The organism is Psychrobacter aestuarii, from assembly GCF_904846035.1.
Taxonomy (GTDB): Bacteria; Pseudomonadota; Gammaproteobacteria; order Pseudomonadales; family Moraxellaceae; genus Psychrobacter; species Psychrobacter aestuarii.
In genome coordinates, this window is sequence record NZ_CAJGYT010000001.1 from 2,133,299 (window position 1) to 2,187,918 (window position 54,620).

At 48.3% G+C, this 54,620-nt stretch carries 66 protein-coding genes and 1 tRNA gene (2 of these 67 running past the window's edge); 52 read left to right on the plus strand and 15 right to left on the minus strand.

Going from position 1 to position 54,620, the window contains the following annotated elements:
* A protein-coding gene (locus tag JMW05_RS09065) for a DUF2726 domain-containing protein (protein WP_227691493.1) crosses the window boundary here: on the plus strand, window positions 1–247 show its 3' end. It extends 305 nt beyond the left edge of the window; the window shows 247 of its 552 coding nt (coding positions 306–552); the start codon falls outside the window, past its left edge; its stop codon occupies window positions 245–247.
* An 11-nt stretch (window positions 248–258) separates the two neighbouring features.
* On the opposite strand, the gene JMW05_RS09070 is transcribed toward JMW05_RS09065, so the two are convergent.
* From JMW05_RS09070 to gatC, 6 genes are all read right to left on the minus strand, one after another.
* Window positions 259–1,227, minus strand: a complete 969-nt coding sequence (locus tag JMW05_RS09070) for a DUF1853 family protein (RefSeq protein ID WP_201504973.1) — start codon at window positions 1,225–1,227, stop codon at window positions 259–261.
* 401 nt (window positions 1,228–1,628) lie between these two features.
* Entirely contained in the window at window positions 1,629–2,855 is a 1,227-nt protein-coding gene (locus JMW05_RS09075) for a hypothetical protein (RefSeq protein WP_201504974.1), read from the minus strand.
* Between the two features lie 223 nt (window positions 2,856–3,078).
* Window positions 3,079–3,155, minus strand: a tRNA-Pro gene (locus tag JMW05_RS09080).
* Between the two features lie 94 nt (window positions 3,156–3,249).
* Window positions 3,250–4,770 carry an Asp-tRNA(Asn)/Glu-tRNA(Gln) amidotransferase subunit GatB gene (gene gatB / locus JMW05_RS09085; RefSeq protein ID WP_201504975.1) on the minus strand — a complete coding sequence of 507 codons (1,521 nt, stop codon included), beginning with the start codon at window positions 4,768–4,770 and terminating at the stop codon, window positions 3,250–3,252.
* A complete protein-coding gene (gatA, locus tag JMW05_RS09090; RefSeq protein ID WP_201504976.1) occupies window positions 4,770–6,266 on the minus strand; it encodes an Asp-tRNA(Asn)/Glu-tRNA(Gln) amidotransferase subunit GatA in 1,497 nt (498 codons plus the stop codon). Before gatA ends, gatB begins: the two co-directional genes overlap by 1 nt.
* Window positions 6,267–6,320: 54 nt before the next feature.
* Window positions 6,321–6,632: an Asp-tRNA(Asn)/Glu-tRNA(Gln) amidotransferase subunit GatC gene (gene gatC, locus JMW05_RS09095; RefSeq protein WP_201504977.1), complete on the minus strand. Its 312-nt coding sequence runs from the start codon at window positions 6,630–6,632 to the stop codon at window positions 6,321–6,323.
* 440 nt (window positions 6,633–7,072) lie between these two features.
* On the opposite strand from gatC, the gene JMW05_RS09100 reads away from it, so the two are divergent.
* From JMW05_RS09100 to rplQ, 33 genes are all read left to right on the plus strand, one after another.
* On the plus strand, window positions 7,073–8,113 hold the full coding sequence (locus JMW05_RS09100; RefSeq protein ID WP_201504978.1) for a rod shape-determining protein: 1,041 nt from the start codon (window positions 7,073–7,075) through the stop codon (window positions 8,111–8,113).
* 48 nt (window positions 8,114–8,161) lie between these two features.
* Window positions 8,162–9,043 (plus strand): rod shape-determining protein MreC, encoded by an 882-nt coding sequence (gene mreC, locus JMW05_RS09105; RefSeq protein WP_201504979.1) that lies wholly within the window; start codon window positions 8,162–8,164, stop codon window positions 9,041–9,043.
* Window positions 9,027–9,527, plus strand: a complete 501-nt coding sequence (gene mreD / locus JMW05_RS09110; RefSeq protein WP_201504980.1) for a rod shape-determining protein MreD — start codon at window positions 9,027–9,029, stop codon at window positions 9,525–9,527. The genes mreC and mreD overlap by 17 nt, the downstream gene beginning before the upstream one ends.
* Before the next feature lie 86 nt (window positions 9,528–9,613).
* Window positions 9,614–10,252, plus strand: a complete 639-nt coding sequence (locus JMW05_RS09115; RefSeq protein ID WP_201504981.1) for a Maf family protein — start codon at window positions 9,614–9,616, stop codon at window positions 10,250–10,252.
* A 118-nt stretch (window positions 10,253–10,370) separates the two neighbouring features.
* Complete coding sequence (locus JMW05_RS09120; protein WP_201504982.1) at window positions 10,371–11,966, plus strand: Rne/Rng family ribonuclease; 1,596 nt, start codon at window positions 10,371–10,373, stop codon at window positions 11,964–11,966.
* Between the two features lie 434 nt (window positions 11,967–12,400).
* Window positions 12,401–12,712, plus strand: coding sequence for a 30S ribosomal protein S10 (gene rpsJ, locus JMW05_RS09125; protein WP_010196670.1), 312 nt, complete (start codon window positions 12,401–12,403; stop codon window positions 12,710–12,712).
* Window positions 12,713–12,757: 45 nt separating this feature from the next.
* Window positions 12,758–13,396 carry a 50S ribosomal protein L3 gene (gene rplC / locus JMW05_RS09130; RefSeq protein WP_199507765.1) on the plus strand — a complete coding sequence of 213 codons (639 nt, stop codon included), beginning with the start codon at window positions 12,758–12,760 and terminating at the stop codon, window positions 13,394–13,396.
* A 14-nt stretch (window positions 13,397–13,410) separates the two neighbouring features.
* Window positions 13,411–14,013 (plus strand): 50S ribosomal protein L4, encoded by a 603-nt coding sequence (gene rplD / locus JMW05_RS09135; RefSeq protein WP_201504983.1) that lies wholly within the window; start codon window positions 13,411–13,413, stop codon window positions 14,011–14,013.
* Window positions 14,010–14,351 carry a 50S ribosomal protein L23 gene (rplW, locus tag JMW05_RS09140; RefSeq protein ID WP_201504984.1) on the plus strand — a complete coding sequence of 114 codons (342 nt, stop codon included), beginning with the start codon at window positions 14,010–14,012 and terminating at the stop codon, window positions 14,349–14,351. Before rplD ends, rplW begins: the two co-directional genes overlap by 4 nt.
* A gap of 11 nt (window positions 14,352–14,362) precedes the next feature.
* Window positions 14,363–15,193 carry a 50S ribosomal protein L2 gene (gene rplB / locus JMW05_RS09145; RefSeq protein ID WP_201504985.1) on the plus strand — a complete coding sequence of 277 codons (831 nt, stop codon included), beginning with the start codon at window positions 14,363–14,365 and terminating at the stop codon, window positions 15,191–15,193.
* A gap of 12 nt (window positions 15,194–15,205) precedes the next feature.
* Entirely contained in the window at window positions 15,206–15,481 is a 276-nt protein-coding gene (gene rpsS, locus JMW05_RS09150) for a 30S ribosomal protein S19 (protein WP_058368265.1), read from the plus strand.
* Window positions 15,482–15,491: 10 nt separating this feature from the next.
* A complete protein-coding gene (gene rplV / locus JMW05_RS09155; protein ID WP_199507769.1) occupies window positions 15,492–15,821 on the plus strand; it encodes a 50S ribosomal protein L22 in 330 nt (109 codons plus the stop codon).
* Window positions 15,822–15,824: 3 nt separating this feature from the next.
* Window positions 15,825–16,547, plus strand: a complete 723-nt coding sequence (gene rpsC / locus JMW05_RS09160) for a 30S ribosomal protein S3 (RefSeq protein WP_201504986.1) — start codon at window positions 15,825–15,827, stop codon at window positions 16,545–16,547.
* A gap of 3 nt (window positions 16,548–16,550) precedes the next feature.
* Window positions 16,551–16,964 (plus strand): 50S ribosomal protein L16, encoded by a 414-nt coding sequence (gene rplP, locus JMW05_RS09165; RefSeq protein ID WP_199507771.1) that lies wholly within the window; start codon window positions 16,551–16,553, stop codon window positions 16,962–16,964.
* Complete coding sequence (gene rpmC, locus JMW05_RS09170) at window positions 16,964–17,161, plus strand: 50S ribosomal protein L29 (RefSeq protein ID WP_201504987.1); 198 nt, start codon at window positions 16,964–16,966, stop codon at window positions 17,159–17,161. Before rplP ends, rpmC begins: the two co-directional genes overlap by 1 nt.
* Window positions 17,158–17,433, plus strand: coding sequence for a 30S ribosomal protein S17 (gene rpsQ, locus JMW05_RS09175; protein ID WP_201504988.1), 276 nt, complete (start codon window positions 17,158–17,160; stop codon window positions 17,431–17,433). Before rpmC ends, rpsQ begins: the two co-directional genes overlap by 4 nt.
* Window positions 17,434–17,617: 184 nt before the next feature.
* The gene (gene rplN, locus JMW05_RS09180) at window positions 17,618–17,986 is read left to right on the plus strand and encodes a 50S ribosomal protein L14 (protein WP_131668169.1); all 369 of its coding nucleotides are present in this window, start codon (window positions 17,618–17,620) and stop codon (window positions 17,984–17,986) included.
* An 8-nt stretch (window positions 17,987–17,994) separates the two neighbouring features.
* Window positions 17,995–18,312, plus strand: a complete 318-nt coding sequence (gene rplX, locus JMW05_RS09185) for a 50S ribosomal protein L24 (protein ID WP_201504989.1) — start codon at window positions 17,995–17,997, stop codon at window positions 18,310–18,312.
* Window positions 18,313–18,333: 21 nt separating this feature from the next.
* Complete coding sequence (gene rplE / locus JMW05_RS09190; protein WP_201504990.1) at window positions 18,334–18,870, plus strand: 50S ribosomal protein L5; 537 nt, start codon at window positions 18,334–18,336, stop codon at window positions 18,868–18,870.
* A 12-nt stretch (window positions 18,871–18,882) separates the two neighbouring features.
* Entirely contained in the window at window positions 18,883–19,188 is a 306-nt protein-coding gene (rpsN, locus tag JMW05_RS09195) for a 30S ribosomal protein S14 (RefSeq protein WP_201504991.1), read from the plus strand.
* Window positions 19,189–19,198: 10 nt separating this feature from the next.
* Window positions 19,199–19,597, plus strand: a complete 399-nt coding sequence (gene rpsH / locus JMW05_RS09200) for a 30S ribosomal protein S8 (protein WP_201504992.1) — start codon at window positions 19,199–19,201, stop codon at window positions 19,595–19,597.
* Between the two features lie 152 nt (window positions 19,598–19,749).
* Complete coding sequence (gene rplF / locus JMW05_RS09205; RefSeq protein ID WP_201504993.1) at window positions 19,750–20,283, plus strand: 50S ribosomal protein L6; 534 nt, start codon at window positions 19,750–19,752, stop codon at window positions 20,281–20,283.
* An 11-nt stretch (window positions 20,284–20,294) separates the two neighbouring features.
* Window positions 20,295–20,645 (plus strand): 50S ribosomal protein L18, encoded by a 351-nt coding sequence (gene rplR / locus JMW05_RS09210; RefSeq protein WP_199507779.1) that lies wholly within the window; start codon window positions 20,295–20,297, stop codon window positions 20,643–20,645.
* Window positions 20,646–20,647: 2 nt separating this feature from the next.
* Window positions 20,648–21,145: a 30S ribosomal protein S5 gene (rpsE, locus tag JMW05_RS09215; protein ID WP_201504994.1), complete on the plus strand. Its 498-nt coding sequence runs from the start codon at window positions 20,648–20,650 to the stop codon at window positions 21,143–21,145.
* Window positions 21,146–21,165: 20 nt separating this feature from the next.
* Window positions 21,166–21,345, plus strand: a complete 180-nt coding sequence (rpmD, locus tag JMW05_RS09220; RefSeq protein ID WP_201504995.1) for a 50S ribosomal protein L30 — start codon at window positions 21,166–21,168, stop codon at window positions 21,343–21,345.
* A complete protein-coding gene (rplO, locus tag JMW05_RS09225) occupies window positions 21,345–21,785 on the plus strand; it encodes a 50S ribosomal protein L15 (protein WP_201504996.1) in 441 nt (146 codons plus the stop codon). Before rpmD ends, rplO begins: the two co-directional genes overlap by 1 nt.
* Window positions 21,786–21,804: 19 nt before the next feature.
* Complete coding sequence (secY, locus tag JMW05_RS09230; protein WP_201505588.1) at window positions 21,805–23,136, plus strand: preprotein translocase subunit SecY; 1,332 nt, start codon at window positions 21,805–21,807, stop codon at window positions 23,134–23,136.
* A 40-nt stretch (window positions 23,137–23,176) separates the two neighbouring features.
* On the plus strand, window positions 23,177–23,293 hold the full coding sequence (gene rpmJ / locus JMW05_RS09235) for a 50S ribosomal protein L36 (protein WP_199507783.1): 117 nt from the start codon (window positions 23,177–23,179) through the stop codon (window positions 23,291–23,293).
* 236 nt (window positions 23,294–23,529) lie between these two features.
* Window positions 23,530–23,886, plus strand: coding sequence for a 30S ribosomal protein S13 (rpsM, locus tag JMW05_RS09240; protein WP_201504997.1), 357 nt, complete (start codon window positions 23,530–23,532; stop codon window positions 23,884–23,886).
* 20 nt (window positions 23,887–23,906) lie between these two features.
* Window positions 23,907–24,296 carry a 30S ribosomal protein S11 gene (gene rpsK, locus JMW05_RS09245; RefSeq protein ID WP_201504998.1) on the plus strand — a complete coding sequence of 130 codons (390 nt, stop codon included), beginning with the start codon at window positions 23,907–23,909 and terminating at the stop codon, window positions 24,294–24,296.
* 47 nt (window positions 24,297–24,343) lie between these two features.
* Complete coding sequence (gene rpsD / locus JMW05_RS09250; protein ID WP_201504999.1) at window positions 24,344–24,985, plus strand: 30S ribosomal protein S4; 642 nt, start codon at window positions 24,344–24,346, stop codon at window positions 24,983–24,985.
* 54 nt (window positions 24,986–25,039) lie between these two features.
* A complete protein-coding gene (locus JMW05_RS09255) occupies window positions 25,040–26,047 on the plus strand; it encodes a DNA-directed RNA polymerase subunit alpha (protein ID WP_199507786.1) in 1,008 nt (335 codons plus the stop codon).
* Between the two features lie 19 nt (window positions 26,048–26,066).
* Window positions 26,067–26,426 (plus strand): 50S ribosomal protein L17, encoded by a 360-nt coding sequence (gene rplQ / locus JMW05_RS09260; protein WP_199507787.1) that lies wholly within the window; start codon window positions 26,067–26,069, stop codon window positions 26,424–26,426.
* A 77-nt stretch (window positions 26,427–26,503) separates the two neighbouring features.
* Here rplQ and JMW05_RS09265 read toward each other — a convergent pair whose 3' ends face one another.
* Window positions 26,504–27,124, minus strand: a complete 621-nt coding sequence (locus JMW05_RS09265) for an L-threonylcarbamoyladenylate synthase (protein ID WP_201505000.1) — start codon at window positions 27,122–27,124, stop codon at window positions 26,504–26,506.
* 181 nt (window positions 27,125–27,305) lie between these two features.
* Window positions 27,306–27,974: an elongation factor P hydroxylase gene (locus tag JMW05_RS09270; protein WP_227691494.1), complete on the minus strand. Its 669-nt coding sequence runs from the start codon at window positions 27,972–27,974 to the stop codon at window positions 27,306–27,308.
* A 150-nt stretch (window positions 27,975–28,124) separates the two neighbouring features.
* Here JMW05_RS09270 and JMW05_RS09275 point away from each other — a divergent pair, with 150 nt between their 5' ends.
* From JMW05_RS09275 to lysM, 6 genes are all read left to right on the plus strand, one after another.
* Window positions 28,125–28,706, plus strand: coding sequence for a YceD family protein (locus JMW05_RS09275; RefSeq protein WP_201505001.1), 582 nt, complete (start codon window positions 28,125–28,127; stop codon window positions 28,704–28,706).
* 292 nt (window positions 28,707–28,998) lie between these two features.
* On the plus strand, window positions 28,999–29,181 hold the full coding sequence (rpmF, locus tag JMW05_RS09280) for a 50S ribosomal protein L32 (protein WP_199507791.1): 183 nt from the start codon (window positions 28,999–29,001) through the stop codon (window positions 29,179–29,181).
* A gap of 360 nt (window positions 29,182–29,541) precedes the next feature.
* Window positions 29,542–30,510 (plus strand): ACP S-malonyltransferase, encoded by a 969-nt coding sequence (gene fabD, locus JMW05_RS09285; protein WP_201505002.1) that lies wholly within the window; start codon window positions 29,542–29,544, stop codon window positions 30,508–30,510.
* Window positions 30,507–31,235: a 3-oxoacyl-ACP reductase FabG gene (gene fabG / locus JMW05_RS09290; RefSeq protein WP_201505003.1), complete on the plus strand. Its 729-nt coding sequence runs from the start codon at window positions 30,507–30,509 to the stop codon at window positions 31,233–31,235. Before fabD ends, fabG begins: the two co-directional genes overlap by 4 nt.
* Before the next feature lie 287 nt (window positions 31,236–31,522).
* Window positions 31,523–31,759: an acyl carrier protein gene (acpP, locus tag JMW05_RS09295; protein ID WP_201505004.1), complete on the plus strand. Its 237-nt coding sequence runs from the start codon at window positions 31,523–31,525 to the stop codon at window positions 31,757–31,759.
* 297 nt (window positions 31,760–32,056) lie between these two features.
* Window positions 32,057–32,566, plus strand: a complete 510-nt coding sequence (lysM, locus tag JMW05_RS09300) for a peptidoglycan-binding protein LysM (RefSeq protein WP_201505005.1) — start codon at window positions 32,057–32,059, stop codon at window positions 32,564–32,566.
* Between the two features lie 111 nt (window positions 32,567–32,677).
* On the opposite strand, the gene queG is transcribed toward lysM, so the two are convergent.
* Complete coding sequence (gene queG, locus JMW05_RS09305; RefSeq protein ID WP_201505006.1) at window positions 32,678–33,817, minus strand: tRNA epoxyqueuosine(34) reductase QueG; 1,140 nt, start codon at window positions 33,815–33,817, stop codon at window positions 32,678–32,680.
* Window positions 33,818–34,025: 208 nt separating this feature from the next.
* Between queG and JMW05_RS09310 the strand changes: the two genes are divergently transcribed.
* The gene (locus tag JMW05_RS09310) at window positions 34,026–35,639 is read left to right on the plus strand and encodes an NAD(P)H-hydrate dehydratase (RefSeq protein ID WP_201505007.1); all 1,614 of its coding nucleotides are present in this window, start codon (window positions 34,026–34,028) and stop codon (window positions 35,637–35,639) included.
* 69 nt (window positions 35,640–35,708) lie between these two features.
* Here JMW05_RS09310 and JMW05_RS09315 read toward each other — a convergent pair whose 3' ends face one another.
* Entirely contained in the window at window positions 35,709–36,200 is a 492-nt protein-coding gene (locus JMW05_RS09315; protein WP_201505008.1) for a DUF4124 domain-containing protein, read from the minus strand.
* An 875-nt stretch (window positions 36,201–37,075) separates the two neighbouring features.
* On the opposite strand from JMW05_RS09315, the gene JMW05_RS09320 reads away from it, so the two are divergent.
* The 7 genes from JMW05_RS09320 to JMW05_RS09350 all read left to right on the plus strand — a co-directional run bounded on the left by JMW05_RS09320 (window position 37,076) and on the right by JMW05_RS09350 (window position 44,226).
* Window positions 37,076–38,788 carry an acetolactate synthase 3 large subunit gene (locus tag JMW05_RS09320; protein ID WP_201505590.1) on the plus strand — a complete coding sequence of 571 codons (1,713 nt, stop codon included), beginning with the start codon at window positions 37,076–37,078 and terminating at the stop codon, window positions 38,786–38,788.
* On the plus strand, window positions 38,788–39,282 hold the full coding sequence (gene ilvN, locus JMW05_RS09325) for an acetolactate synthase small subunit (protein ID WP_201505009.1): 495 nt from the start codon (window positions 38,788–38,790) through the stop codon (window positions 39,280–39,282). The genes JMW05_RS09320 and ilvN overlap by 1 nt, the downstream gene beginning before the upstream one ends.
* 120 nt (window positions 39,283–39,402) lie before the next feature.
* The gene (ilvC, locus tag JMW05_RS09330) at window positions 39,403–40,419 is read left to right on the plus strand and encodes a ketol-acid reductoisomerase (protein ID WP_201505010.1); all 1,017 of its coding nucleotides are present in this window, start codon (window positions 39,403–39,405) and stop codon (window positions 40,417–40,419) included.
* A gap of 330 nt (window positions 40,420–40,749) precedes the next feature.
* Entirely contained in the window at window positions 40,750–41,175 is a 426-nt protein-coding gene (locus JMW05_RS09335) for a hypothetical protein (RefSeq protein WP_201505011.1), read from the plus strand.
* Window positions 41,176–41,427: 252 nt separating this feature from the next.
* Window positions 41,428–41,640, plus strand: coding sequence for a cold-shock protein (locus JMW05_RS09340; RefSeq protein WP_058025376.1), 213 nt, complete (start codon window positions 41,428–41,430; stop codon window positions 41,638–41,640).
* A gap of 786 nt (window positions 41,641–42,426) precedes the next feature.
* On the plus strand, window positions 42,427–43,179 hold the full coding sequence (locus tag JMW05_RS09345) for an electron transfer flavoprotein subunit beta/FixA family protein (RefSeq protein ID WP_201505012.1): 753 nt from the start codon (window positions 42,427–42,429) through the stop codon (window positions 43,177–43,179).
* A 114-nt stretch (window positions 43,180–43,293) separates the two neighbouring features.
* Window positions 43,294–44,226 (plus strand): electron transfer flavoprotein subunit alpha/FixB family protein, encoded by a 933-nt coding sequence (locus JMW05_RS09350; RefSeq protein ID WP_201505013.1) that lies wholly within the window; start codon window positions 43,294–43,296, stop codon window positions 44,224–44,226.
* 68 nt (window positions 44,227–44,294) lie between these two features.
* On the opposite strand, the gene JMW05_RS09355 is transcribed toward JMW05_RS09350, so the two are convergent.
* Together JMW05_RS09355 and JMW05_RS09360 are read right to left on the minus strand one after the other, a co-directional pair.
* The gene (locus JMW05_RS09355; RefSeq protein ID WP_201505014.1) at window positions 44,295–45,104 is read right to left on the minus strand and encodes a TrmH family RNA methyltransferase; all 810 of its coding nucleotides are present in this window, start codon (window positions 45,102–45,104) and stop codon (window positions 44,295–44,297) included.
* A gap of 62 nt (window positions 45,105–45,166) precedes the next feature.
* Window positions 45,167–46,147: a class 1 fructose-bisphosphatase gene (locus JMW05_RS09360; RefSeq protein ID WP_201505015.1), complete on the minus strand. Its 981-nt coding sequence runs from the start codon at window positions 46,145–46,147 to the stop codon at window positions 45,167–45,169.
* A 308-nt stretch (window positions 46,148–46,455) separates the two neighbouring features.
* On the opposite strand from JMW05_RS09360, the gene JMW05_RS09365 reads away from it, so the two are divergent.
* The 3 genes from JMW05_RS09365 (at window position 46,456) to JMW05_RS09375 (ending at window position 49,354) form a co-directional block, all read left to right on the plus strand.
* The gene (locus tag JMW05_RS09365; RefSeq protein ID WP_201505016.1) at window positions 46,456–47,511 is read left to right on the plus strand and encodes an aspartate carbamoyltransferase catalytic subunit; all 1,056 of its coding nucleotides are present in this window, start codon (window positions 46,456–46,458) and stop codon (window positions 47,509–47,511) included.
* A gap of 99 nt (window positions 47,512–47,610) precedes the next feature.
* Window positions 47,611–48,822 (plus strand): dihydroorotase, encoded by a 1,212-nt coding sequence (locus tag JMW05_RS09370; RefSeq protein ID WP_227691495.1) that lies wholly within the window; start codon window positions 47,611–47,613, stop codon window positions 48,820–48,822.
* A 1-nt stretch (window position 48,823) separates the two neighbouring features.
* Window positions 48,824–49,354, plus strand: a complete 531-nt coding sequence (locus tag JMW05_RS09375; protein ID WP_227691571.1) for a DUF2127 domain-containing protein — start codon at window positions 48,824–48,826, stop codon at window positions 49,352–49,354.
* A gap of 151 nt (window positions 49,355–49,505) precedes the next feature.
* On the opposite strand, the gene JMW05_RS09380 is transcribed toward JMW05_RS09375, so the two are convergent.
* The 3 genes from JMW05_RS09380 to JMW05_RS09390 all read right to left on the minus strand — a co-directional run bounded on the left by JMW05_RS09380 (window position 49,506) and on the right by JMW05_RS09390 (window position 53,984).
* A complete protein-coding gene (locus tag JMW05_RS09380; protein WP_201505017.1) occupies window positions 49,506–50,783 on the minus strand; it encodes a cation:proton antiporter in 1,278 nt (425 codons plus the stop codon).
* Window positions 50,784–50,826: 43 nt separating this feature from the next.
* A complete protein-coding gene (locus JMW05_RS09385; RefSeq protein ID WP_201505018.1) occupies window positions 50,827–52,455 on the minus strand; it encodes a DUF2254 domain-containing protein in 1,629 nt (542 codons plus the stop codon).
* 71 nt (window positions 52,456–52,526) lie between these two features.
* A complete protein-coding gene (locus tag JMW05_RS09390) occupies window positions 52,527–53,984 on the minus strand; it encodes a YihY family inner membrane protein (protein ID WP_201505019.1) in 1,458 nt (485 codons plus the stop codon).
* 313 nt (window positions 53,985–54,297) lie between these two features.
* Here JMW05_RS09390 and wrbA point away from each other — a divergent pair, with 313 nt between their 5' ends.
* On the plus strand, window positions 54,298–54,620 hold the 5' portion of the coding sequence (gene wrbA, locus JMW05_RS09395) for an NAD(P)H:quinone oxidoreductase (protein WP_201505020.1). It continues 310 nt past the right edge of the window; 323 of the gene's 633 nt are visible here — the first part of the coding sequence; the start codon lies at window positions 54,298–54,300; the stop codon falls past the right edge of the window.

Here is a 54,620-nt window from a genome sequence, read left to right on the forward strand (position 1 = left end):
TTGGTTCAATCGTATTTGCCGCCAAAGTGTGGATTATGTGCTCGTCGATAATGACGCTCAGCGTATTCTGGTCGCGATTGAGCTGGACGACTGGACGCACCAAAGTCGCTCGCGCGAAAAGGCGGATGCCAAAAAAGACAAGGCGCTCGCAAGTGCAGGTATCGCCGTAATGCGCTACCATGCCGAGCGCATGCCAAGCGTTGAGATACTGCGTGCCGAGCTGTTAGAAGTGATAGAGCAGCTGTAAAGCGCATAATGTCATTCAGGCGCTACACTGCGGTTTTTATCCACTTCTCTTGCCTGATAGCGTCGATGCACCACCATCGGTGCACCATCATAAAAGTAAAGCCCAGAGCGTAGCGGCATATCACTCATATCTACAGGCTCGCTGCGCGCTTCATAAAATGGGCGCTTGGTAAACCACTCAACATAGCGCGCACGACGCAAATGACTCGCCTCTAGCGCCATCAGCGCGTCGGTATCATCGCGGTCATACCAGCGGTGTAGCGGAAAGTCTGTCGTCATCCATTCAGGGCGCACAAAGTCATCGCAGTCATGCGGCACAAAAAAATGCCCCTTGACGATGCCAAAGCGCTTATCAATCTTTACCTGCCCATCGTCTTTGGTATCCACCCACACACTACGAAACTGCTTGGTCTGCATATGAGTCATTTTGCGCTCAAGGTTGTCCTTTGAGTTAATGCCCACCCAGTTTTCAGGCGCAAATGGCGCTGACCCCATAAAAAACTTAATCGCCAGCTCCCAATGCTCGACCTCATCTGTCGCATGATTGCGCAGCAGCAAATCCAGCTCACCAATGGTCTGCTTGCCGCGATACAGCTGCACATTGCTTGCCAGCATCTCATACGGGTGCAGTCCCAAGCGATAGCCATCGGTCAACCAAAAGGCAATCAAGCCTTCAAAATGAAAGCCCAAACGACTGGGACTCGGACGCGACATTAAATAGCGGGTGAGGGTTTGATAGGCGCTGCTACTGTCCATCTCCTGCAAGCGCGGCGCGTAAGCGGCATATTGCGCCTGCCAAAAGTCCGCATCATGTACATAGACTTGATGGTTGTTTTGATGCGGGGTAAAGTCCAGCCAGCGGGTAATCACATCAGGGCAGGATAAGACAAACGCCAAATCGCGCACAAACGGACGGTGATAGCGCTCCCACGGCGCGGCGGACGTCTCTGTGCTGGCGGGTGGGGAAACAGGCTCGGTCATAAGGCAACCCAAATCAATCGATGAATAAGTGAATTCCTACCGTACCCACTGCACCCCAAAAAGTCTAGGAGCAGCAGGTAGCGTGGGTATGGACTGCGTAATAGGAAACGGCAGTTTTGTTATGCGAACCAGATTATGGTGAGGTTATGAATGGTGATATTGATATCGTATGGGAAAAACAGGTAAGGAATCAGAAGAAATATCAACTTGATGAGTAGGGGAGACAGTACTCGATACAGCTTAATTAATAGGTGGCGGGGTTGGTTTGGGGTGTTTGGGTTGGTCATGTTTATAGCTCCATAGTATGCCGTAACGGTTGATCACGGCTTATATGGTTCTATGTTATGAGCTAGACGTTTATAGCAGTTTTATATAAAGGCAAAGTGGTTTTATATAAAACTCTAATCGTCTTTAGTTTGTTCATTAGCGAGCTTTAGCCAGTTGCCTATAACTTGATTGCTTACTTTCATACCATTAGTTTTGATTTGGTCAAAAATAATAGAGTTAGTAGTATTAGGTTCTTTGAATGCATAGGGGTTATCAAGGTCTAACTCAGCTATTTGCGCTATAGCCAAAACAATTTTAGCAACATAGTTTTGCGATTTTGTATTTAACTCTTTATCTTCATCAGCTGGCTTTTCTGATAGCTTAGCCTTGGCTTGTGATAATTTTTTCTCAAGGTCAATTATTTGAGCTTTGGCAACTGCCAACTCTTTAATAAGTTGCTCATTATTCGGGGGCTGGGTTTGAGTTACTGTGGGCTGTGATATCTTGTCGGTATCGTTTGGCAGGTTGTCATTAAAACCCTTAAGAATGAAGTTATAACGAGCAAGCCATAATTTTACTTGTTCAGCTGGTATCTGTTCTTTATCGTTAATAGGGTTTAAGGCTTTTGCTTCTATTGCGTTGCTTATCATATCTTTGTAAGCGTTGTATTTATCATAGTTATGGCTATATGCTGGGTTATCGTTAGATAATAGACAAGTGATTTGATGGGGAGTGAATAGAGCATAGCTAATAAGTAGTCGTTGGCTGCCAGTCGGTTCTATTAGGTCATTTCTTGCATTCATGTCCGCTGTAACACTATCTCTTATTGTTTTAGCAGCACCCATATAAAACTCAAACTCGTTTTGTGCATTCTCGTATGGTTTTTTGACGTTAAATAAATCGATTAACTCATTTCTCGAAAAACGTACCTCATCGAAATCAATATGTGAATGCTTTAGGTTTTCAAGTTTATCTACGGTAGTAATAGGGCTATTCTTGAACAAAAATACTTCATCAAAAACGCTATACGCTTCAGTCTGCTTTTTAATAATATGCTGAATTTTGAAAGGTGAATGTATTTCTATCCATTCGGGTACATCAGCATCACCATACAGAGAATAAGTTTCATAGTTTCTAGTTTGATGCATGAAAAAATCATCATGTGTGAAGTAAGATTTCATCTTTTCGTAAGGTATTTTTTCCCCGTCAGGATAGCCAACATAACCGCTAAATAAAAATACTGGAGTCAGCTTATCTGTATTGCTTAACTCCTCAAGAGTTGACCAGTGTATTTTTTCGCCTGTCAATTCAAAAACAAAATTAACAGCTTCTGTCATGGACAGATATTCTTTTACTAACACAATCCACACCTTTACACACCTTTGAATAAAAAAAAGTGCAAGGCGGTGACAGCCCAAAGGTGTGTTAATGGCTGTTCTTCGGATATTAGCCTTACAAAATCATTATCTGCCCAACGCGAACAAATGTATTTTCTTAGTATAAATACTTCTGATAGACGTGTGCTAAATTTTGTGCCAAAAAAAAGAGCCAGTAACCTAAGTTACTGACTCTCTTTTCAATGTTTGGTCGGAACGGCAGGATTTGAACCTGCGACCACCACACCCCCAGTGTGGTGCGCTACCAGACTGCGCTACGCCCCGAATGACTGACTATTTTACGCAAAATAATACATATTGCAAGGGCTAATTGCATCTCTTACGCCGTCAGCCCTTACCTCCTTGTATTATCAGACATTTAGCCGAGCAGCTCTTTTAGCAGCTGGTTGACTTGCTGCGGATTCGCACTACCACGGCTTGCTTTCATAACCTGACCGACCAAGCCGTTAAAGGCTTTTTCTTTGCCGCCGCGATACTCTTCGACCATCGCTTGGTTGTTGGCAATGACCTCTTCGACCATCGCTTTAATCGCGCCAGTATCGGTCTCTTGTTTGAGTCCTTTGGCGTCGATGATTTGGTCAGCGGCGTCGTCCGCGTCACCCGCTTCACGGGCATAAAGGGCGGCGAAGACTTTTTTGGCAAGCTTGCCTGATAGGGTGTCGTCATTGATGCGTTTTAGCATACCTGCCAGCTGTTTGGCGCTGATAGGGGCGTCGGTGATGTCGGTGTCGTCTTTGTTGAGCGCCCCGAGCAGCTCGCCCATGACCCAGTTGGCTGCCAGTTTGGCGTGCTCTGTGCCCACTTCCGCGACCACCGCTTCAAAGTAATCGGCAAGCTGACGGCTGCCTGTCAAGATGCGCGCATCATATTCTGACAGCTGCAAGTCTTGCTCAAAGCGCTCGCGGCGAGCCACAGGCAGCTCAGGCATTTGCGCTTTGATTTCATCGACGGTGTGCTGTTCGATGCGCACAGGCAATAGGTCAGGGTCGGGAAAGTAGCGGTAATCGTTGGCTTCTTCCTTGGTACGCATGGCGCGGGTTTCGTCATTTTCAGGGTCATACAGACGGGTTGCCTGAATGACGCGACCGCCATCTTCGATCAGGTCGATTTGGCGTTCAATCTCGCGATTGATAGCGCGCTCAATAAAGCGGAATGAGTTGAGGTTTTTGAGCTCGCAGCGCGTGCCCAGCTCTGCACCTGGCTTGCGCACTGAGACGTTACAGTCACAGCGGAACGAGCCTTCCGCCATGATGGCGTCTGAGATACCCAGCCATGTCACGAGCTGATGGATGGCTTTGACATAGGCGATGGCTTCAGCAGTTGAGCGCATGTCAGGCTCAGAGACGATTTCGATGAGTGGTGTGCCCGCACGGTTTAAGTCGATGCCCGTCATGCCGACGATGGCATCGTGTACCGATTTGCCCGCGTCTTCTTCAAGGTGACCACGGGTGATGCCGATGCGTTTGGGGTATTCGTTTTTCTCACCTTCATTGACCACCACGTCGATATGGCCGCGCCCGACGATGGGGTTTGCCATTTGCGTGATTTGATAGCCTTTGGGCAAATCGGGGTAAAAGTAGTTTTTACGGTCAAAGGTGTTGTACAGACCCAGCTCGGCGTTGACGCCCATGCCGAACTTTAGCGCACGTTCGACGACGCCTTCGTTTAAGACAGGCAGCACGCCTGGCAAGCCCAAATCAACAAGGCTTGCTTGGGTATTGGCTTCGTGACCAAAGTCGGTCGGCGCGGTAGAAAAGATTTTACTTTCGGTGTTCAGCTGGCAATGGATTTCGATACCAATCACCACTTCATAGCCATCGACCAGTAAATCGGTACGCACAGGCTGCGCTTGACTCTCAGTTGTTGATGCGTGCGTCATTATACGGTCTCCTTAGCGATGGCAGAGTGTTGTTGATGGTGGTCGGTGTGCTGCTGGAACAGGTGCGCGGTGGTCAGCAGTTGGCTCTCTTGCCAGTGCTTGCCGATGAGCTGTAGACCAACGGGCAGACCGTTTGGCGTCAGCCCCACAGGTTGACTGAGCGCAGGCAGACCCGCTAGGTTGACGCCGATGGTGTAGACGTCGCCCAGATACATTGAGGCAGGGTCAAGGTCATCGCTGAGCTTATAAGCGGCGGTCGGTGCGGTTGGGCTGGCGATGATGTCGCAGCTGGCAAACGCGGTGTTAAAGTCCTGCACGATTAGGCGGCGGATTTTTTGAGCCTTGGTATAGTAGGCGTCATAGTAACCTGCCGATAGCGCGTAGGTACCCATCAAGATACGGCGCTGTACCTCAGGACCAAAGCCTTCTGAGCGCGAGCGCGTGTATAGGTCGACCAAGTCTTTTGGCGCTTCACAGCGGTAGCCAAAGCGCACACCGTCAAAGCGCGATAGGTTTGATGATGCTTCTGCGGGCGCGAGCATATAGTAGGTGGCAAGGGTAATCTCAGGATCGGTGATGTTCACCTCAACGATGGTCGCGCCAAGCTCTTGATACTTTTGCAGCGCGCTACGTACCACGGTTTCGACATCGCTGTTTAGACCTGCGCCAAAGTATTCTTTTGCCACACCAATACGCAGACCTGCCAGCGGCTTGTTCTCATCGCGCTTTTCAGCGTCGATCATGTCTTGCACATAGTCAGGCACGTCATGCTTGATAGAGGTCGCATCGCGTGGGTCGTGTCCGACCATGGGCTGGAGCAGATACGCGCAGTCTTGAGCGCTGCGACCCATGCTGCCTGCTTGGTCAAGGCTTGAGGCATAGGCAATCATACCAAAGCGCGAGACACGACCATACGTTGGCTTGATGCCTGTTAAACCGCAAAATGACGCTGGCTGACGGATAGAGCCGCCCGTGTCACTGCCTGTCGCTACAGGCACAAAACCTGCCGCCACCGCTGCCGCACTACCGCCCGATGAACCACCAGGCACGCGCTCGATGTCCCACGGGTTGTGGACTTCGCCATAATGTGAGCTTTCGTTGTCCGAGCCCATGGCGAACTCATCCATATTCAGCTTGCCAAGGCTGATCATGCCCGCTTCGTCAATCGCGGTGACGATGGTTGCGTCATAGGGCGCGACAAAATTATGCAGCATCTTTGAGCCACAAGTGGTCAATACGCCACGGGTACAAAAGATGTCTTTGTGCGCCATAGGCACGCCAAGCAATGCGCGGTTGTCGCCTTGCAGGCGCATCTCATCAGCGGCTTTGGCTTGTGCAAGTGCAGTCTCAGAGGTGTGGGTAATAAAGCTGTTGATTTTGCCATCCAGCTTTTCGATACGTTTGATGTAATGTTCGGTCAGCTCAACACTACTAAATTGTTTGCCTTCTAATCCAGTAATCAGCTCGTGTAGGCTTAAATGATGAAGCTCAGACATAGTCGGTCGTCCGTTAATAATGAAAAAAGTAAAAAATAGCGGCGGTTATGGTTGTTATTCAATCACTTGTGGCACAAGGTACAAGCCTTCTTCGACCGCAGGTGCCATTGATTGGTTGCGCTCGCGGTCAATGTCGTGCTCAGCAAAGTCAGCGCGCAGCTCTTGGCAGGCTTCGTGAATGTTTGCCAAAGGCTTTAGGTCGCTGGTGTCCACCGAGGCGAGGGTTTGCATCATTTTTAATACTTTATTGATGTCGCCTGCGTAGCTGTCGGCGGTGCTCTCATCCACACCTAGGCGGGCAAGGGTAGCGATTTCTAATATTTCTTGACGACTGACTTGGTCAGTGCTTGAGGATTGCTGTGACATAAACGCTCCAGTTTAAAATAAGCAATGTGGCAATAAACCGTTGCCAAGCAAATTTGACAACAAATAAGGATTCATGGGCGGGCGGGTTTAGACAGCGCGCCCTTATAAATATGAGGCTATCTATCGTGCCTGCTGGCTTGTCTTGATTGCAATCACAAGCGGGCAAGCCGTTGGTGCGTTATTATAAAGCATCTGCTTTGAGATTACAGAGCTTACCCACCGCCGAACGGGTGCAAATCGTCAGTGACGATGCGCGCGCCGCCTGTGACCATACGGGCACGATGCCATTGTGTACAGGATTGGCATCATCTTAGCATTATTGTGCCTATCTGACTTGTTGCATCGGTAAACTTTCGCTACAGTGAGTCCTTATAAGTATCGTGCTGCCGAGCAGTGCGATGTTGACCTGCTTTTGCGTGCCGCTTTTGGATAGACTTGTCATGAACGTGTTTGGATTGTTAGCCAATAATATTGCCATCGATTTGGGTACGGCAAATACCCTGATTTTTATTCCCAATAAAGGCGTGGTGCTCGATGAGCCGACCATCGTTGCCCTGCGTAGCAATCGCATGGAGCGCCCCACGGTGGCGGCTATTGGTCATGACGCCAAAGCCATGCTCGGGCGCACACCTGCGGACATCTCGGCGATTCGACCGCTCAAAGATGGCGTGATTGCCGATTTCGAAGTGACCGAAGAGCTGCTCAAGCGCTTTATGCACAAGGTTAATGCCAAGCGCTGGTTTTTGCAGCCGCAAGTGGTGGTCTGTGTGCCGTGCCGTTCGACCTTGTTTGAGCGTCAGGGTATTCGTAAAGCGCTACTGTCGGCAGGTGCGAGCAATGTGTTGATGCTAGAAGAGCCGATGGCAGCGGCATTGGGCGCAGGCTTGCCCGTTCATCATGCCAGCGGTTCAATGATTGTCGATATCGGTGGCGGCACGACAGAGGTTGCCATCATTGCGCTTTCAGGCTGCGTGTATTCAGCATCGGTGCGCGTAGGCGGTGACATGCTCGATGATGCCATCATCACGCATGTGCGCCGTACGCATGGCTGTATCATCGGTGAGCCAACGGCAGAATATATCAAGCATAAAATCGGCTGCGCCCAGCCGCCTACAGAAGATGAGGCGGCAGAGACAGAAATAGAAGTGCATGGGCGCAGTATCGCCCAAGGCGTGCCGAAAACCGTGCACCTCACCGCACGCGAAGTACAAGAGGCGCTGCATGAGCCATTAAACAGCATCGTCAGCGCGGTAAAGTCCGCCTTAGAGCAAACGCCGCCTGAGCTGTCTGCCGACCTTGCTAAATACGGCATTGTCTTGACAGGGGGCGGTGCGCTACTGCGGCACATGGACGGGCTGCTATCCAAAGCCACAGGTCTGCCCGTGATTGTCGCGCCTGACCCATTGACCTGCGTGGCGCGTGGCGGCGGCAAAGCGCTTGATTTTATTCATGACAAGCGGCTGAGCAGTATTTTTGTATGATGCATGGTTGTAGCGGGGATATGGTGTCAGGTCAGCAGAGCTTTGGTTATGAGAGTTAATGCGTCATTGCCCATCACGCGGACAGTATGCTTATTGCTCATATCCGCGCTTTTATTGTGGGCAGAGGGGTATTACCGTCCTTTGTTAGCGCCCTTATACACCCACGTCGAGCATTTACTCTCGCCCATACAGCGGCTGGCGACGCTGCCCAAAGATGCGCACCATTGGTCACAAAGCATGAGCCAAAGCCATGAGTCTTTGCGCCGTGATAATGCGCAGCTGCGCGCCCAGCTCATAAGTACCGAAGCCAAGCTACAACAGCAAAACCAAATCCTAAGCGATAACATACAACTAAAGGCACTGCTCGGCATTCAGCAGCCGCCCACAGCGCGCTTGCAAATCGCTACCGTCATCGGCACCAATCCCAATGCGCAAACGCCCATTTTACTGCTCGATAAGGGTCGCAGCGCACACGTCCGCGTGGGACAGAGCGTGATTGATGCGTCAGGTCTGCTGGGACAAATCATCCACACCACCGATACCACAAGTAAGCTGCTGCTGCTGACCGCACGCGACCAAGCGGTGGCTGTGCATGTGGCACGTACAGGACAACGCGCCATTGTCACAGGCACAGGCATGCCCGATACGCTGGCGCTATCTTATATGCTAAAGAGCGCTGATATTCGTGTCGGCGATACGCTGATTTCCTCAGGTCTGGGCGGACGTATGGCGGCAGGCTATCGGGTAGGGCGTGTCAGTCACATCACCCGCGATGCGAGCGCGCGTTTTTTACAGATTGAGGTTACGCCTGCGGCAGCGATGGACAGCGGGCACTATGCCTTGATTGTTCAGCCATTGCTTGCGCCTACCGATACCGCGCCGCATACCTTAGCACCGACAGCGAGCAGACCTCATGCACCGCACTCTTGATGACCGCTCAATGCCGCGCGTGCCTATGGCGCTGAGTGTGCTGGCAGGTTTTATAGTGCTGCTGTATCCATTGCCCGCGCAGGCGGTCATGCAGCGTCCGCTATTGCTGATGATGGTGCTTATTTATTGGCTGTTGTACCAGCCGCGCTATGTGGGGGTGGGCTATGCCTTTGTGTTGGGGCTATTGGCAGATGTATTTCTACAGCAGCCTTTGGGTCAGCACAGCATCATATGGGTTGTGACCGCCTTTTTGGTCATGGTTTGCCGCCGTTATCTATTGCCTCTATCATGGTGGCGGGCATGGCTGATTGCCGCTTTGGGTATCATCGTCGCAGGCATCGCGCAGAGCCTATGGCTGTATCCGCGCTACTTGTCGGCAGATGGTGTGTTTGCGCCTTTTATCTACAGCAGTATTATTGCTTGGCCGCTCGTGATGTGCCTTTTGCACCGTAGCCATCGCCCGCAAATGCATGACGATTGGTAAGCCTGCGCTATGCGTCAACGAGCGCGCCATTACAGCGGTATGCGCCATTTTATTTTACGTTTATTGATTCAGACCAAGGACAGATTATGCTTATACTCGCTTCAGGCTCGCCGCGTCGCCGTGAGCTGCTTGCCAGCGCTGGCGTTGATTGCACCGTGCTGCGTGTCGATATTGACGAGACCCCGAGTGCTGGCGAGTTACCGACCGATTATATTGCGCGTATGGTCAGTGCCAAGGCAAAGGCCGCCGTACAAGCGCTACAAAGCGACCCCTCATTATTAAAAATATCAGAGACAGCAGAGGATACCCAAATCGTCTTAACGGCTGACACCATCGGCGTACTGCCTGATGGGCGTAGCGTATTGATTAAGCCTGAAGACAAAGCGGACGCCTTTGCCATGTGGCAGCAGATGTCGGGGGTGAATCATCAAATCTGGACCGCGGTACAGGCAACACAAGTCAAAAAAGCTGCGGATGATACCATCACAGTGACCAATACCGTTAATATCTTAGAAAAAACCGACGTGCAATTCGTAGCCCTTGATGACGCTATGATGGAGCGCTATTGGCAAAGCGGTGAGCCGCAAGATAAGGCGGGCGGGTATGCGATTCAAGGCGGCGCAGCGGCGTGGGTTGCGCGTATTGATGGTAGCTATACCAACGTGGTTGGCTTGCCGCTAGCGCAGACTTTGACGCTGTTGCAGCAGCTTGGGCATCAGGTCTAAAATTACCCAAAAAAACCTGCAGCGCGGTGCCTATTTGTTACACTAATGGGCACGAAAACATCAGGGGCATCCTCTAAGATGCGCCACATTACCGTATTATGATAAAAAAAGAGGCGTTATGTCAGAAGAGCTGCTTATCAATGTCAGTCCCATGGAATCGCGTGTTGCAGTACTCGACAATGGCGTACTCAGCGAAATCTATATCGAACGTCATCACAAGCTGGGTCTGGTTGGCAATATTTATCTGGGTACGGTTGTGCGCGTCTTACCGGGCATGCAGGCAGCATTTGTGGATATTGGTCAATCACGCACCGCCTTTTTGCACGTTAATGACATGCAGCGTCCAGCACCCATACCCGCGCCTGCGCTGTCTGCCAAAGACGTGACCCACACCTCAAAGCTTGGCAGCGATAGCGACATCGACAGCGAAGACAGCACCAACGCCTTGACCGTATTGCCGACTGTGCCACCACCTGACCTGCAAGCGGGACAAAACCTGATTCAGCACCGCCTGCACGAAGGGCAGCGCATCTTGGTGCAAGTCACCAAAGACCAGCTTGGCAGCAAAGGCGCGCGCCTGACGACCAACATCTCATTGCCCTCGCGTTACCTTGTGTATTTGCCATCGAGCACGCACATTGGCATCTCACAGCGCATTGACAGTGAAGAGGAGCGCAGCCGCCTAAAGACCGAGCTTGCTGGCTTAATGCAGACCGTCAACCTCCAAGGCGGACTGATTGCCCGCACTGCCGCCGAGCGTGTGCCTGTGGACAAGCTCGAAGAAGACATCTACTACTTATTGCAGCTTTGGCGCACCGTTTGCGCCCGCCGTCAAGAGATTAACCATCACCAAAGCTCCGAGCTGATATATCAAGAGCTGTCTCTACCCATGCGCTCCATCCGCGACTTGGTACATGCCAACACCGAAAAAGTCGTCGTGGACAACGTACAGATTTATGAGCAAGTACGCCACTTTGCCAAAGAGTTCGTGCCTTTCGTCTATGACCGCATCATGCACTATACCGCCGAGCAAGCATTGTTTGACGTCCACCGCGTCGAAGAAGACCTGCGCGATGCCCTAAAGCGGCGCGTGGACCTAAAATCGGGCGGCTACCTTATCATTGACCAAACCGAAGCCATGACAACCATTGATGTCAATACAGGCTCGTTTGTCAGTGGGCGCTCGCTTGAGGACACCGTCTATAAAACCAATCTAGAAGCCACGCACGCCATCGCGCGCCAGCTGCGCCTGCGCAACCTTGGTGGCATCATCATTCTTGACTTTATCGACATGACAGAGCAAGAGCACAAAGACGACGTGTTGGCGAGCTTGCAAGAGCAGTTGACCCAAGACTACGCCAAAACCAACATTACTCAGGTCAGTGAGCTCGGACTTGTTGAGATGACGCGTAAGCGCACGCGCGAATCGTTGGGGCAGCAGTTGTGCGAGCCATGCTCTACCTGCCAAGGACGCGGCTTTGTCAAAACCGCCGAAACCGTCTGCTTTGAGATATTCCGCGAAATCATGCGCTGCGCCCGTACTTATAACTCCCCCAAAAAATTCACCGTCGTCGCCCATGCCGCCGTCATTGACCTATTGCTTACCTCAGAGGCGGATACCGTCGCTGACCTTGAGTACTTGCTTGGGCGCGTCATCACCTTTGAGGTTGAAAACCTCTACACCCAAGAGCAGTACGACATCGTACTTGACTGATAAACCGTGCCTGAGCGCATAACGCCGCAACGATAAAAGATAGGGCAAAAACGCGCTTTTTTGCCTGCAAAATCCCAAAAATCGCGACAAAATCAACGGTTTTGCCTGCGAATTATTCGTTAAGAGTAGGGATATTGCCCTTGCAATCATCAGATTAAAGTGTATAATACGCACTACTGAATTATAAGCGCACGGCCAAGCAAACAGCTGGCGCTATGACAGCTAGAGCATCGTTTCTAGCACTATTTCATATGCCTTTGCTGCTTTCCAATACATAGGAGGGCTGGCGGGGCTTTAAACTATTTTGCTTTTAGCACGCTGCTGGTTCTGTTTAAGAATATAAAGCCGCTTAAAGTAAATCTTTAACCAAACGGCTTTTCGTCAGCAACTTGCAGCGCAAGAATGACAAAAGCACATTTTAGGAGCTTGCTGGCATGGCTAACCAGAGAATCCGTATCCGACTAAAATCTTTTGATCATCGATTGATCGATCAGTCGGCACAAGAGATTGTCGATACTGCAAAGCGCACTGGTGCGCAAGTTTGTGGTCCTGTACCGTTGCCGACTCGCATTGAGCGATTCAACGTCCTAACCTCGCCACACGTTAACAAAGACGCGCGTGACCAGTACGAAATTCGTACCCACAAGCGTATGGTTGATATTGTTCAGCCTACCGACAAAACTGTGGACGCGTTAATGAAGTTAGACTTAGCGGCGGGTGTTGACGTTCAAATTGCTTTGGGTTAATGCATAACACCCAACCCATTAACAGAAGATATAAAGAGGTTTAAAATGGCGATCGGTTTAGTCGGTAAAAAATGCGGCATGACCCGTATCTTCACTGAAGCAGGTGCGTCTATCCCTGTGACTGTGATCGAGGTCGATGCAAACCGCATTACTCAAGTAAAAACTACTGATACAGATGGCTATCAAGCCATTCAAATCACCACAGGTACTCGTCGTGACAGCCGCGTAACTGCCGCACAAAAAGGTCATTTCGCGAAAGCTGGCGTTCAAGCTGGTCGTGGTGTTTGGGAATTCCGTGCTAACGAAAGCGATCTTGAAGGTCGTGAAGTTGGTGGTGAAATCCTAGCTGACCTATTTGAAGCAGGTCAGATGGTCGATGTCACAGGACAGAGTAAAGGTAAAGGCTTCCAAGGCGGCGTGAAGCGTCACAACTTCAGCACCCAAGATGCCACTCATGGTAACTCAGTGTCTCACCGCGTCGTTGGTTCAACTGGTCAAAACCAGACACCAGGTCGTGTATTCAAAGGCAAAAAGATGCCAGGTCAGATGGGTAACAAGCGTGTGACCGTTCAGGGCCTAGAAGTGGTTTCGGTTGATGCCGAAAAAGGGTTACTGGTCATCAAGGGTGCTATCCCAGGTGCCAACGGTGGCGATGTCATCGTACGTCCGTCAATCAAAGCCTAAGCAAGGGGATTAACGTGGATTTAAAAACAGTTACAGGTGCAGCGGTTGAACTTTCTGACACAGCGTTTGGTCGTGAATTCAACGAAGCATTGGTGCATCAGGTTGTAACCGCATATCTTGCTGGTGCTCGCCAAGGTACACGTGCACAAAAAACCCGTGCCGAAGTTTCTGGCGGTGGTATCAAGCCATGGCGCCAAAAAGGCACTGGTCGCGCTCGTGCAGGCTCTATTCGTAGCCCAATCTGGCGCTCAGGTGGTCGTGCATTCGCGGCAAAACCACAAGATTGGTCACAAAAAGTTAACCGCAAAATGTATCGCGGTGCTATGCAGTGCATCCTAGCCGAACTAGTACGTCAAGAGCGTCTAATTTTGGTAGAAGAATTGAATATTTCTGCACCTAAGACCAAAGAGTTGGTTGCAAAGTTAAGTGAACTAAATGCACCTCGCGCATTGATCGTCACCAAAGAAGTTGACGAAAACTTATACCTAGCGGCCCGCAACATTCCACACGTCAATGTACTTGGTACAAACGAAGTGGATCCAGTGAGCTTGATTGCTTTTGATAAAGTAATCATGTCAGTTGAAGCTGCGAAACAATTTGAGGAAGCACTAGCATGAATAACGCAAGACTTTATCAGGTCTTAAAAGGGCCTGTATTCTCAGAAAAATCTCAAATGCTTGGTGACTCACTTGGTGTGCAGGTATTCAAAGTTGATACTGATGCGACTAAACGTGAAATCAAAAAAGCAGTTGAGTTAATGTTTGAAGGTGTTGAAGTCACTCGTGTGAACACTTTGAATGTTAAAGGTAAGACAAAGCGTTTTGGCAAAAGCATCGGCCGTCGTAATGACTACAAAAAAGCCTATGTTACCCTAAAAGCTGGTCAAGATGTACAAATGGCTGATGCTGGTGAGGAAGTCGCTTCTTCTACTAGTGAAACAGCGAACAACGAATAAGGATAACAATCATGCCTATCGTAAAAGCAAAGCCAACATCACCAGGCCGTCGTTTTGTTGAAAAAGTGGTGCATCCACACCTTTACAAAGGTCGTCCATATGCAGCACTTGTCGAATCAAAAGGCAAGTCAGGTGGTCGTAACAACAATGGTCGCATCACCACTCGCCATATTGGTGGTGGTCATAAGCACCATTACCGTGTGATTGACTTCAAACGCACCAAAGACAATATCCCAGCAGTGGTTGAGCGCATCGAATATGATCCTAACCGTACCGCACACATCGCACTACTAAAGTATGCTGATGGCGAGCGTCGTTACATCATTGCGCCAAAGAAATTGGCTACTGGTGATACTGTTCAGTCAGGTGAAGGCTCTCCAATCCGTCCAGGTAACTGCCTACCGCTAAAAAACATCCCATTGGGTACTGTGATTCACAATATCGAGCTTAAAATCGGTAAAGGTGCACAGATGGCTCGTTCTGCGGGTGCTGGCGTACAGTTATTGGGTCGTGATGGTATTTACGCGATTCTTCGTTTGCGTTCAGGCGAGACTCGTCGTGTACACGTAAACTGCCGTGCGGTTATTGGTGAAGTTTCTAACACTGAAAACAACTTGAAATCACTTGGTAAAGCCGGTGCTTCACGTTGGCGCGGTGTTCGTCCTACCGTTCGTGGTGTGGCGATGAACCCTGTTGATCACCCGCATGGTGGTGGTGAAGGTCGTAACAAAGGTCGTCATCCTACTAGCCCTTGGGGTCAGAAGTCCAAAGGACAAAAAACGCGTCACAATAAGCGTACTGACAGTATGATCATCCGTCGCCGTCGCGCCAAGAAGAAATAAAGGAAGAATTTCATGCCTCGTTCATTGAAAAAAGGTCCATTCATCGATGCGCACTTGTTTGCCAAAGTTGAGAATGCTATCGACACCAACTCACGCAAGCCCATCAAAACTTGGTCTCGCCGCTCGATGATCCTACCACAAATGGTTGGCCTAACTTTATCTGTTCACAACGGTCGTACTCACGTACCTGTTATCGTAAGTGAGCAAATGGTTGGTCATAAACTAGGTGAATTTGCCCCGACTCGTACCTATCGTGGTCATGGCATTGACAAGAAAGCTAAGAGATAAGGTGCTTACCATGGAAGTAACTGCAAAATTACGCGGTGCCGCCATCTCGGCACAAAAAGTTAGACTCGTTGCTGATGAAGTTCGTGGCAAATCTATTGAGCGTGCTTTGGATATTTTAACGTATAGCAATAAAAAAGGCGCTGTGTTTGTTAAGAAATGCCTTAACTCAGCCATCGCCAATGCCGAAAACAATCACGGCCTAGATATCGATAACCTAAAAGTATCGACCATCTATGTTGATGAAGGCATCACGCTAAAGCGTATCCTACCACGTGCGAAAGGTCGTGCTGATCGTATCAGTAAGCGTACCTGTCACATCACTATTAAGGTAGGAGAATAAGTTATGGGTCAAAAAGTACATCCAATCGGTATCCGTCTTGGGGTTGTCAAAAAGCATAATGCAAACTGGTATGCGGATCCTAAACAGTATTCTGAATACCTAATCAACGACATCCAAGTACGTGAATACCTACGCAAAAAGCTAGACAGCGCTATGGTTAGCGGTATCACGATTGAGCGCCCAACAGGTGCTGCGAAAATCACTATCGCAACCGCTCGCCCAGGTATCGTTATCGGTAAGAAAGGCGAAGACATCGAGAAGCTTCAGAAAGAATTGACCAAAATTATGGGCGTACCTGCTCAGGTCAACATCGAAGAGATTACTTCTCCTGATCTAGACGCTCGTCTTGTTGCTGATGGTATCGCAAGCCAGCTTGCCCGTCGTGTTATGTTCCGCCGCGCTATGAAACGCGCAGTACAGAACAGCATGCGTGCTGGCGCTCAAGGTATCAAAGTTGAGCTATCTGGTCGTCTTGGCGGTGCTGAGATTGCTCGTACCGAATGGTATCGTGAAGGTCGTGTACCTCTTCATACCCTACGTGCTGACATCGACTATGCATCAGTACGCGCAGAAACTACTTACGGCACCATCGGCGTAAAAGTTTGGATTTTCCGTGGGGAAATCCTTGACGGTATGAACAGCGTATACAATCCCGTCACTGAAGAGAAGCCTCGTGCGCCAAAACGCCGTGGTCGTGGAAACCGCCGAAACTCAGACAGAGGTTAAACTATGTTACAACCAAAACGTACCAAGTTTCGCAAAATGCATAAGGGGCGTAACACAGGGCTAGCTCAGCGTGGAAGCACCGTTGCTTTTGGACAAATTGGTCTAAAATCTTTGACTCGTGGCCGTATGACAGCACGTCAAATCGAAGCGGCACGTCGTACCATTACTCGCCGTGTTAAGCGTGGTGGTAAAATTTGGATTCGTGTATTCCCAGACAAGCCAATTACCAACAAACCATTAGAAGTACGTATGGGTAAAGGTAAAGGTCCTGTTGAGTACTGGGTATGCGAAATTAAGCCTGGTAAAATCTTATACGAAATCGAAGGGGTTTCAGAAGAGCTTGCACGAGAAGCACTCACGCTTGCTGCTGCAAAACTGCCCTTTAAAACTACCATTGTTAAGCGGACGATAATGTAATGAAGATCAGTGAATTACGTGATAAATCATTAGAAGAACTGACTCAGTTACTTGATGAAAAGCAACTTGATGCTTTCCGTATTCGTATGGCTAAAGCAACTGGTCAGTTGGGTAACACCCATGAAGTCAAAAGCAATCGTCGCTCGATTGCTCAGATTCAGACTTTGATTAACGAGAAACAACGAGGCGACTCATGAGTGATAACAATCAAGCAACCCAAGATGTTGGCGTATTGACAGGACGAGTTGTCAGCAACAAGATGGACAAGTCCATCACGGTTTTGATTGAGCGTCTGGTTCGTCATCCTTTGTATGGCAAGCAGCTTCGTCGTTCTACTAAAATCAAAGCCCATGATGAGAACAACGTTTGTCAGCAAGGCGACCTTGTACGCATCAAAGAAACGCGTCCAATCTCAAAAACTAAGTCTTGGACTTTAGTTGACGTGGTTGAGACAGTAGAAAAAATCTAAGTAAATTGCATTAGAAGCCAGAAGCTGTTAAACTACTTGCCTTTTTAAGGATGCTGATTGCGCCGAGCGTATAGCACTCATATATCAAGCAGGCAACAGCTTTTGAGATTTCAAGAGCTGCCTGCTGATTTTGTGTCAGCGGCAGCAGCTGGCTTTTTATTGCTCACACGTGTGGAGTAACGCTATGATTCAGACTGAGTCAATGCTGGAAGTTGCAGATAATAGCGGTGCAAGACGAGTTCAGTGCATTAAAGTACTGGGTGGTTCTCATCGTCGTTATGCATCGGTTGGCGATATCATTAAAGTAACCGTCAAAGAAGCCATTCCTCGTGGTCGTGTCAAGAAAGGCGACGTGATGAATGCAGTAGTTGTACGTACCAAAAAAGGCGTTCGTCGTCCCGATGGTTCTGTACTACGTTTTGATGATAACGCTGCTGTTTTGTTGAACCAAAACAAAGCGCCAATCGCAACTCGTATTTTTGGACCGGTAACTCGTGAACTACGTGGTGATCAGTTTATGAAAATTGTATCACTAGCCCCAGAAGTATTGTGAGGTAACCCATGGCTAAATTACGAAAAGGCGATACAGTTATCGTGATTGCTGGTAAAGACAAAGGCAAGCAAGGTACTGTGTTGGCTGTAAAAGATGATCGCATCAAAGTAGAAGGCATCAACATTGTCACTAAGCATCAGAAGCCAAATCAGGCGACTGGCGCGGAAGGCGGCATTGTTAAACAAGAAGCTTTTTTGCATATTTCAAATGTCGCAATCTTTAATGCGCAAACCCAAAAAGCAGACCGTATTACTTACCAATTTAACGACGAAGGCAAGAAACAGCGCGTTTATCGTTCAAATGGTGAAGTAGTGGCGACTGCGTAAGACACTAAGGGTGTAATGGTAATGGCAAGATTAAAATCTTTATATAACGATGAGCTAAAACAGCAAATCAAACAAGAGCTTGGTTTAGACAACGTGATGCAAGTGCCTAAAATCACTAAAATCACACTAAACATGGGTGTTGGCGGCGCAGCTCAAGACAAGAAATTGCTTGAAGGCGCAGTATCAGACATGACCGCTATCGCTGGTCAAAAGCCTGTAATCACCAAAGCGCGCAAATCAGTTGCTGGTTTTAAAATTCGTGAAGAATGGCCTATTGGCTGTAAAGTAACGCTACGCGGTGAGCAAATGTACGAATTTTTAGATCGTCTCATTGCCATTGCGATTCCTCGTATTCGTGATTTTCGTGGTTTTTCATCTAAAGCATTTGATGGACGTGGTAACTACTCGTTGGGTATCAAAGAGCAGATCGTATTCCCAGAAGTAGATTTTGACAAGATTGATCGTATCCGCGGTATGGATGTAACGATTACTACGTCAGCTCAAACTGATGATGAAGGTCGTGCGTTGCTTAAAGCATTCGGCTTCCCATTTAAATAAGGTAAAGACGTTATGGCAAAGAAGAGCATGATTAATCGCGAATTAAAACGCGAAAAAATGGTAGCGAAATATGCTGAAAAGCGTATCAAGCTAAAAGAAATCATCAGTGATGTCAATGCAAGTGACGAAGAGCGTATGGATGCGATGTTAGAGCTACAGGCTCTACCACGTAACGCATCACCAGTACGTCTACGTAATCGCTGTGGTGTTACAGGTCGTCCTCATGGCTACTTCCGCAAGTTTGGCTTATCACGCAATATGCTGCGTGAGCGAGTCATGCAAGGCGATGTGCCTGGTGTTCGTAAAGCAAGCTGGTAAGGAGTAATACATGAGTATGCAAGATACCGTTGCGGATATGCTAACCCGTATTCGTAATGCGCAAATGGCGAACAAAGTATCCGTAAATATGCCAAGTTCAAAACTGCGCAAATCTATTGCTGACCTACTTGTCAGCGAAGGTTACCTAACAAGCGCTGAAGTTACTGATGAAGGTAACGGCAAAGCGACTCTATCTATCGAACTGAAATACTTCGAAGGTAAACCTGTTATTGAAAGTATCAAGCGTTATAGCCGTCCAGGTCTTCGCCAGTTCCGTGGCAAAGACAGCATCCCTACTGTTAAGCAGGGCATGGGTGTGGCTATCGTTTCTACCAGTCAAGGCATTATGAGCGATCGTGCTGCTCGTGCTGCTGGCATTGGTGGCGAAATCGTTGCATTTGTTGCTTAATGTCTCGATTCGATAAAGTCTATTTGAATCAGCAATAGGCGTCATCAATTTTAGTGGTGCTTATCTTATTCAATTATGCTAAACTAGCAGGCTTTTTAGCCTGTTAGTTTTTTCGCAAATATCAGTTGTTAATTTTTTTAAGGAATACTCCTATGTCTCGTGTGGCTAAAGCCCCAGTAGCGCTGCCTAACGGCGTAAGCGTTACTTTGAACGATCGGCAGGTCGAAGTTAAAGGCAAGAACGGTAATATGTCTTTACGCCTGCATGAATTGGTCGAGCTGAAACAGGAAGAAGATAACATTGTTCTCTCACCTGCAGTAGATACCAAAGAAGCCATGATGCACACTGGCACCATGCGCGCCCTAATCAATAACTATGTGAAAGGCGTTCATGAAGGCTTTGAAAAGCGTCTTCAGTTGATCGGCGTTGGTTACCGCGCACAAGCTGCTGGCAACAAAGTAACGTTGAACGTTGGTTACTCACACCCAGTTGAGTACACATTGCCAGAAGGCGTATCAGCCGAAACCCCAAGCCAAACTGAAATCGTTCTAAAATCAAACGATAAGCAGAAATTGGGTCAAGCTGCCGCCAACATCCGTGGTTTCCGTCCACCAGAGCCTTACAAAGGCAAAGGTATTCGCTATAGCGACGAACACGTTGTTCGCAAAGAAGCTAAGAAAAAATAAGGTGAGTTGAAATGTTTGATAAAAAAGCAGCTCGTCTGCGTCGAGCTAAAAAAACCCGCGCACATATCCGTAATCTAGGTGTTCATCGCCTAACGGTTAACCGTACGCCAAAGCACATCTATGCCCAGATTATCTCTCCTACTGGTGGTGAAGTGATCGCTCAAGCATCTACCTTAGACAGCAGCTTGCGCTCAGGCGCAACTGGTAACGTAACTTCAGCAACATCTGTAGGTCAGATGATTGCCGAGCGTGCCAAAGCCGCTGGTATCACTAAAGTTGCTTTTGACCGTAGTGGTTTTAAATATCATGGTCGAGTAAAAGCTTTAGCAGAAGCTGCTCGCGAAAATGGATTGGAGTTTTAATCATGGCGAAAAATGAACAGACAGACGGTTTGGTAGAACGCTTGGTTGCTGTTGATCGCGTTGCAAAAGTGGTCAAAGGTGGTCGTATTTTCTCATTCACAGCATTGACTGTCGTTGGTGATGGTAATGGTCGTGTTGGTTTTGGTCGTGGTAAAGCCCGCGAAGTACCAGCTGCCATTCAAAAAGCACTAGAAGCGGCTAAGCGCAACATGATTACTGTTGAGCTTAACGATGCAACTTTGTTCCACCCAATCAAAGCCCGTCACGGCGCAAGTAAAGTATACATGCAGCCTGCCTCTGAAGGTACTGGCGTAATCGCTGGTGGCGCAATGCGTGCGGTTCTTGAAGTTGCTGGTGTTAAAGATGTATTGACCAAATGCTATGGCTCTACCAACACTGCAAACGTCGTACGTGCAACGTTCAACGGTCTGCGTGATATGTCAACTCCAGAGAAGATGGCAGCAAAACGTGGTAAATCTGTAGACGAAATTTTGGGCTAACTTAGAGTAGGTGAGTTACGATGAAAACAATGAAAGTCACTCAAACGAAATCGGCTGCCCATCGCCTTAAGAGCCACAAAGCGTGCTTGAAAGGATTGGGTTTACGCCGTATTGGTCATACCGTTGAAGTAGAAGACACCCCTTCAACTCGTGGTATGGTAAATCGCGTCAACTACATGGTAAAAGTGGAGGAAGCGTAATGGGTCTTCGATTAAATGAATTATCACCAGGCATTGGCGCGAAAAAAACCGCACAACGTCGTGGTCGTGGTATCGGTTCAGGTCTTGGTAAGACTGGTGGCCGTGGTGTAAAAGGTCAAAAATCTCGTTCAGGCTCTAGTGTTCCTGCAGGTTTTGAAGGTGGTCAAATGCCACTATACCGCCGCCTACCAAAATTTGGTTTTACCAGTAAAATGGCAATGACAACAGCAGAAGTGCGTTTGTCTGAGCTTAACAAGGTAGAAGGCGACGTAGTAAGTGTTGAGACGCTAAAAGCGGCAAACGTTATCCGTGGCGATATGAAGCGTGTACGCATCATCTTGTCAGGCGACGTCACCAAAGCCTACACCTTTAAAGGTGTAAAAGTAACCAAAGGCGCTAAACAAGCAATCGAAGCTGCTGGTGGCAGCATCGAGGAGTAGTCACGTGTCCAAACAATCAATGTCATCGGCTGGTATCCCACTCAATCCACTGGCGTTTATTCGCAAGTATGATGAACTGTGGTCGCGCTTATTGTTTTTAATCGGTGCATTGATTGTTTATCGTTTAGGGTCTCATATTCCTGTTCCAGGCATTAACCCTGTCAATTTGGCTGATTTGTTTTCGCGTAATGAGAACACCATTTTAAGCATGTTTAACATGTTCTCTGGTGGTGCACTCGAGCGTATGTCTATCATGGCATTGGGTATTATGCCCTACATTTCAGCCTCAATTATTGTACAGATGATGTCTACGGTACTCCCTTCTTTAGAAGCACTCAAAAAAGAAGGCGAAGCAGGCAGACGCAAGTTAAACAAGTACACCCGTCAAGGGACGCTGGCGCTAGCGTTGGTACAGTCTTTTGGTATGTGTGCTGGCCTTATCAGCCAAAACTTGACGTTGTCTACAGGACTTACCTTTTACGTTCCTGCAGTGACCTCTTTGGTTGCAGGTGCGATGTTCTTGATGTGGCTCGGTGAGCAAATCACTGAGCGCGGCGTCGGGAATGGTATATCGATGCTCATTTTTGCCAGTATTGTGGCAGGAATGCCAAGCATGATCTCCCAATCCATTGAACAGGTCAATCAAGGTCAGATGAATTTGATTGTACTGTTCATATTTGTGGTTTTGGGTGTTGCTGTCACAGCGGGTATTGTTTATATTGAACGGGCGCAGCGCCGTGTTCCAGTAAACTATGCACAAAAACAGCAGCAAGGTCGCAAGATATACGCGCAGCAGCAATCGCATTTGCCGCTAAAGATTAACATGGCAGGGGTCATTCCTGCGATTTTTGCCAGTTCACTACTTCTGTTCCCTGCCAGTTTAGGGCAGTGGGTAGGTCAGTCTCCTGATCCTACTTTTGTACAAAAGATACTGCAAAATATGGCACTGGTTTTATCGCCAGGACAGCCTTTGTATTTGGTACTCTTTGGTGCGATGATTATCTTCTTCTGCTATTTTTATACAGCATTGGTCTTTAGTCCGCGCGAAGTTGCTGAAAACCTTAAGCGTAGTGGTGCGTATATTCCAGGTATTCGCCCTGGTCAACAAACCCAGCGTTACCTCGATCATGTATTAAACCGACTGACCTTTATTGGTGCCATTTATATGACGGTCATCTGTTTAATGCCTATGATTATTCAGTCGTCATTTGGTGTGCCATTTCATCTTGGTGGTACGTCGCTACTGATTATGGTCGTTGTGGTCATGGATTTCATCTCGCAAATTCAGGCACACTTGATGACCCATCAATACCACGATCAGACGTTAATTCAATCACCTACTCAGTCTTAATCGACGCCAAAAGTTAGGATGATATCTCAAGGAGCATGCGATGAAAGTTCAAGCATCAGTTAAGAAAATTTGTGGTAGCTGTAAAGTTGTACGCCGTAAAGGTCGTGTACATATCATTTGCACATCAGAGCCACGTCATAAGCAGCGTCAAGGTTAATCTTTAAACGATCAGTGATGGTCATTTAAAATTAACACTTGAAAAATAACGGCGGATACGATATTATCCGCCACTTGCCGTAGTTTATACAGATGTTGGATACTGATATGGTTTTTGGTGCCAGACACTAAGACTGTATTACGTATCTTACTTGTTTGTATTAACAGCAATAAATCTGAAAAATAGACCGTGATATTACTAAGTAAACGCTATTTTTCTTTAATGGAGAGAAATCAATGGCTCGTATTGCCGGTGTCAACATTCCGGATAATAAGCATGCTGTTATTTCATTGACTTACATTTTTGGTGTTGGTCGTACTACTGCTGCACAAATTTTGAAAGCAGTAGATATTGCGCCGACTACTAAAATCAGTCAATTGGATGATTCACAGTTAGATGCTATCCGTGCAGAAGTTGCAAACTATACGACTGAAGGTGATCTTCGTCGTGAAGTATCAATGAATATCAAGCGTTTGGTTGATTTGGGCTGTTATCGTGGCATCCGTCATCGTCGTAACTTGCCTGTAAACGGTCAACGTACGAAGACGAATGCGCGTACTCGTAAGGGTCCACGCAGAGCAATCAAAAAATAATCAACTTAGGAAGCTAAAAGATGGCTAAAGACAATCGTAGTCGCAAAAAAGTGACTCGTCGTTCAGTATCGGAGGGCGTTGCCCATATCCATGCGTCTTTTAATAACACCATTGTTACGATTACCGATCGTCAAGGTAATGCATTGGCTTGGGCCACCTCTGGTGGACAAGGCTTCCGTGGTTCACGTAAATCTACACCGTTTGCTGCTCAGGTAGCTGCTGAAGTGGCTGGTAAAGCTGCTCAAGAATACGGTGTTAAGAATGTCGATGTTTTGGTCAAAGGACCAGGACCGGGTCGTGAGTCTGCGGTAAGAGCACTAGGTGCATTGGGTTATAAAATCAACAGCATTTCTGATGTAACCCCAATCCCACACAATGGTTGCCGTGCGCCGAAAAAGCGCCGCGTCTAATATTAAAGACGAAGCTTTTTATCCCGAAAGCTTAAGGAGACATAAAAATGGCCCGTTATATTGGACCAAAACTTAAATTATCACGTCGTGAAGGCACTGACTTGGGTCTTAAGTCTGGTGTTAAGCCTTATGATGTGAAGACTAAAAAAGCGGCTCGTCCACCAGGTCAGCATGGTGTAAGCCGTAACAAAACTTCAGAATACGCATTACAGCTACGTGAAAAACAAAAAGTTAAGCGTATCTATGGTGTTCTAGAGCGTCAGTTCGCTAACTACTATAAAGAAGCTGCTCGTAAGCGCGGTGCTACTGGTGAAAACCTACTGGCCATGCTAGAAAGCCGCTTGGACAACGTCGTATATCGTATGGGCTTTGGCTCAACGCGTGCTGAAGCACGTCAGTTGGTTAGCCACCGTGCGGTTATGGTGAAAAAAGCTGGTCGTGATGAATTTGTTCGTGTGAACATTCCATCAATTCAGCTACAAGATGGCGACGTGATCGCTATTCATGAAAAATCTCGTGAACAACTACGTATTAAAAACGCTGTAGAACTTGCAACGCAACGTGGTATTCCAGAGTGGCTAGATGTTGACCACAGCAAACTTCAAGGTACTTTTAAACAAGCACCTGATCGCATTGATCTACCTGCTGAAATCAACGAAAGCTTGATCGTTGAGCTGTACTCTAAGTAATAACGTTAAGTAACGAACGTTCATTAAACCAGTTAAATAAATCGAGGTGACATCATGATGCTAAATGCAACTGAGTTTCTAACGCCGAATGCCATCAATGTGGACACGGTTAATGAAACGATTGCGAAAGTCACGCTCGAACCGTTAGAACGCGGCTTTGGGCATACCCTAGGGAATGCCTTACGCCGTATTTTATTATCTTCATTACCCGGTGCAGCTGTGATTGAAGCTGAGATTGATGGTGTTGACCATGAATACTCAACGCTTGAAGGCTTGCAAGAAGATGTACTTGATTTGCTGCTTAACTTAAAAGGCTTAGCAATTACACTTCATGACCAAAATGAAGTATTCTTGACCTTGGACAAGCAAGGTCCAGGCACCATAACTGCCGCAGACATCACACTGCCACATAATGTTGATATTGCCAATCCAGATTTGGTACTAGGTACATTGAGTGAACGTGGGCATCTAAAGATGCGCTTGCGTGTAGTTATGGGTCGTGGATATGAGCCTGCCAATCAGCGCCGTGAAGATGGTGACACCAAAGCAATCGGTCGCTTGAAGCTTGATGCAAGCTTTAGCCCTGTGTTGCGTGTTGCATATCAAGTTGAGAACGCTCGTGTTGAACAGCGTACTGACCTTGATCGTCTTATCGTTGAGCTTGAGACGAATGGCACGATTGATCCAGAAGAGGCAATTCGCAAAGCAGCGACTATCTTGCAACAACAGATTTCTATCTTTGTTGACCTAGAAGCTGAAGAAGCGCCTGAGCCTGTGAAAGAGAAAGAAGAGGTTGATCCAGTGCTTCTACGCCCTGTAGACGACCTTGAACTAACGGTTCGCTCAGCCAACTGTTTAAAAGCTGAAAACATTTACTATATCGGCGATTTGGTCCAACGTTCAGAGACTGAACTGCTCAAAACCCCAAATCTTGGTAAGAAATCATTAACAGAAATCAAAGATGTACTTGCATCTAAAGATCTAGAGCTTGGAATGCGCCTTGACAACTGGCCGCCAGCTGATTTACGTGTTGATGATCGCTTTTCTTATCGTAGCCGTTAAACTTTAAGGATAATTGACCATGCGCCATCGTAAGAGTGGAGTCAAGCTGGGTCGTACCAGCAGTCATCGTAAGGCAATGTTCCAGAACATGACCAACTCACTGTTTGAGCATGAACTGATCAAAACTACATTGCCAAAAGCTAAAGAATTGCGTCGTGTTGCTGAGCCGCTAATCACTTTGGCTAAAGAAGATAGCGTTGCTAACCGTCGTTTGGCGTTCAGCCGTATGCGTAGCAAGCCTATGGTAGGCAAGTTATTTAGCACCCTAGGTCCTCGTTATCAGGATCGCCCAGGTGGTTACTTGCGTATCATCAAGTGCGGCTACCGTGACGGTGATAATGCACCTATGGCATATGTTGAATTGGTTGATCGTGACTAATCACAGCCGTAGTACTAAAAAAAGCTCCAATTCGTTGGAGCTTTTTTTATGCCTGTTTTTTGGTTTTTAAAACAGATTTAAAGTAATAGAGTACTCACATCAGCTGCGCCCTGACGAATGACTTCAGGGATGCTGCTGGTCATGTCGACAATGGTGGTCAGCTGCGTGGTTTTGATGCCTGCATTGATAAGCCCGTCGATTTGATTGCCCAGCAACTCTTCAATATCAAAAGGATCATCTAAGACGCGCTCGTCATTGGGCAGCAGTAGCGAGCTTGTCAGAATCGGCTCGTCCATGGCAGCGAGCAGTGCCTGTGCAATTGGGTTGCTTGGCACGCGGATACCGATGGTTTTTTTCTTAGGGTGTGCCAGTTTTTTTGGGACGTCTTTGGTGGCGTTTAAAATGAACGTAATGGGCGCAGGTGTATGTGCCTTTAACTGCTTAAACTGTGCATTGTCTACGGTGGCATAAGTGGCAATCTCGCTCAAGTCACGGCAAAGCAGGGTGAATTGATGCTTGTCGTCCAGTTCGCGGATGTGCTTGAGCTTGTCTAATGCCGCTTTTGCGCCCAAGCGACAACCAAAAGCATAGCTGGTGTCTGTGGGGTAGACGAGCAGCTTGTCTTCTTGAAGCAGTTTTGCTGCTTGTTCAATCAGTCTTGGTTGCGGATTTTCAGGATGAATGTATAAAGTTTGCATAAGCCCTCGATATAGTTATAAGTTATTGTTGATATGTTTTTTTAGTATAGCCTGCACTTTACTGCCAAAAGTAGTGTCATCACGTGACAATACACGCTCGGTTTTAAGTTGTTTGGGGTCTTGTTAGCGATTTTGTATCTACATTGAATTTTACTCAGACGATTTGCTGTTTTCTAGGTATTTAGCAGCAGCTTAACAGTACCCACAATAGACGCTTGGCGTCTTTCGGCAAACGCGCAGGATACTCAAGGTAATTTAGCGCTTGTTCATAGACGTCATGAGTAAAGGTGCTGCCACTGGTATCAAAATCGGCAAACAAATTGTCTTGGGATACGCGAAACGTGCGTCCGCAAGCAAGGGTCAATAAACACTCTATCGCCTGCGGCTTTATCTCTACACGCTCAAAGGCGGCTTGCTCTGCCTGACTGCGACCATCGGGTGCATACCAATAGCCAAAATCAGGCTGCGTGCGTCTGTGCGTGCCAGCGAGACACCAGTGGCTGATTTCATGCAATGCACTAGCAAAAAAGCCGTGCGCAAATTCAATACGCGCAGGCGCATCACTGGTTGCAGGAAAATACTCAGGCTCTGCCGTACCGCGTACCAAAATCGTGTCATGCATACAAAATGTGGCGTTAAAGACAGCGATTAACCAATCAACGTGTGCTGCTTCCCTATCATCGCTATCGGGTGATACCGTCAATGTCTGCCACTGAGTTTGCCATGATTGTAGCGCTGCTGCGCTAAGCGGCTTGTCTTGTAGTTGAGTATCCAACATATGACGTAATGACACTTTGCGCTCGGGCGTCAATAATGATGCGAATACAACCTCAGATGGGGTGTGAGACATAATCTTCCTACATACAAAATCAGCAGCGTTTCTGCGTTACTACACTGCTAAAGGGTCAAAAATCGTAACATACTAGCGCTGGCGTCAAATAAGGCTTTCCGTTAGTATGGCGGGTAATATTATACATTGTTTTGACTGATGAGACCGCGTATGACCACCACGCCAACAAGCGAGCAAGTAACACACAATAAAAACACCGATGCCAAAACATTGCCTGAACATATCGTATTAGATAAGTGGGCAGATAGCGGCTTTGAGTGGGCAGGGGACGTTGACGCCTCAGTCTTTGAGCGGGTATCGGCACTTTTGAGTCAAGAGCATGCGCAATCGGCGCTAGGCGTACAAGCGACGCTATACCGCGACAGCAACGTGCTGCATTTGAGCTTTAAGCTTAATGGAACGCTTTGGCTGACCTGTCAGCGCTGCTTGCAACCAGTCGATGTGTCTTTAGACGATGACTTTGACATCGCACTTCTTGATGACGACAGTCAGACACGTCTGCTCGATGACACGCAAGACTATCTGCTTTTAGATGAGGTGGTGATACAGCAATCTTCTGAGCGTTTATTGCCATTTAAGCAGCTGATTGAAGACGAGATTTTGCTCAAACTGCCGATGTCGCCCAAGCATGACGATTGCGAAATGGCGGTTGAACAAGTGGGCGAGATTGAAGAAGAAGACAATGAAAATCCCTTTGCAGCACTGGCGGCACTTAAAGGCAAGCTCTCTTAACATTTTACTGGCTTTTAGATTTCACTTTTGCGGTGAAATGGGGCTTTATTAATGTTTTAAAGATGCGTATAATGCTGGGTTTATTGCATTCTGGCAACAAGCTATTTGATATATCACCCGATGCAGAACAACATCATCAACGATACTTTGTTCTTATCTTTGGTTTTATGACAGTAGCAAACTGATTTATTCAATGATGCATAAGACTTAGGTTGTTGTGATTCCATAGCCTGTGTCAGTATCGATTAAAGCTGAATTTTAAGCTTACCCCTTTAAGTATAGGAGCTATATCATGGCTGTTCAAAAAAGTCGCAAAAGCCGTTCTCGTCGTGACATGCGTCGTTCACACCACCACATGACTGTGGCAGAGCTAAGCGTTGATGCCACCACTGGTGAAAAGCATCGTCGTCACCACATGACCAAAGACGGTTTTTATCGTGGTCGTCAGTTGTTCAAAGTCAGTCAAGACGCATAAGTGATTGACCGTACGATGGTGGAAGTGATCTCTCAATGGCAACACAGATTGCAACAGCGAGACTTTTATATCGTACATTAGACACTGATTAACAAGAGCCAAGTTATTTTGCTATCCTCCATAAGATGGCCAGATAACTTGGCTTTTTGTTATGCGCTGTTTGCGACAAGTCGTCACATAGCGCCCAGATTGCATCAGGCGCAAGCACGATTATCGCAAAATTGCCGACACTATCTGAGTATAGACGCTATGATAATGCGGCGGCTCAGTGTATAGTCTACCTACCGTCATTTACTTTTTATCTCGACGATATTTAGGTCTTGTTGCCAAATATCGGTTATCATTTAAGGAATATGGGCTATGGCATCTGCATCTGATACGACAACGACGCAGCCACCACGTATCGCGGTTATCTTTCCAGGACAAGGATCACAAATCGTTGGTATGACCAGCGAGCTTGCCGAATCTTATCCACAAATTCATGACACATTTGCTGAAGCCAGCACCGCATTGGGTGAGGACTTGTGGGCGATTTGTCAGGATGAAGACAAGCTCAACCAAACCCAGTACACGCAGCCAGCACTACTAACAGCCAGTATGGCGATTTGGCGCATTCTTGAAGACAAGTTGCCACAAAAGCCTTGCTATATGGCAGGGCACTCACTTGGTGAGTACAGTGCGCTGTGCGCTGCAGGCGTCATTGAGTTTGCTGATGCAGTGCGCTTGGTACATGCGCGTGGTCAGCTGATGCAAGAGGCGGTCATGGGCATCGATACGGCGATGGCAGCAATTTTGGGTCTAGAAGACCAGCGCGTACAGACACTTTGTGAGCAGACCACAGAGCATGTGGATGGTGCGATTGTTGGCGCGGCGAACTTTAACAGTCCAGGTCAAGTGGTCATCTCAGGCAATGCTGCGGGTGTCACGGCAGTGGTCGATGAAGTGCAAAACGCAGGTAAAAAAGCAATCATGCTGAAGGTCAGCGTGCCTTCACATTGCGCCTTGATGCAGCCAGCGACAGACGCCTTGGCAGAGCTGTTGTCTGAGATTAAATTTGCGCAAGCCGATATTCCTGTGATTCAAAACCGTCACGCACGCGTTGAGAGCACCATTCAGAACATCAAAAAAGCATTAACAGAGCAATTAAGTGAGCCAGTATTGTGGTCACAGACCATGCAAGAGCTTGCTGATAAGCAGGTCAATCTCTTGATAGAGTGCGGTAGCGGTATTGTGCTGAGCAACCTAGCGAAGCGCCAAGCCAATCCTATCGTTAGCTATCCTGTCGATAAGCCTGCGCGATTAGAAAAATTAATGGAGATTTTATTGTGAGTAGAACCATCACCTTAGTAACTGGCGCAAGCCGTGGTATCGGTAAAGCGGTCGCCAAGCGTTTTGCTAAAGAAGGTCATTTTGTTATCGGCACTGCCACCACTGAAAAAGGCGCAGAGCTTATCAATGATTATCTGCATGATACAGGTGGTATCGGTCGCGTATTAGACGTCAGAGACCCTGCTCAGATTGAAAAGCTGTTTGAAGAGATTGAGAGCGTTTATGGTGCTGTACAAGTACTCGTAAACAATGCGGGTATCACCAAAGACGGTCTGCTCATGCGTATGAAAGACGATGACTGGGACAGCGTCATCAATACCAACCTATCGTCAGTATATCGTATGAGCAAGCGTGCGGTACGCGGTATGATGAAAGCCCGTCGTGGTCGCATCATCAACATCAGCTCAGTCGTCGCCCAAATGGGTAACGCGGGTCAAGCCAACTATGCCTCAACCAAAGCAGGGGTAGAGGGCTTTAGCCGTACGCTAGCGCGCGAGCTGGGTTCACGCCAGATTACGATCAACTGTGTCGCGCCTGGTTTGATTGAAACCGATATGACCGATGAGATGGATGAGCGTCTACTCAACTCTATGTTAGATGCGGTACCTGTTGGTCGTTTGGGTCAGCCAGAAGACATCGCCGCTGCGGTCTCTTTCTTAGCCAGCGACGAAGCCAGTTACATCACAGGCTGCGTATTGCCTGTGAATGGTGGCATGTACATGTAGTGGGCATTAACGTATATTAGGATACGCTTGAGCAATGATTGCTCACAAGGAGACAATAAATCTTTTTGTGAACGAGTGTAAACTGTATGCAATAGTGTTATAATGCTCATCAAATTTCTGACCAGATACAGCCTGATGGCGATAGGTCTGGATAGGAAGTAAACTGACGATAGTGAGGCGCTACTATATAAAGCGCCCATTATATTAGACATCACACATCATTGATTAACAAAAATCCTATTTGGTTTGGGTTTTTAAAATACTGATACAAACGAGGAGTTCACCCCATGAGTAATGATATCGAATTGCGCGTAAAATCTGCCGTTGCCGAACAGCTTGGCATGAACGTTGAAGACATCAGCAACGACGCTTCTTTTATGGAAGATCTAGGCGCTGACTCTCTTGACCTAGTTGAGCTGGTTATGTCATTTGAAAGTGATTTTGGTATCACTATCCCTGACGAAGATTCAGCAGAATTGACTACTGTACAAAAAGCCATCGACTACGTAAAAGCTCAGCTATAAGCTGACGTTTTTGCTCGATGACAAACCGCTTGTTTTAGGACAAGCGGCTTTTTTATGTCTGCATATAACTGTAGGATTTACAATGCTACATGCCTATTACATTACTCAACATACCTTTACTATAAAAAAGATACGCCTTGGTTATACTCATATTCAGCATATCAGGACGCATTTTTTGCGCCTGCTACTGTCTAACAACTAACAATCATGAATAACAATGACGCTGTTTTATTTGATTCACGGTTTATCAGTGAGCAAAAAGACAGCCTAAGACAATAATATTTTAAGGAAAAAATTATGGGTATTTTTAGTTTTGCCAAAGACATGGGCGATAAGATTTTTAACCGCGATGACGAAAAGCATCAAGCACAACAAGAAACCAAAGCCGATGCCAGCAAGCCTGTAAACAACACAGAGCCATCAGCGCAATCAGTAGCTAATATTTTGCTGCGCCGTATTCAGCAGCAGCATCTAAACATCAGTAACCTAAAAGTCAAATATAACGGCAGCACCGATACCGCTGAAATCAGTGGTGTGGCAAAAACACAAGCTGACCGTGAAAAAGCCATCATCGCTATTGGTAACGTACAAAACGTCGCTAAAGTGATTGATAACATCGATATCGAAGAAGACGCACCAGAATCAACCATGTACACCGTAAAATCGGGCGACAGTCTGTCAAAGATTGCCCAAGAAGTGTATGGCTCATCTGACGACTATATGAAGATTTTTGAAGCCAACAAGCCAATGTTGTCTGACCCAAATAAAATCTACCCGGGTCAAGTACTGCGTATTCCTAAGCCATAATAGGCAAAAGGTTATCAATAAAAAATTGATAGCAGTATAGAGATAAAACAAAGCCCCGCCATCTATGGTGGGGTTTTTTATGGTCTGTATTTATTACCCAATATAGGCAGATTAAGACAATTTGCCTTGTTGCTCTATAATTGCCCATTCAATATGCTCATCCAGCATCTCGCCATGTTCACCTAGGTGCGTATGCAGGGCTGTGACAATCTCAATGCTGGCGGGTGCGTTGCCCAAAGCAATGGCAATATTGCGCAAGAAGTTCACGTAGCCTGTACGGCGAATCGGACTGCCCTCAGTGGACTTTAAGAATGTTTTTTCGTCCCAGCGCCACAAGGTCAATAAGTCACTGTCATCGAGCCCATGGCGCGGTGCAAAATCATCGACTGCAGTCATCTTGGCATAGCGATTCCAAGGGCATATCAGCTGACAGTCATCACAGCCAAAGATACGGTTGCCCATGGCGCGGCGGTATTTTACATCGATGCTGCCTTTATGTTCGATGGTCAAATAAGAGATACAGGCGCGTGCGTCCAGCTCGTGTGGGGCGACGATGGCATTGGTTGGGCAGATATCAATACAAGCGCTACAGCTGCCGCAGTGCCCGCGCACAGGGGCGTCATCAGGCAAGGCCAAGCTGGTAAACAGCTCACCTAAAACGAAAAACGAGCCTGCTTGTTTGTTAATGAGTAAGGTGTGCTTGCCTGTCCAGCCGAGCCCAGCCGCGTCGGCAATAGGGCGTTCGAAGATGGGTGCTGAGTCACTAAAGGGACGAAAGACAAAGTCATCATCGGCGGCAATGTCTAAATGCTGCCACTCTCCAAGCATGGTCTCAATTTTTAGCGCCAATTGTTTTAGGCGGCTACGCATGATTTTATGGTAGTCGCGACCACGGGCATAACGTGCAATGATGGCACTATTGGGACGCAAGTCGTCCTCAACCGTACGCGGTTTGGGCGCTGTGGTCAGATAATCCATACGCACGCTGATAATCGTACGTGCGCCTTCAACGAGCGCTGCTGGGTTGGCACGCAAATGATGGTTTTGATGCATGAAGCTCAAATCCCCTTCGTAGCCTTTTTCTAGCCAGCGCTCAAGGTGGGTAATTTGCTCTTTAAACAGCGGATGATGTACGGACAAAAAGCCGCAGTCCGCAAACCCAAGTGCTTGTGCTTGGTCTCTTATCCAAAGCTTGACGTCATTGGCATCATTAAAGGTATTGGCAATGGTATGGGTCTGGATGGAGGTCATAAGAGCAGGTGCGTCCTTTTTGTCAAAATACCGTTTTGTCAGCGTACAATGCGCGATTATAGGGTGGGGTGACCACTACAAAAACCAAATAAAGCGCCACGTAGAAACATACAACATATTGCTACTGCCTTTGTTAGGCTAAGTCATATTGACAGATCTCATGCACAACGCGCATGCAGCCACTCACAGAGAATAATAGGACGGCACAATGATAGCCCTTTATAACACTGAGCAAGTATATCAAATAGAAAAAGCATGGTTTGCCCAAGGTCATGACAGTTTTGCGCTCATGCAGCAGGCAGCTTGGCAGTGTGTGCAGCGTATCATACACGCTGTGCAGCAAAAACCACAAACCAAGCGGGCGTGTGTCTGGGTCGGTCATGGCAACAACGGTGGTGACGGTTGGCTCATTAGCCATTATTTGCAAAAGCTTGGCTGGCAGGTGACGACTGTAGTGATGAGTGCAGACAGCTTGCTGGATATGGACGATATGCTTGATGCCTCAGACAGCGACGCACACAAAGCGCAACGTATTGCCCGTCAGCATCGTGACAACTTCCATGTCTTTCAGCAGGAAGCAAGGGACGCATTGGCAGTGCACTTGGCAGCTGACGTGTACGTAGACGCTTTATTTGGTATTGGTTTTGACCGCGCGCCAACAGCGCAGGCGGCGCACACCATAGGTGCGTTTAATCACTATGCCGCACAGCATCAGGCACTCAAGGTTGCGATTGATGTGCCAAGTGGGGTGGTGGCGCAAACAGGGCAGGTGTTTGATGGCGTCGCCATACGCGCGGACATCACGCTGTGCTTGGTCGCGCGCAAACAAGGACTACATACCAAAGATGCGCTGGATTATATCGGACGGGTGACGGATATCCCCTTGGTGCCGCATAGCGACAGCGTGCCGAATGCGTGGCTGTTGTCACAAGCCTACCCATTCGCTGCCCGTCAGAATAACAGTCACAAAGGCAGCTATGGGCATGTGCTGATTGTAGGTGGTAATCGTATCGATGGCTCACAAGGCATGGGCGGCGCGGCGATACTTGCAGCCTCCAGCGCGATGGCAGCAGGGGCAGGCAAGATTACGGTCGCGTGCCACGATGCCTTTCATGGTGCGGTATTGACCAGTTTGCCTGATGCCATGACGTTAGATGTACATGATACCCAAGGGGTGAGGGGCTTAATCCAGTCAGCGCAAGTGGTCGCGATTGGTATGGGGCTTGGGCGTGATGCCACAGCCGAACACCTATTTCAAGCGTACGTGCAAACAGCGATGGAACACCAAGTGGCGCTGATTATCGATGCAGACGGTTTATATCATCTGGCGACATTGGACAAAAAAGCGCCTGATTTTGTGCAGGCATTAAAAGCCTATGCACAGCGTCATAGCGTGCGCTTTACTCCGCACAGTGGTGAGGCGGCGCGGCTGCTGCATACAGAGGTTGCTAGTATTGAGCAAAATCGGTTTGCTGCTATTCGTAAGTGTGCACAGCATTATGGCGGCGACTGGCTACTCAAAGGGGCAGGCTCTTTAGTGCTTGAGGAAGACGTATTGTATGTCTGCGCGGTGGGCAATGCAGGGCTGGCAAGTGCAGGTATGGGCGATGTGCTCTCTGGCGTCAATGCAGGATTAATGGCGCAACAAGACTTAGATACCGACCAGCGCAGTTTGCGTCAGGCCGTACTTTTGCATGGTATGGCTGGTGATACGTTGACTCAGACAGACATACCAGCAACTTGGCGCATCGGTCAGCGCGGCTTGCAGGCGCAAGATATGCCTGCGGTCATTCGCCACGAAATGACGACCTTAAGCGAGTGACAACACACTCGCTCAAGATTCATTATTAGAAGTCACTAGGGGATTGTATATGGTGAACTAAAGTGAGGATCAGCTGGCGCAGTATTGGTCAATGGCTTGCTGGACGCGCTCGCGCTTTAGCTCAATCTCACGCCCATCTAGATAACGGCGATTGCCGCTATCGTCCATCTCGTAAATACGTCCGCCCACGTTTAGGTTGGTTAGGTTATTGCGCAAAGACTGACAACGCTGGGCATTGGCATTGGCGTCTTGCTCTTTGATACGTGCCTCTAGTGCAGCGATACGCTGCGCTTCAGGGTCAAGCGCGGCCGCTTGGTTGGCATCGGTCTTACCTGCCAGCTGTCCTGGATTGTTTTGGCGACCGTCGCTACGAAACTCAATCACCTCGACATTTTTGGCATTTTGTGGTGGGTATTGGCTGTATTTGACTTCGCCATACGCACCGATGGACTTATAAACCTGAATGGCTTGGCTGGCACTGGTGGTGGTCATCAAGACGGCAGCAGTCAGCAATGGCAGTGATAGGCGAGTTACGGTATTTATCACAGAGGGGTATCCCATGACAGCAGTCCTTGTAAGCGGCAAACGGGTCTGTTTGTGCCAGTGACAAAAGCATCAAAGGCGATCAATAGACGACAAAGCAATGATTGAATAATTTTCGATTCTAGCAAAAAACGCGGATAAATGTATATTATTTAATAACCATTAGTTGGCAATCATGACAGAAATTTTTTCTTGACAATAGGGTTTAAAGCGTTGAATATAAGAGCTGTTAATTGGTCAGTAAAGCACTGCCAGAGCAGATGATTTTACTTGAAAGCAGACATCATCTTACGGTTTATCGACCGTTGGGCTGATGTGGTTTTCTTTGTGACGTTAGCACAATGAGGATGACCGTCATACGCTTGATTACCCTCATTGCTTGCCTCGTCTTTGGACTTATCGGTCTACAACGACTAAGACACCCTTATTATGAGGACACAGCCAGTTTTATTCTTGATAATAAAACCACAATGGCTACGATAAAGAGAACAACATATCGCCTAATGTCAGTCGGCTTTTGCGTTACTCACTCGGCTCCTAACCTACCATAATAACTGTCTCATTCAGATGACGCGCTCATCTTGTCGCCGTATACCGCAAGCCTCCAATCACAAACGACCGCTTTCTGTTGCTATGTTTGAGCCTTATGCTGGCATTTTGCCGCTGAGCTTTGGCATGGTGGGCACACATTCTTGATATGGATTAAGATGACCTATTTAGCAGCGCTGCCCCATACGCTGCACAATAACGCATCTATGCCGCAAAAAAAGGTGATGACAGTGACGCAAACCACGCAAAGTCCGAACATGACAGGACACACTCAAACGAGTGATGCCGCCAAGAATTTTGATAAAAAACAGCAAAAGCTTGCAGAAAACACTGCGCAGCCAGTGATGATGTCTGGTGCGGAGATGCTGGTACAAGCCCTAACCGATGAGGGAGTCAAATATATCTTTGGCTATCCAGGCGGTGCGGTACTGCACATTTATGATGCGCTGTTTAAGCAAGACAATGTCGAGCACATACTGGTGCGCCATGAACAAGCGGCAGGACACATGGCCGATGCTTACTCACGCGTGACGGGACAAACGGGCGTGGTCTTAGCAACCTCAGGCCCTGGCGCGACCAATACGGTGACCTCAATTGCGACCGCGTTTATGGACTCAGTGCCGATGGTGGTCATTGCAGGTCAGGTGCCCAGTGGTCTGATTGGCGAAGATGCGTTCCAAGAAACGGACATGATTGGTGTCTCACGCCCTATCGTGAAGCACAGCTTTCAGGTGCGTCACCCAAGTGAAATCCCAACCATCGTTAAAAAAGCCTTTTATATCGCGCAGTCAGGTCGCCCTGGTCCTGTGGTCATCGATGTACCAAAAGACATGACCGCGCCGAATGAAAAATATGTCTACGAGTACCCAGAGGAGGTGTTTGTACGCTCATATCAGCCATCTATCAAAGGTCATCACGGTCAAATCAAAAAGGCGGTTGAAGCCTTACTTGATGCCAAGCGTCCTGCGGTCTACTCAGGTGGCGGTGTCATCTGGAGCAACGCGCATGAAGAGCTGACCGACCTTGCGCATCGCTTGAACCTACCTGTTACCAACACGCTGATGGGCTTAGGGGCATTTCCAGGCTCAGACAAGCAGTTCTTGGGTATGCTTGGCATGCACGGCACGTATGAAGCCAACATGACCATGCACCATGCGGATGTGATTTTGGCGGTAGGCGCACGTTTTGATGACCGCGTCACCAACAATGTCAAAAAGTTCTGCCCCAATGCGACCATTATTCATATCGACATTGATCCTGCTTCGATTTCTAAAACCATCTCAGCGCACATTCCTATCGTAGGGGATGTCAAGTCGGTGTTGACAGACATGCTAGAGATGATTGGTACCGACAAGCAGCTCGATGACAAAGCCCTAACCGATTGGTGGTCACAGATTGAAGAGTGGCGCTCGCGTCATGGTCTGCGCTATGACACCGATACTGAGCATGGCATCAAACCACAAAACGTCGTACAAACGCTGTGCAAAATCACCAATGGTAATGCCATCATCACAAGTGACGTGGGTCAGCATCAGATGTTTGCAGCCCTGTACTACACCTATAATGAGCCGCGCCAATGGTTAAACTCAGGCGGTCTGGGCACGATGGGTGTAGGCTTGCCCTATGCGATGGCAGCCAAGCTTGCCTGTCCTGAGCGTGATGTGGTCTGTATCACAGGTGAAGGCTCTATTCAGATGAATATCCAAGAGCTCTCGACCTGCTTGCAGTACGATTTGCCTGTCAAAATCTTGAACCTTAATAACGCCCAATTGGGTATGGTCAAGCAGTGGCAAGATATGCTCTATGAAGGCCGCCATGCGCAGTCTTACATGCAGTCATTGCCAGACTTTGTCAAACTGGCGGAAAGCTATGGGCATGTGGGTATCAAGATTACGGACCCAGAAAAAATGGAAGAACAATTGGCAGAGGCGATGGCCATTAAAGACAAGCTGGTGTTTATTGATGTTTATGTCGATCGTAACGAGCATGTGTATCCGATGCAGATTGCAGGACAAGCCATGCGTGATATGTGGTTATCAAAAGGAGAGCGTACCTAATGCAACAGCATCTGATTTCGGTATTGATGGAAAACGAAGCAGGCTCTTTGTCACGCTTGGTCGGTCTGTTTTCACAGCGCGGTTATAACATTGAAACGCTCAATGTCGCGCCAACAGAAGACCCAACCATTTCACGCTTGACGTTGACCACCATCACCTCGCCTGAAAAAATTGAGCAGATTACCAAGCAGCTGCACAAGCTGATTGAAGTGGTCAAAGTCATCAACCTATCTAACAATGTGCATGTCGAGCGCGAGCTGATGCTCATCAAAGTGCGTGCTACAGGCAGCGTACGCGAAGAGATTAAGCGCAGTGCAGATATTTTTCGTGCGCAGATTGTCGATGTGACCGCTAATCTATACACCATTCAAATCGTTGGTGATACCGCCAAACTCGATGGCTTTATCGACGTGATTGGTCGTGAGCGTATCTTAGAAGTCGTACGCTCAGGGGTCATCGGTATCGCTCGCGGCGAAAAGACGCTCAGCTTATAACTGGATTTACAAGATTATATTTAGGATTTAAACGCAGTGTGGCTGGATGCTTACTATGCTAGGAGCATCACCACGCTCACTACCCATGGCTCTCCATGATTGAGGAAAAGGACGCTATTTATGAACGTTTATTATGATAAAGACTGTGATTTGTCTATCATCCAAGGTAAAAAAGTTGCGATTGTTGGCTACGGCTCACAAGGTCACGCACACGCACTAAACTTGCAAGATTCTGGTGTTGATGTGACTGTTGGTCTACGTGCCAACTCAAGCTCATGGAAAAAAGCAGAAAACTCAGGTCTAAAAGTCGCTGAAGTTCAAGAAGCCGTATCAGCCGCTGACGTGGTCATGATTCTGACCCCTGATGAGTTCCAAAAGCAGCTGTACAGCGACGTGATTGAGCCAAATATCAAAGAAGGCGCAACCCTTGCTTTTGCTCATGGTTTTGCTATCCATTACAACCAAGTTGAGCCACGTAGCGACCTTGACGTCATCATGGTTGCACCAAAAGCACCTGGTCACACCGTGCGCTCTGAGTTTGTAAAAGGCGGCGGTATCCCTGACCTTATCGCTATTTACCAAGACGCTTCAGGTCAAGCCAAAGAATTGGCATTGTCTTACGCGGCTGGCGTTGGTGGCGGTCGTTCTGGCATCATCGAAACCACATTCAAAGACGAAACCGAGACCGACCTATTTGGTGAGCAAGCAGTACTTTGTGGCGGCGCGGTAGAATTGGTTAAAATGGGCTTTGAAACCCTAACCGAAGCTGGCTACGCCCCTGAAATGGCATACTTTGAGTGCTTGCATGAGCTAAAGCTTATCGTTGACTTGATGTACGAAGGCGGCATCGCCGACATGAACTACTCAATCAGTAACAACGCTGAATACGGCGAATATGTGACTGGTGTTGAGGTCATCAACGAAGAATCACGCAAAGCCATGCGCAATGCCCTAAAACGCATCCAGTCTGGTGAATACGCGAAGATGTTCATCAACGAAGGCATGAGCAACTACCCATCAATGACTGCCCGTCGTCGTAACAACGCGGCGCACCCAATCGAACAAACTGGCGAAAAACTACGCGCCATGATGCCTTGGATTGGTGGCAACAAAATCATTGATAAAGAGAAAAACTAAGCAGAATTTGCTTTAGGCACTATACGAGACGTGTAGTCGCTGTTTTGCCCATGTTACCGCAAGGTGGCATGGGTTTTTTATTGACGGCGTGTTTTATTTAGCCGTACTGTCCTACAAGAGGCGGGGCGCTTGAAATGACATATTTTTGCCTCATATAAAGAAGCATCGCTTGCGGCGCGCCTTTAATCCTCATTGCTGTAAAAAAACAATGAGTAAAACGCTTTATAGCAACTGCTGATAGGATACATACCGCGCATAAGCGATATGCTGGCGATACTGTGCAGGCAGTACGTCAATAAACAGGTATGCTTTAAATATAGGTTGAGTGTTGTGCAAATATCGTTTCCAGAATGGCTAGATGGGCAAGTGGCTTATGTGATGTTGAGTGCGTTGGTGGCCGTACTGATTGGTATAGAAGGGCGGATGCTCAAAAAAAATGACGGTGCCTTACCACGCAATACCTTGTTTCATGTCTTCTCGCTTATCGATACGCTGTGGTTTTTCGTCTCGCTGACGGTACTGTACGCGGTGGATGGAATATCTATCATGACCAGTGTGCCTGTCGCCTATGCAATTTATACCATATTTGGTTGGATATACGGTACGCGCTTGCTCAGACGCCGCGGCATTCCCGACTCACCAGAAGATTTGGTGATTCCGCCAAAGTATATTGCCTATAGTCAGTCGTTTGCACTGATATTTTTCGTTCTATGCTTGGTATCGCTCACACATTTTAGTTGGGCAGGGGTTTTTTAAGGGTTTGGCAGGGGTTTGTGTTTGATTTTTAAGGTTATTGACAAGTTACAAAACTCTTTAATTTAATCTTCTACATCCCATAAAAGCTGCTATACTAAGGTCGTACTTATGAGAAAGAGAACAAAAATAATAGGGTATCATCAGATAGTTTATTATGCCTCACAAGGCATTTGCTCTTGGTTTATGTAAGTATTTATCAATCAATCAGTAGCGACAAATTCGCTGCGAATAGTTTAAGAGTTAGGAAAATATATGTCTGATAAAGTTGAAGGCACTGTAAAGTGGTTTAATGAAGCTAAAGGTTTTGGTTTTATCGCTCAAGATAACGGTGGACAAGATGTGTTCGCTCACTACAGCGCTATCCAAGGTAACGGTTTCAAAACCCTAGCCGAAGGTCAAAAAGTGTCTTTCATCTTAGGTGAAGGCAAAAAAGGCCCACAAGCTGAGCAAATCGAAGCTCTTTAATCTTCACTGTTGAATAGATGTGACTGACGTATCAGACATTTTTATTTGCAAAAAGATTAGCGACAAACAACACCACTGAGTGCGTTTGTACACCATATTGTATAGATTGTAATTCAAAAGCAACCTTTTTAAGGTTGCTTTTTTTATGCCTAAAATTTATAAATCTAGAAAATAATTTTTATAAAAAACATCAAAAGACGTTTTTACTTATTTGAATAATAAAATGAATAGATGTCATAAGTATTCTGTTATACCGTTTTTTCTTTATAAATCTATTGCTTGCCGAAAAGCGTGATTTTAAAGACCTATATCCTAGGCGCTAAGATGCTGACACTGACTTGTAATCGCAACGTATGATGGTAATATGAAGGTTTGCATGCGCATATGGCGATGATAGGTGATGGCATAGGGCAGGCGCTATAGCGCGAATAAAACAGGCGCATCCATATACAGATACAGCATACTTTTGTGGTAATGCCTTTTTATAAAAAGGTTATTATAAATAGGCAATTTGGCTACTGTTATCTTTCTTGCTGATATTAAGCGTTATGCTGGGTATTTTGGTTTTGCTGTATAGTAAATGGCGCGCTCATGGGTTACAAATAGATGACCCAGTGTTCATTGCACTGTCTTGACCTCGGTGGTGCGCTCACGCAAGATACATAGGGCGGCTTAAACACACAAGCACAGACATTCTGCTGCTGTTCGAGCATTTTTTTTAGTAATGTGTCCTCCGCATTTTGGAGGGTTTATTTTTTATTGACAACAATTCATAAAGAGGAACGTATGAAAGCATTAGTCGCGGTCAAGCGTGTCATTGATTATAACGTAAAGGTTCGTGTCAAGGCAGACCACTCAAGTGTGGATCTATCAAACACTAAAATGTCTATCAACCCCTTTGATGAAATCGCGGTAGAAGAAGCGGTACGCCTCAAAGAAAAAGGCGTGATTGATGAAATCATCGTCGCTTCAATCGGTCCAAAAGAAGCGCAAGAGCAAATCCGTACCGCGTTGGCATTGGGTGCTGACCGTGGCGTGTTGGTGGTTACCGAAGACAAAACGCAGCCACTACAAGTCGCTAAAATCCTAAAGCAAATCGCTGACCAAGAAGGCACTGAGATTGTACTGCTCGGCAAACAGGCGATTGATGACGACAACAACCAAACCGGTCAGATGTTGGCGGCATTGATGGGTGTTGGTCAAGGTACGTTTGCTTCAGAAGTGGTCGTCGAAGGCGATAAAGTCAACGTCACCCGCGAAATCGACGGTGGTCTACAGACCGTTGCACTTGACTTGCCAGCGATTATCACCACCGACTTGCGTTTGAACGAGCCACGCTTTGCCAAGCTACCAAACATCATGAAAGCGAAGAAAAAACCACTGGATGAGAAAACCCCAGCGGACTTTGGTGTTGACATGACCTCAAAGCAAGAAATCGTCAAGGTCGTGCCCCCTGCTGAGCGCAGTGCAGGCGTGAGAGTCGCCTCGGTCGATGAGCTGGTCGACAAGCTAAAAAATGAAGCGAAAGTAATCGGATAATAGCGTCTGCTAACAACGATTGGGACAGGGCGGGTAAAGATACCAGTGACTGTGTCTACCGCGCTTGCCCAACAATCCACAGACGATGATGCGAATAACAAGAGGATAAAAATCATGGCAATTTTGGTATATGCTGAGCATGACAATACCAGCGTAAAAAAAGCGACGCTAAGCACCGTTGCTGCAGCAAAACAAATGGGCGACGACGTACACGTATTGGTTGCAGGTAGCGACAACGAAGCGGCGACGAATGCAGCAGCACAGATTGAAGGCGTGAGCCGCGTACTGCGCGCTGACAATGCTGCCTACGCGCACCAAATGGCAGAGAACATCTCGCTACTGGTAGCAGACATCGCCGCAAACTACAGCCACATTGTAGCGCCAGCGACCACGACAGGTAAGAACTTTATGCCGCGTGTGGCCGCACTACTAGACGTCAGCATGCTGTCGGATGTGACCGCTGTCATCGACGCGCAAACCTTTGAGCGTCCTATCTATGCAGGTAACGCGACGGCAACGGTAAAAACAACTGAAGACAAAGTGGTCGTGACCGTACGTACGACGAGCTTCGACGCGGTTGCTGCGACTGGCGGCAGCGCAGAAGTTGAAACCCTAGACAACGTCCAAGACGCAGGTAAAGCAAGCTTCGTTAGCGAAGAGATGGCAAAATCTGACCGTCCAGAATTGACCTCGGCAGAAGTGGTCGTATCAGGCGGTCGCGCTTTAGCAAGTGGTGAAAACTTCACCAAATACATTGAGCCACTCGCTGATAAACTCGGCGCAGCCATCGGCGCATCACGCGCGGCTGTGGATGCTGGCTTTGTGCCGAATGATATGCAGGTCGGTCAGACAGGTAAAATCGTCGCGCCGCAGCTGTACATCGCCGCGGGTATCTCAGGTGCGATTCAGCATTTGGCAGGTATGAAAGACTCTAAGGTGATTGTGGCGATTAACAATGACCCAGAAGCACCGATTGCAAGCGTTGCAGATTACTTCTTAGAAGCCGATTTGTTCGAGGCATTGCCTGAGCTGACCAGCAAAATCTAAAGTCTGCTCGCAAACCATAAAAATCCCGCTAAGATAGCGGGATTTTTTTATTTAAAAAAATATAAGCATTAGGCGGTCAGGTGACGATAACTACGCTGGCGCAAGGTCTCGTATAAGCACAGTGCCCCTGCAATCGCGACATTAAGGCTTTCTTGTCCGTTTGGCTGTGGTAGCGCAATCGGGGTCGCCGAGTGTAGTAGGCTGGTATCCACGCCTTGACCTTCATTCCCCATCACCCATGCCAGAGGCGCACGCAAATCATGTTGATAAATCAGCGTGTCGGTGTGCGAGCTGGTGGCAAGGAGCGGGACGTTTACCTCAGATAAAATGCTATCAATAGACACATCTTCATAAATCGTCAACGCAAACTGTGCGCCCATACCTGCGCGTAAGGTCTTGGGTGACCATACTTGGGCGGTCATCGGCGTACAGATGACCGTATCAATACCAACGGCAGCTGCAGTGCGCAGCAGCGTGCCGACATTGCCGCTGTCTTGAACATCGTTAAGAATCAAGCAGTCGCTATCAATCGGCGCAAGGTTATGCGCTGGCGTGTCAATCAACGCCATGATATCAACGCCAGTACCGAGTGTACGCACGTTTTGGTACACGGCATCGTCAAGGCATAAGATGGGCGTCTTGCCTGATTGTAGCTGGCGCAAAATCGCTTGCACTTCAGGATGGTGACAGCTTGATTCGGCAACCAATATCTGCGCCAATGGATAATCGCTACGCAGCGCCGCATCAATCAAATGCACGCCTTCGAGTACCGTTTGCTGCTGTTTTTTACGCTGCCGCGCTTGGGTTAATAGCGCTTTGATGCGTTTGATGGTCGGGTTTTTATCCGAGCGAATCGGCTCATGAGGGTATGCAGTCATAAACGGGCGCTTTATCCTAAAAAGTAACAATCAATAAGGGCAATAGGGGTATTGTCCGAGGTTTAGCCTTGGTGCTGTAGGTGCAAAGTCTTGACGTACTCGACTTCGTTTTTGCTGCCAAGTACCACAGGCACGCGCTGGTGAATGTCGGTTGGGGTGATGTCCAAGATACGCTGCGTGGCATCGGTTGCGCCGCCGCCTGCACGCTCAATCAGTAGGCTCATGGGGTTGGCCTCATACATCAGGCGCAATTTTCCCGCCTTGTGCGCGTATTTGGTATCAAATGGGTAGGTGAACAGACCACCACGGCATAGGATTCGATGCACGTCACCGACCATCGCAGCCACCCAGCGGGTGTTAAAGTCACGACCGCGCACGCCCGTTTCGCCAGCAATCAGCTCATCGATATATTGCTGCATGGGCGCAAGCCAGTAGCGGTAGTTTGAACTGTTAATCGCATATTCACTAGTATCGGCGGCGATTTGCACACGCTCATTGACCATCACATAGTCGCCGCTGTCAGGGTCGAGGCTAAACATGACCACATCGCTATCAATGGTCAGTGCCAGCATGGTCGAGGTGCCGTACAGCAAGTAGCCAGCCGCCAACTGTTTGTGCCCATGCTGCAAAAAGTCAGTGTCTTCGATTTGCTCGCCTTGACGCTCGTAGGGCAAGACCGAAAAAATCGTACCGACCGCCATATTGATATCAATGTTCGATGAGCCATCAAGCGGGTCAAAGAGTACGAGCAGTTCACCGTCATTATTGGCAGGGGTGGCATGGTCCAGCTCTTCTGAGGCGACGCCTGCGCAATGCGTGTTTTGTGCTAAGGCGTCAAGCAGCATGTCATTGGCCAGCACGTCGAGCTTTTTTTGTTCTTCGCCTTGGACGTTTTGGTTGCCTGCCTCGCCCAAGATGTCCGCCAAAGCGCCTTTTTTGAGCAGGGCGGCGATGTCTTTGCCAATATCGGTAACGGTAGTAATCACGCTGCTGACAGCAGGGTAAATCTCTTGGGACTGTAGATAATGGGTCAAGGTGGTCATAACATTTCCTAATAAATGCGATTATAATAAAAAACAGCCGCGTGCAGGCTTGGTGTCAGCACAGTGCGGATGATGACAAATTCTGTCAATACACTCAGGGCGTCTTTGTCCCAACCATAAAATCAGCTACACTATAGGTATGAGTGCATCATCAATGCTGCATGTGCGCACACTCACTACCATGGACAATGGAGCGCGGGCTGATAAGGTCACGGATATCATTGCGGTAAAGTGTAGCAAATAAGCGCCAAAAAGTCGTACTTATCATCGTATTGACTCAATATAAACCAACCATAAGACGTGTCATTATGCCAACCTCGACCTCTACTGTTCCGCCCAGTGACTATGCCAAGCTTGATTCTGATACCATCCAGCACAAACTCGACACTTCGCTCAGCCGTCCACAGCTCAATGCTGACGGTGGCTTTCGGCACTTTTTGGGTGTGGAAGGCATGAGCCGTGCCCAATTGCAGGCGATTATTGATAAGGCGGAGACGTTTTTTGATGACAACAACCAGCTGATTAACCGTCCTGAGCTGGAAGGCTGCACGGTCATGAACCTGTTTTTCGAGCCATCGACACGTACCCGCACCACGTTTGAGGTCGCTGAAAAGCGCCTTGGCGCAAATGTGCTGAATATCGATATCGCACGCTCAAGTACCAAAAAAGGCGAGAGTCTACGCGATACGCTGTGGAACTTGCAAGCGATGGCCGCCGATATCTTTGTCGTGCGTCATTCGGCATCAGGTGCGGCGCATTTTATGGCGACCGAAGTGACGCCCAATATCGCCATCATCAATGGCGGCGACGGCTGGCACGCACATCCGACCCAAGGCATGCTCGATATGCTGACCATTCACCGTGAAGCACCGCGCCCCTTTAGCGAGCTGTCGGTCGCCATCATTGGCGATATCAAGCATTCGCGTGTGGCGCGCTCGGACATCAGCGCGTTACAAACACTGGGCGTCAAAGACATCCGCGTGATTGCTCCGCGTACTTTGTTGCCAAAAGGCATGGAGCGCTTTGGCGTGACGGTCTATGAAGACATTGATGAGTGCGTGGCTGATTGTGACGTCATCATGGGTCTGCGTATCCAAAACGAGCGTATTGGCTCGCCGCTGCTCGCGTCATCGAGCGAGTATTATAAGCATTATGGCATCACCCCTGAGCGCGTCGCGCGCGCCAAACCCGACGCCTTGGTCATGCACCCAGGTCCGATGAACCGCGGCGTTGAGATTGCCTCAAGTGTGGCGGACGGTGATCAATCGGTGATTTTAAAGCAGGTCAATAACGGCATTGCTATTCGTATGGCGGTGCTGTCATTGGCAATGGAAGGACAGCGTGCCCACCAAGCCTCGCGCTAAGCAGAGGGCTGCCTGCCCGTTGACTGTATTTGGTCAAACGCTATTGGCAGCGCCTCGATTGGTTTTATTCTTTTTAGACACAATACGGTAATAACGCTCATGACTCATCATACCCATGCTGACAACACCAGCGCGACGCTTGTTAATCTACTTCCTGATAACTTTACCACTCCCGTTTTTTCTGATGACCAACAGCACACGATAGAACAAAGCCCGCATTGGCTGCTGCCACCACTGGTGGACTTGTGCGCGCACCTGCGTGAGCCAGGTCAAGAGCAGCATGGCACGCTGGCGTCTGAAGGTCGCGCGGCGCGTGCAGGGGGCTTTTTGCACGTTGTGACCCCGCCAGACACCAAGCCTGTACTAGAAAATGGCTCATTGCTCAAAGGGTTACGCGAGCGCGCCTATGATGACGGTGGTATTCATCTGCACATTATCGGCGCGTTGACCGCTGGGCTGGCAGGCGAGTGCCCCTCAAACATTGCAGGACTCAAAAAAGGCGGCTGTATCGCCGTCTCTAACGCCCGCCGCCCGTTTGCCAATGATTTGGTGCTGCTGCGCACGCTAGAGTACGCCGCAACGTTTGGCATGAAGGTTTTCTTTTACCCTGATGAGCCAAGCCTATCAAAAGACGGGGTGGCGCATGAAGGCTATATCGCCTCGTATCATGGCTTGCAAGGGATTCCGTGGATTGCCGAGACGGTCGCCTTATCTAAGCAGTTACTGATGGTTGAAGAAACAGGCATCGCGGCGCACTTTAGCCAGCTGACCTGTAAATCCTCGGTTGAGCTGATGCGCTGGGCAAAAGGCAAAGGGCTGCCTGTCACCTGTGATGTGGCGATGCATCAGCTGTTCTTAACCGATGACAATCTCGAAGGCTTTAACGCGCAGGCGTACGTCTTGCCACCGCTACGCAGCAACACCGACCAACAAGCGCTGCGTAAAGGCTTGCAAGATGGCACGATTGATGCGATTTGCAGTCATCATGAGCCGCTGAGCAGCACTGCCAAAAAAGCGCCGTTTGCTGAATGTACGCCTGGTATCTCTAACTTTGACACCTTTATGGCGCTTGGCTGTCAGCTGGTGCGTGATGGGGTATTGAGTAAAGACGCCTTGGTCGAAAAAATCTGCCTAAACCCTGCCAAGATTGCGGGCATTGAGGCGCAGTATGCCAAGATTGGTGGCGCAGTGCTGGTCAATCCTGAACAGCTATGGGAAGTGAACAGCGACACCATGTATTCAAACGGCAAAAACACCCCGTTCTACCAGCAGCAGCTGCAAGGTCGCGTGGTGGAGACGTTCTTTGAGTAATGTGCCTGAGCCAAAGCTACCCCTTGAGCCGATGGCGACAGGGGAGCGCCCATCACCGATGCCCGATACCGAGCATACCGCCAGCGAATCGGTAAAAGCAGTCGCCATATACGAAATCATCAAGGGGTCGGCGGCATTGATGGCGGCAGGCGCGCTTTGGCTGTGGCACATGGATTTGACCAACTGGCTGGGACGATTTGCCGAAACGTGGCAGCGTCATTTTGGCACTTTGCTCGCGCCGCAGGTTGAGAGCATCAGTCAAAGCGCCGAGCAAGCGAGCGCCCACTGGGTGTATTTTTTACTGCTTATTTTTGCTTATGCTGCGCTGCGCTTTATCGAAGCTTATGGTCTGTGGCACGATAAGACGTGGGCGTATTGGTTTTGCGTGATTGGCTACGGGATTTTTATTCCTATTGAGCTGTATTATCTGATTGCGCACCCCTTTGATTGGTTTAAAGTGGGCGTACTGCTGCTCAACGTCACTATTGTGATTGTCGTCTATCGCAATATGAAACAAAAAGGTCTGCTGTAGGGCTGCGTGAAAGGCGCAGGGCGGCTAAATATTTACATGGTTAAAGATGCGCCTAGCCAAACCTATAAACTGCCGATAATCGCAACAGACAAACAAGGCAAACCAAGACACAAACGCAGAGCGCAAGATGTCTGGTTTGCTTTTTTTATGCCTAATTGCTTAATTTTTTACTTTGGGCGGGGCGAATGGATTTTGCCACCCGTCCGATACTCAGCCCTTGTACCAAAATAGAGAACACCACCACCGCATAGGTGAGGGCGAGCAAAATATCGCGCTCGCTACCCATCGGCAGCTGTAATACCAAGGCAACCGAGATACCGCCGCGCAGACCGCCCCACGTCAGCACTTTCCAAGCGCCTGAAGGCAGCTCCAGCTGTTGATGAAAGGTCTTGCTGGCCATACCAACGACGATTAAACGCGCAGCCAGTGCCAAGACAATCGTCAGACCCGCCGCGATGAACAAATTGCCAGAATAGGCAATCATCACCACCTCAAGACCGATGAGCACAAACAAAATCGCGTTTAAAATCTCGTCAACCAACTCCCAAAACAAATCCACGTAATGACGCGTCTTGTCACTCATGGCGAGCGCCCGACCACGGTTGCCGACCATCAGCCCGACCATGACCATCGCCAGTGGACCTGACAGATGCCAATGGCTGGCAAGCGCATAACCACCAATCACCCCAGCCAAGGTCAACAGCACTTCTTCTTGATAGCTGTCGATGCTTTTTAACAAATAATACAAGATACCGCCGAGCACCAAGCCAAAGACAATCCCGCCGCCAGCTTCTACAGTGAGCGTATGAATCACATAATGCGCATCAGGCAGCTGTCCACTGGACAAAATACCGAGCAGCAGCACAAAAATCACCACGCCAATACCATCGTTAAACAACGACTCGCCAGCGATGACCGTCTCAATGCTTTTGGGTGCGCCTGCCGATTGCAAAATGCCCATCACCGCAATCGGGTCGGTCGGTGAAATCAGTGCGCCAAACAGCAAGCACCAAATCAGCGGCAAGCCAAAGCCTAAGAGCGGCAACAAATAATACAGCACGACCGCAATAATCACCGCCGACAGCAGCGTACCGATACACGCTAGCACGCCAATGGGCAGCTTATAACGGCGCAAATCGCTGATATTGATATGCAGCGCCCCTGCAAACAGCAGCATCGAGAGCATGCCATCGAGCAGCACTTCGGTAAAGTCCAGCTGGTCAAGCAAGCTGACCTCATAATCAATCAGCTGGTCAAACCCCAAAAATCCCAAAAAAATGGCACCGATGGACAGCAGCATCGAGATGACCATCACCCCAATGGTGGTAGGCAGACCAATAAAGCGATGATTGATGTATGAAAGGGCGGCGGTGATGGACAAAAACACCGCACTGATTTCAAGGACGGTAAGGCTGGTTGCAGATGCCATGGCAAAACTCTCAAATAAAAAACGGGGCGAGTGGGCTGATGTCTCAGGACTCGGAAAACTGGCGGCGCAACTGACTGCGGATATGGGCATCAAAGTCGCTCACATAAGCAAAATGCTTACGGTGGGCGTCTTTATCGTTGATAAATTCGCGGGCTTGCTTGCACATGGCTTCTAGGTCTGCAATCAGCTCAGTATAGCCTAGGTTGTCTTGACCTGCGCGCTCAATCAGCCCAAGCTCATGCAGCAGGCTTTGGCGCTGTGCATCATTGACCCGCGCGTAGTTCAAATCCACCATCGACTGACACAAGGCTTTGAGTACCATCAAATCTGCCATCGCGTAATGTCGTATTTCACCCAATGAGGTGGTAATAAAATCCGATATGGTGGGTCGGCGTGCCACCACTGCCAAAATGGCAGGGCGCGGCTGATTGGCAACCAGCGGTATCTGGTCATAGTCGTCAGGCGGGGTAAAAAAATGATACGGGCTCGGCGGCTGGCGACGCATCATGATGCTGATGCACATGGTCAGACTCTGCACACAGTTGACCGCTGTTTTTGGGTCATTGATGCCAGGGGACAGCGCACGAATAGCAATCTCAGTCATCTGACTTAAGCTGTAGCTGATGTCATTAGAATGGGTGCGGCGGCGCTCGATATGTAAAGATGCGGCAAAACGCTGCCAAAACAAGGCATCAACCGCGCGCGGTAAAATGGCCAAATAACGATTGCGCGAGCGCTGAACGTGACTGCCGTGCTGCTCGGGTCGCTGGTAAAAGTGCCCGACCACATTGCGATCGGTAACGAATGCACCCAAATGCGCGTGCATCTCAATCACCCCGCCGTAATCTTTTGCTAAGGTCACCAACGATTCGGTATACAGCTGGACGATATAACCTGAGATGGGCGCGTATATCGGTATCTTGTGCCAGTCTCGATAGTCATTGATGTCGCTGCTGTCTTCAACGTGTCGGTTGTGCTCGGTATCGCAATACGCCCGATACCAATAATGAATGTTAGAAATCGCGTCGTTGCTCGCGCCTTGGATGACGTGTGATGCTTGAATGGCGTGAACCATATGCTGCACAAAATACACCAAGAGCAGCGCACAGACAATCGCCATGACAATGGCAAAGGTCACCGCCAGCTGCGGCACACCTGAGGCCACATCACTCTTATAAATCGATTTTAAAATCAGCAAGCTGTAGCTGAACGTACCAATAAACGCACCCAAAACGAACTGATTGGGCGTATCGGTCAAAAAGTTACGCAGTAAACGTGGACCAAATTGCGATGACGCCATCGACAGCACAGCAATGGTGATAGAAAACGTCGTGCCCGCCACCCCAAGCACCGCGCTTGCAATCGAGGTGACAATCGCGCGTGCGGTGTCGTCATTACCCGTAAAGGCGATACCAATATTTTTAATCGACTCACTGTCAAACTGATGGTCAATCGCAATCAACGTCGGCGCAAGCAAGATACCGAGTAGGACGCAAGCAGTCGGGATAAACCAATACGAGCCAATCATCTTTTGCCACAGATTGTGCAGACGCTCAGGCACATCGGTGAGCGTCTGTAGCGACCACAGGCGCACGAATTTTCTAAGCCAATGCAGGGTGCGGTAGGGGCTTTCTTTGATGCTGTCTCGGTTGGTGCCTTTATGTTGAGTCATAATGCCTTATAAGGTTGCCAGTCACTTAGGTTGTTCATCGTTTAGCGTTGTCTATTACTGTGGCGTGTCCGTCATGAGCGCCCGATTTTGCCTCTGGGGTTATCCGCCTCGGTAATGATGTAGTCATCAGCGTCAGGAATCACCGCCTCATTGTCGTAGTTGTCATGCTCGACGGTGCTGTCTTTGTCATACGCTTCGGGTTCAAAGTCGGGCTTACCGCTTTTTTTGGCTTTAATCGCATGATGCGGCTGCTTTTCAGGGTCGGTTTTTTTGCGCGGCGGATTGTGAGCAAATATCTGCGCCAATGGCAGATGCAGCTGCTCTTTGGCGTAGGCTTCGGTATTGATAAAACGGCGCACCAGCAAGCTCAGCCACGGCTCTTGATGCTCACTTTTCATCTCATCAAGCTCATCTTTAATCGGCAGCGGGTAGGGTAAGGTGCGATAAAAATCCCACAGACTCATTTTGGTCAAGTCTCGTTTGAGCACATAAGCGTTGTCATCGGTGACGGTAATCAGATTGCTGTCTTTGAGATAATTGATATAGGTGTACCATTTGGGCAGCTCTTTGCGCCCGAGCACATTGCGCAGCTCTTGCTCGGTCACGCTCTCGCCACTTTGGTGCTTGCTGTACACCACGTTTAACATATCGAGCAGGCTAAGCAGTGGATGGCGCGGATAGACCTCCTCGGTCTCAAAAATGGTCAAGGTATAGCTGACCTCCACCCCAAGCAAAATCAAATTCCACGACAAAAAAATCCACAACAAAAAGACAGGCAGCGCCGCAAACGCGCCATAGATGGCTTCATAACTGGTAAAGTTACTGATGACCGTACCAAAGATATGCTTGAGCAGCTCAAAGACGAGCGCCACCATAATACCTGCAATCGCCGCATTTTTAATGGGCACTTGCGCTTTGGGGATAAACCAGTACATACCAATAAAACCCGCCACCGTCACGCTGATTGATGCCGCCTGAATCCAAAACGACCAATCAATACCGTAGCCTGCAATCTGCTGATTTAAAAAGCTCAAGCTTTGAATGGTGCTTGAGGCGATAAACGCCGTACCCAAAATCAGTGGACCTAGCGTCACAATCGTCCAATAGCGCAAGATGCTTTTGATGCCGCCTGAGCGGTCTTCGACACGCCATATCTGGTTAAAAGCGCGCTCAATGGTCGTCAAGGTCATGATGGTGGTGACGAACAGAATCATTGCCCCGATGATGGTCAGATTGGACGACTTTTCAGCAAAGCTATTGATGTATTGGCTGACTTGTAGGCTCGATTGCGGCAGCAAATTGCTATAAATCACCTCGTATATCTGCGCGCGCACGTCCGCAAGCGCGGGCACAGAGGAGAGTATCATCAGCAGCACCGTCAAAATCGGTACGATAGAGAGCATGGTGGTGTAGGTCAGTGAGGCGGCTTTTTGCTGGCAGTCATCCTCAAAAAAATGTCGCGTCAAAAAGCGCAAAAACTGAAACCAGCGCTGATGTGCAAAAGGGATTTTTTTTAATAAATTATCCATACAAGCCGTTTTTATGAATATAAGGTAAGAATTGAGAAACAGTGTAACAAATATCGTTTATGAACATCTGCTTTTGATTTGTGTAAAAATGCATAGGCGGTAGGGTTTGTGCGCTCGGCAGCATCCTTATGCGTCGCTTTGCCTGCTGGCAAGCACAAGGCACACGTAGGTTTGCCAGCGTCACAGCAACTGGGGCATAATATACCGACAATCGGTTCGTATCAGGAACGAGCCGTATCAAAACGCTGTAAATACAGTCCTCATGCTAATAATATGAATAAGCCGCGACTGCGTATAAAAAAGGATTGCGCTCATGAGTCAGACAGCCCCTTATGTGCTGGTTTTATACTACTCCAATCACGGCACGACTAAGGCCATCGCCCACGGCATTGCCAAAGGCGTGGTGTCTGCAGGGATGCAAGCTCGCGTGCGTACCGTCCCCAATGTGGTGATAGAGACCGCCGTACGAAAAAGCACCTGCTCGGAGCAAGACCTACCCGATGTCGGTGATGCGTACTGCACCATGGATGATTTAAAAGACTGTAGCGGCTTGGCGCTCGGCAGTCCCACGCATTTTGGCAATATGGCCGCGCCTTTAAAGCATTTTTTGGACAATACGGTCACGCTTTGGCTGGG

What these genes read in the sequence shown, in the direction of transcription:
- JMW05_RS09070 (WP_201504973.1), bottom strand. Translation starts at nt 1,227, where the DNA reads ATGACCGAGCCTGTTTCCCCACCCGCCAGCACAGAGACGTCCGCCGCG.
- gatB (WP_201504975.1), bottom strand. Translation starts at nt 4,770, where the DNA reads ATGACGCACGCATCAACAACTGAGAGTCAAGCGCAGCCTGTGCGTACC.
- gatA (WP_201504976.1), bottom strand. Translation starts at nt 6,266, where the DNA reads ATGTCTGAGCTTCATCATTTAAGCCTACACGAGCTGATTACTGGATTA.
- gatC (WP_201504977.1), bottom strand. Translation starts at nt 6,632, where the DNA reads ATGTCACAGCAATCCTCAAGCACTGACCAAGTCAGTCGTCAAGAAATA.
- JMW05_RS09100 (WP_201504978.1), top strand. Translation starts at nt 7,073, where the DNA reads ATGAACGTGTTTGGATTGTTAGCCAATAATATTGCCATCGATTTGGGT.
- mreC (WP_201504979.1), top strand. Translation starts at nt 8,162, where the DNA reads ATGAGAGTTAATGCGTCATTGCCCATCACGCGGACAGTATGCTTATTG.
- mreD (WP_201504980.1), top strand. Translation starts at nt 9,027, where the DNA reads ATGCACCGCACTCTTGATGACCGCTCAATGCCGCGCGTGCCTATGGCG.
- JMW05_RS09115 (WP_201504981.1), top strand. Translation starts at nt 9,614, where the DNA reads ATGCTTATACTCGCTTCAGGCTCGCCGCGTCGCCGTGAGCTGCTTGCC.
- JMW05_RS09120 (WP_201504982.1), top strand. Translation starts at nt 10,371, where the DNA reads ATGTCAGAAGAGCTGCTTATCAATGTCAGTCCCATGGAATCGCGTGTT.
- rpsJ (WP_010196670.1), top strand. Translation starts at nt 12,401, where the DNA reads ATGGCTAACCAGAGAATCCGTATCCGACTAAAATCTTTTGATCATCGA.
- rplC (WP_199507765.1), top strand. Translation starts at nt 12,758, where the DNA reads ATGGCGATCGGTTTAGTCGGTAAAAAATGCGGCATGACCCGTATCTTC.
- rplW (WP_201504984.1), top strand. Translation starts at nt 14,010, where the DNA reads ATGAATAACGCAAGACTTTATCAGGTCTTAAAAGGGCCTGTATTCTCA.
- rplB (WP_201504985.1), top strand. Translation starts at nt 14,363, where the DNA reads ATGCCTATCGTAAAAGCAAAGCCAACATCACCAGGCCGTCGTTTTGTT.
- rpsS (WP_058368265.1), top strand. Translation starts at nt 15,206, where the DNA reads ATGCCTCGTTCATTGAAAAAAGGTCCATTCATCGATGCGCACTTGTTT.
- rplV (WP_199507769.1), top strand. Translation starts at nt 15,492, where the DNA reads ATGGAAGTAACTGCAAAATTACGCGGTGCCGCCATCTCGGCACAAAAA.
- rpsC (WP_201504986.1), top strand. Translation starts at nt 15,825, where the DNA reads ATGGGTCAAAAAGTACATCCAATCGGTATCCGTCTTGGGGTTGTCAAA.
- rplP (WP_199507771.1), top strand. Translation starts at nt 16,551, where the DNA reads ATGTTACAACCAAAACGTACCAAGTTTCGCAAAATGCATAAGGGGCGT.
- rpmC (WP_201504987.1), top strand. Translation starts at nt 16,964, where the DNA reads ATGAAGATCAGTGAATTACGTGATAAATCATTAGAAGAACTGACTCAG.
- rpsQ (WP_201504988.1), top strand. Translation starts at nt 17,158, where the DNA reads ATGAGTGATAACAATCAAGCAACCCAAGATGTTGGCGTATTGACAGGA.
- rplN (WP_131668169.1), top strand. Translation starts at nt 17,618, where the DNA reads ATGATTCAGACTGAGTCAATGCTGGAAGTTGCAGATAATAGCGGTGCA.
- rplX (WP_201504989.1), top strand. Translation starts at nt 17,995, where the DNA reads ATGGCTAAATTACGAAAAGGCGATACAGTTATCGTGATTGCTGGTAAA.
- rplE (WP_201504990.1), top strand. Translation starts at nt 18,334, where the DNA reads ATGGCAAGATTAAAATCTTTATATAACGATGAGCTAAAACAGCAAATC.
- rpsN (WP_201504991.1), top strand. Translation starts at nt 18,883, where the DNA reads ATGGCAAAGAAGAGCATGATTAATCGCGAATTAAAACGCGAAAAAATG.
- rpsH (WP_201504992.1), top strand. Translation starts at nt 19,199, where the DNA reads ATGAGTATGCAAGATACCGTTGCGGATATGCTAACCCGTATTCGTAAT.
- rplF (WP_201504993.1), top strand. Translation starts at nt 19,750, where the DNA reads ATGTCTCGTGTGGCTAAAGCCCCAGTAGCGCTGCCTAACGGCGTAAGC.
- rplR (WP_199507779.1), top strand. Translation starts at nt 20,295, where the DNA reads ATGTTTGATAAAAAAGCAGCTCGTCTGCGTCGAGCTAAAAAAACCCGC.
- rpsE (WP_201504994.1), top strand. Translation starts at nt 20,648, where the DNA reads ATGGCGAAAAATGAACAGACAGACGGTTTGGTAGAACGCTTGGTTGCT.
- rpmD (WP_201504995.1), top strand. Translation starts at nt 21,166, where the DNA reads ATGAAAACAATGAAAGTCACTCAAACGAAATCGGCTGCCCATCGCCTT.
- rplO (WP_201504996.1), top strand. Translation starts at nt 21,345, where the DNA reads ATGGGTCTTCGATTAAATGAATTATCACCAGGCATTGGCGCGAAAAAA.
- secY (WP_201505588.1), top strand. Translation starts at nt 21,805, where the DNA reads ATGTCATCGGCTGGTATCCCACTCAATCCACTGGCGTTTATTCGCAAG.
- rpmJ (WP_199507783.1), top strand. Translation starts at nt 23,177, where the DNA reads ATGAAAGTTCAAGCATCAGTTAAGAAAATTTGTGGTAGCTGTAAAGTT.
- rpsM (WP_201504997.1), top strand. Translation starts at nt 23,530, where the DNA reads ATGGCTCGTATTGCCGGTGTCAACATTCCGGATAATAAGCATGCTGTT.
- rpsK (WP_201504998.1), top strand. Translation starts at nt 23,907, where the DNA reads ATGGCTAAAGACAATCGTAGTCGCAAAAAAGTGACTCGTCGTTCAGTA.
- rpsD (WP_201504999.1), top strand. Translation starts at nt 24,344, where the DNA reads ATGGCCCGTTATATTGGACCAAAACTTAAATTATCACGTCGTGAAGGC.
- JMW05_RS09255 (WP_199507786.1), top strand. Translation starts at nt 25,040, where the DNA reads ATGATGCTAAATGCAACTGAGTTTCTAACGCCGAATGCCATCAATGTG.
- rplQ (WP_199507787.1), top strand. Translation starts at nt 26,067, where the DNA reads ATGCGCCATCGTAAGAGTGGAGTCAAGCTGGGTCGTACCAGCAGTCAT.
- JMW05_RS09265 (WP_201505000.1), bottom strand. Translation starts at nt 27,124, where the DNA reads ATGCAAACTTTATACATTCATCCTGAAAATCCGCAACCAAGACTGATT.
- JMW05_RS09270 (WP_227691494.1), bottom strand. Translation starts at nt 27,974, where the DNA reads ATGTCTCACACCCCATCTGAGGTTGTATTCGCATCATTATTGACGCCC.
- JMW05_RS09275 (WP_201505001.1), top strand. Translation starts at nt 28,125, where the DNA reads ATGACCACCACGCCAACAAGCGAGCAAGTAACACACAATAAAAACACC.
- rpmF (WP_199507791.1), top strand. Translation starts at nt 28,999, where the DNA reads ATGGCTGTTCAAAAAAGTCGCAAAAGCCGTTCTCGTCGTGACATGCGT.
- fabD (WP_201505002.1), top strand. Translation starts at nt 29,542, where the DNA reads ATGGCATCTGCATCTGATACGACAACGACGCAGCCACCACGTATCGCG.
- acpP (WP_201505004.1), top strand. Translation starts at nt 31,523, where the DNA reads ATGAGTAATGATATCGAATTGCGCGTAAAATCTGCCGTTGCCGAACAG.
- lysM (WP_201505005.1), top strand. Translation starts at nt 32,057, where the DNA reads ATGGGTATTTTTAGTTTTGCCAAAGACATGGGCGATAAGATTTTTAAC.
- queG (WP_201505006.1), bottom strand. Translation starts at nt 33,817, where the DNA reads ATGACCTCCATCCAGACCCATACCATTGCCAATACCTTTAATGATGCC.
- JMW05_RS09310 (WP_201505007.1), top strand. Translation starts at nt 34,026, where the DNA reads ATGATAGCCCTTTATAACACTGAGCAAGTATATCAAATAGAAAAAGCA.
- JMW05_RS09315 (WP_201505008.1), bottom strand. Translation starts at nt 36,200, where the DNA reads ATGGGATACCCCTCTGTGATAAATACCGTAACTCGCCTATCACTGCCA.
- JMW05_RS09320 (WP_201505590.1), top strand. Translation starts at nt 37,076, where the DNA reads ATGATGTCTGGTGCGGAGATGCTGGTACAAGCCCTAACCGATGAGGGA.
- ilvN (WP_201505009.1), top strand. Translation starts at nt 38,788, where the DNA reads ATGCAACAGCATCTGATTTCGGTATTGATGGAAAACGAAGCAGGCTCT.
- ilvC (WP_201505010.1), top strand. Translation starts at nt 39,403, where the DNA reads ATGAACGTTTATTATGATAAAGACTGTGATTTGTCTATCATCCAAGGT.
- JMW05_RS09340 (WP_058025376.1), top strand. Translation starts at nt 41,428, where the DNA reads ATGTCTGATAAAGTTGAAGGCACTGTAAAGTGGTTTAATGAAGCTAAA.
- JMW05_RS09345 (WP_201505012.1), top strand. Translation starts at nt 42,427, where the DNA reads ATGAAAGCATTAGTCGCGGTCAAGCGTGTCATTGATTATAACGTAAAG.
- JMW05_RS09350 (WP_201505013.1), top strand. Translation starts at nt 43,294, where the DNA reads ATGGCAATTTTGGTATATGCTGAGCATGACAATACCAGCGTAAAAAAA.
- JMW05_RS09355 (WP_201505014.1), bottom strand. Translation starts at nt 45,104, where the DNA reads ATGACTGCATACCCTCATGAGCCGATTCGCTCGGATAAAAACCCGACC.
- JMW05_RS09360 (WP_201505015.1), bottom strand. Translation starts at nt 46,147, where the DNA reads ATGACCACCTTGACCCATTATCTACAGTCCCAAGAGATTTACCCTGCT.
- JMW05_RS09365 (WP_201505016.1), top strand. Translation starts at nt 46,456, where the DNA reads ATGCCAACCTCGACCTCTACTGTTCCGCCCAGTGACTATGCCAAGCTT.
- JMW05_RS09370 (WP_227691495.1), top strand. Translation starts at nt 47,611, where the DNA reads ATGACTCATCATACCCATGCTGACAACACCAGCGCGACGCTTGTTAAT.
- JMW05_RS09380 (WP_201505017.1), bottom strand. Translation starts at nt 50,783, where the DNA reads ATGGCATCTGCAACCAGCCTTACCGTCCTTGAAATCAGTGCGGTGTTT.
- JMW05_RS09385 (WP_201505018.1), bottom strand. Translation starts at nt 52,455, where the DNA reads ATGACTCAACATAAAGGCACCAACCGAGACAGCATCAAAGAAAGCCCC.
- JMW05_RS09390 (WP_201505019.1), bottom strand. Translation starts at nt 53,984, where the DNA reads ATGGATAATTTATTAAAAAAAATCCCTTTTGCACATCAGCGCTGGTTT.